This window comes from Pseudomonas sp. GW821-FHT02B10 (assembly GCF_059421865.1).
The window spans coordinates 113,519-168,326 of sequence record NZ_JBWKVU010000010.1 but is presented as its reverse complement, the minus strand read 5'-3'; the positions used below and the strand labels follow the sequence as shown (position 1 = coordinate 168,326).

At 64.8% G+C, this 54,808-nt stretch carries 56 protein-coding genes and 3 pseudogenes (2 of these 59 cut by a window edge); 30 read left to right on the top strand and 29 right to left on the bottom strand.

The genetic code is table 11. From position 1 onward, the window contains the following. On the top strand, positions 1–729 hold the 3' portion of the coding sequence (locus AC07VU_RS21240; RefSeq protein ID WP_495030414.1) for a phospholipase D-like domain-containing protein. Its footprint begins 1,023 nt before the window's first position; the window shows 729 of its 1,752 coding nt (coding positions 1,024–1,752); its start codon lies off the left edge, out of view; it ends in the stop codon at positions 727–729. Between the two features lie 59 nt (positions 730–788). On the opposite strand, the gene AC07VU_RS21235 is transcribed toward AC07VU_RS21240, so the two are convergent. The 3 genes from AC07VU_RS21235 to AC07VU_RS21225 form a co-directional block, all read right to left on the bottom strand. After that, positions 789–1,241 (bottom strand): hypothetical protein, encoded by a 453-nt coding sequence (locus AC07VU_RS21235; RefSeq protein ID WP_277588563.1) that lies wholly within the window; start codon positions 1,239–1,241, stop codon positions 789–791. Between the two features lie 166 nt (positions 1,242–1,407). Continuing rightward, positions 1,408–1,869, bottom strand: a complete 462-nt coding sequence (locus AC07VU_RS21230; RefSeq protein ID WP_495030413.1) for an NUDIX hydrolase — start codon at positions 1,867–1,869, stop codon at positions 1,408–1,410. 45 nt (positions 1,870–1,914) lie between these two features. Further along, positions 1,915–2,367, bottom strand: a complete 453-nt coding sequence (locus AC07VU_RS21225) for an Lrp/AsnC family transcriptional regulator (protein ID WP_053260817.1) — start codon at positions 2,365–2,367, stop codon at positions 1,915–1,917. Positions 2,368–2,548: 181 nt separating this feature from the next. Here AC07VU_RS21225 and AC07VU_RS21220 point away from each other — a divergent pair, with 181 nt between their 5' ends. Together AC07VU_RS21220 and AC07VU_RS21215 are read left to right on the top strand one after the other, a co-directional pair. Further along, entirely contained in the window at positions 2,549–3,166 is a 618-nt protein-coding gene (locus tag AC07VU_RS21220; RefSeq protein WP_087087765.1) for a LysE family translocator, read from the top strand. A gap of 75 nt (positions 3,167–3,241) precedes the next feature. Then, positions 3,242–3,727, top strand: a complete 486-nt coding sequence (locus AC07VU_RS21215; RefSeq protein ID WP_495030412.1) for a MaoC family dehydratase — start codon at positions 3,242–3,244, stop codon at positions 3,725–3,727. 55 nt (positions 3,728–3,782) lie between these two features. On the opposite strand, the gene AC07VU_RS21210 is transcribed toward AC07VU_RS21215, so the two are convergent. Beyond that, entirely contained in the window at positions 3,783–4,127 is a 345-nt protein-coding gene (locus AC07VU_RS21210; protein ID WP_007932019.1) for a cupin domain-containing protein, read from the bottom strand. A gap of 256 nt (positions 4,128–4,383) precedes the next feature. On the opposite strand from AC07VU_RS21210, the gene AC07VU_RS21205 reads away from it, so the two are divergent. The 6 genes from AC07VU_RS21205 (at position 4,384) to AC07VU_RS21180 (ending at position 9,048) form a co-directional block, all read left to right on the top strand. Beyond that, a complete protein-coding gene (locus tag AC07VU_RS21205) occupies positions 4,384–4,920 on the top strand; it encodes a P-loop NTPase family protein (RefSeq protein WP_274306548.1) in 537 nt (178 codons plus the stop codon). Positions 4,921–5,314: 394 nt separating this feature from the next. After that, the gene (locus AC07VU_RS21200) at positions 5,315–5,923 is read left to right on the top strand and encodes a hypothetical protein (protein ID WP_007932023.1); all 609 of its coding nucleotides are present in this window, start codon (positions 5,315–5,317) and stop codon (positions 5,921–5,923) included. Between the two features lie 250 nt (positions 5,924–6,173). Further along, a complete protein-coding gene (locus tag AC07VU_RS21195) occupies positions 6,174–6,575 on the top strand; it encodes a GFA family protein (RefSeq protein WP_495030411.1) in 402 nt (133 codons plus the stop codon). 154 nt (positions 6,576–6,729) lie between these two features. Continuing rightward, on the top strand, positions 6,730–7,029 hold the full coding sequence (locus AC07VU_RS21190; protein ID WP_007932027.1) for a hypothetical protein: 300 nt from the start codon (positions 6,730–6,732) through the stop codon (positions 7,027–7,029). Positions 7,030–7,373: 344 nt separating this feature from the next. Continuing rightward, positions 7,374–8,054, top strand: a complete 681-nt coding sequence (locus tag AC07VU_RS21185; RefSeq protein ID WP_495030410.1) for a phytanoyl-CoA dioxygenase family protein — start codon at positions 7,374–7,376, stop codon at positions 8,052–8,054. A 100-nt stretch (positions 8,055–8,154) separates the two neighbouring features. After that, on the top strand, positions 8,155–9,048 hold the full coding sequence (locus AC07VU_RS21180; RefSeq protein WP_495030409.1) for a LysR family transcriptional regulator: 894 nt from the start codon (positions 8,155–8,157) through the stop codon (positions 9,046–9,048). A 23-nt stretch (positions 9,049–9,071) separates the two neighbouring features. Here AC07VU_RS21180 and AC07VU_RS21175 read toward each other — a convergent pair. The 4 genes and pseudogenes from AC07VU_RS21175 to AC07VU_RS21160 form a co-directional block, all read right to left on the bottom strand. Continuing rightward, positions 9,072–10,286, bottom strand: a pseudogene (locus AC07VU_RS21175) ((R)-mandelonitrile lyase); the annotation flags it as partial. Positions 10,287–10,388: 102 nt separating this feature from the next. After that, positions 10,389–11,435 (bottom strand): alpha/beta hydrolase, encoded by a 1,047-nt coding sequence (locus AC07VU_RS21170; RefSeq protein WP_007932039.1) that lies wholly within the window; start codon positions 11,433–11,435, stop codon positions 10,389–10,391. A 56-nt stretch (positions 11,436–11,491) separates the two neighbouring features. Beyond that, on the bottom strand, positions 11,492–12,586 hold the full coding sequence (locus AC07VU_RS21165; protein WP_277588553.1) for an alpha/beta hydrolase: 1,095 nt from the start codon (positions 12,584–12,586) through the stop codon (positions 11,492–11,494). Between the two features lie 105 nt (positions 12,587–12,691). Further along, a pseudogene (locus AC07VU_RS21160) lies at positions 12,692–12,793 on the bottom strand (tautomerase family protein); the annotation flags it as partial. A gap of 245 nt (positions 12,794–13,038) precedes the next feature. Between AC07VU_RS21160 and AC07VU_RS21155 the strand changes: the two are divergent. Together AC07VU_RS21155 and AC07VU_RS21150 are read left to right on the top strand one after the other, a co-directional pair. Beyond that, a complete protein-coding gene (locus AC07VU_RS21155; protein WP_277588552.1) occupies positions 13,039–14,100 on the top strand; it encodes a Rieske 2Fe-2S domain-containing protein in 1,062 nt (353 codons plus the stop codon). 85 nt (positions 14,101–14,185) lie between these two features. Continuing rightward, positions 14,186–15,136 carry a PDR/VanB family oxidoreductase gene (locus AC07VU_RS21150; RefSeq protein ID WP_277588551.1) on the top strand — a complete coding sequence of 317 codons (951 nt, stop codon included), beginning with the start codon at positions 14,186–14,188 and terminating at the stop codon, positions 15,134–15,136. 6 nt (positions 15,137–15,142) lie between these two features. Here AC07VU_RS21150 and AC07VU_RS21145 read toward each other — a convergent pair whose 3' ends face one another. The 6 genes from AC07VU_RS21145 to mdlC all read right to left on the bottom strand — a co-directional run bounded on the left by AC07VU_RS21145 (position 15,143) and on the right by mdlC (position 23,514). Continuing rightward, positions 15,143–15,856 (bottom strand): GntR family transcriptional regulator, encoded by a 714-nt coding sequence (locus AC07VU_RS21145; protein ID WP_495030408.1) that lies wholly within the window; start codon positions 15,854–15,856, stop codon positions 15,143–15,145. A gap of 668 nt (positions 15,857–16,524) precedes the next feature. Beyond that, positions 16,525–17,778, bottom strand: coding sequence for an OprD family porin (locus AC07VU_RS21140; RefSeq protein WP_495030407.1), 1,254 nt, complete (start codon positions 17,776–17,778; stop codon positions 16,525–16,527). 124 nt (positions 17,779–17,902) lie between these two features. Further along, the gene (locus tag AC07VU_RS21135) at positions 17,903–19,378 is read right to left on the bottom strand and encodes an aldehyde dehydrogenase family protein (protein ID WP_495030406.1); all 1,476 of its coding nucleotides are present in this window, start codon (positions 19,376–19,378) and stop codon (positions 17,903–17,905) included. 75 nt (positions 19,379–19,453) lie between these two features. Continuing rightward, positions 19,454–20,392, bottom strand: coding sequence for a ketopantoate reductase family protein (locus AC07VU_RS21130; protein ID WP_495030405.1), 939 nt, complete (start codon positions 20,390–20,392; stop codon positions 19,454–19,456). Positions 20,393–20,401: 9 nt separating this feature from the next. Next, the gene (locus AC07VU_RS21125; protein ID WP_457276215.1) at positions 20,402–21,835 is read right to left on the bottom strand and encodes an MFS transporter; all 1,434 of its coding nucleotides are present in this window, start codon (positions 21,833–21,835) and stop codon (positions 20,402–20,404) included. A 92-nt stretch (positions 21,836–21,927) separates the two neighbouring features. Beyond that, complete coding sequence (gene mdlC / locus AC07VU_RS21120; protein ID WP_277588546.1) at positions 21,928–23,514, bottom strand: benzoylformate decarboxylase; 1,587 nt, start codon at positions 23,512–23,514, stop codon at positions 21,928–21,930. A 118-nt stretch (positions 23,515–23,632) separates the two neighbouring features. Between mdlC and AC07VU_RS21115 the strand changes: the two genes are divergently transcribed. Further along, on the top strand, positions 23,633–24,535 hold the full coding sequence (locus AC07VU_RS21115) for a LysR family transcriptional regulator (RefSeq protein ID WP_495030404.1): 903 nt from the start codon (positions 23,633–23,635) through the stop codon (positions 24,533–24,535). A gap of 3 nt (positions 24,536–24,538) precedes the next feature. Here the strand turns inward: AC07VU_RS21115 and AC07VU_RS21110 are convergent, their stop codons facing one another. Next, entirely contained in the window at positions 24,539–25,870 is a 1,332-nt protein-coding gene (locus tag AC07VU_RS21110; RefSeq protein ID WP_495030403.1) for an MFS transporter, read from the bottom strand. 276 nt (positions 25,871–26,146) lie between these two features. Continuing rightward, the gene (locus AC07VU_RS21105) at positions 26,147–26,371 is read right to left on the bottom strand and encodes a hypothetical protein (protein ID WP_495030402.1); all 225 of its coding nucleotides are present in this window, start codon (positions 26,369–26,371) and stop codon (positions 26,147–26,149) included. A gap of 127 nt (positions 26,372–26,498) precedes the next feature. On the opposite strand from AC07VU_RS21105, the gene AC07VU_RS21100 reads away from it, so the two are divergent. The 11 genes from AC07VU_RS21100 to AC07VU_RS21050 all read left to right on the top strand — a co-directional run bounded on the left by AC07VU_RS21100 (position 26,499) and on the right by AC07VU_RS21050 (position 35,959). Continuing rightward, entirely contained in the window at positions 26,499–27,437 is a 939-nt protein-coding gene (locus AC07VU_RS21100; RefSeq protein ID WP_087087823.1) for an alpha/beta hydrolase, read from the top strand. A 140-nt stretch (positions 27,438–27,577) separates the two neighbouring features. Beyond that, the gene (locus AC07VU_RS21095) at positions 27,578–27,712 is read left to right on the top strand and encodes a hypothetical protein (protein WP_007931277.1); all 135 of its coding nucleotides are present in this window, start codon (positions 27,578–27,580) and stop codon (positions 27,710–27,712) included. Positions 27,713–27,900: 188 nt separating this feature from the next. Next, complete coding sequence (locus AC07VU_RS21090) at positions 27,901–28,218, top strand: DUF7693 family protein (RefSeq protein ID WP_053260972.1); 318 nt, start codon at positions 27,901–27,903, stop codon at positions 28,216–28,218. A gap of 259 nt (positions 28,219–28,477) precedes the next feature. Next, positions 28,478–29,962 (top strand): tyrosinase family protein, encoded by a 1,485-nt coding sequence (locus tag AC07VU_RS21085; protein ID WP_495030401.1) that lies wholly within the window; start codon positions 28,478–28,480, stop codon positions 29,960–29,962. Positions 29,963–29,972: 10 nt separating this feature from the next. Continuing rightward, the gene (locus AC07VU_RS21080) at positions 29,973–30,740 is read left to right on the top strand and encodes a copper chaperone (RefSeq protein WP_274306531.1); all 768 of its coding nucleotides are present in this window, start codon (positions 29,973–29,975) and stop codon (positions 30,738–30,740) included. Then, positions 30,733–32,808, top strand: a complete 2,076-nt coding sequence (locus AC07VU_RS21075) for a hypothetical protein (protein WP_495030400.1) — start codon at positions 30,733–30,735, stop codon at positions 32,806–32,808. Before AC07VU_RS21080 ends, AC07VU_RS21075 begins: the two co-directional genes overlap by 8 nt. Before the next feature lie 58 nt (positions 32,809–32,866). Then, positions 32,867–33,202, top strand: a complete 336-nt coding sequence (locus tag AC07VU_RS21070) for a hypothetical protein (RefSeq protein ID WP_007931271.1) — start codon at positions 32,867–32,869, stop codon at positions 33,200–33,202. 399 nt (positions 33,203–33,601) lie between these two features. Then, the gene (locus AC07VU_RS21065) at positions 33,602–34,072 is read left to right on the top strand and encodes an arsenate reductase ArsC (protein ID WP_274306529.1); all 471 of its coding nucleotides are present in this window, start codon (positions 33,602–33,604) and stop codon (positions 34,070–34,072) included. After that, complete coding sequence (arsH, locus tag AC07VU_RS21060; protein ID WP_277588540.1) at positions 34,072–34,806, top strand: arsenical resistance protein ArsH; 735 nt, start codon at positions 34,072–34,074, stop codon at positions 34,804–34,806. The genes AC07VU_RS21065 and arsH overlap by 1 nt, the downstream gene beginning before the upstream one ends. Before the next feature lie 87 nt (positions 34,807–34,893). Continuing rightward, positions 34,894–35,508, top strand: a complete 615-nt coding sequence (locus AC07VU_RS21055; protein WP_495030399.1) for a DNA-3-methyladenine glycosylase family protein — start codon at positions 34,894–34,896, stop codon at positions 35,506–35,508. A gap of 178 nt (positions 35,509–35,686) precedes the next feature. Further along, positions 35,687–35,959, top strand: a complete 273-nt coding sequence (locus AC07VU_RS21050; RefSeq protein ID WP_277588538.1) for an Ada metal-binding domain-containing protein — start codon at positions 35,687–35,689, stop codon at positions 35,957–35,959. On the opposite strand, the gene AC07VU_RS21045 is transcribed toward AC07VU_RS21050, so the two are convergent. From AC07VU_RS21045 to dctP, 6 genes are all read right to left on the bottom strand, one after another. Next, on the bottom strand, positions 35,943–37,040 hold the full coding sequence (locus AC07VU_RS21045) for an extracellular solute-binding protein (RefSeq protein WP_495030398.1): 1,098 nt from the start codon (positions 37,038–37,040) through the stop codon (positions 35,943–35,945). The two genes, AC07VU_RS21050 and AC07VU_RS21045, sit on opposite strands and share 17 nt — an antisense overlap. A 2-nt stretch (positions 37,041–37,042) precedes the next feature. Further along, the gene (gene aguA, locus AC07VU_RS21040; protein WP_274306525.1) at positions 37,043–38,167 is read right to left on the bottom strand and encodes an agmatine deiminase; all 1,125 of its coding nucleotides are present in this window, start codon (positions 38,165–38,167) and stop codon (positions 37,043–37,045) included. 100 nt (positions 38,168–38,267) lie between these two features. Then, positions 38,268–39,155 carry a LysR substrate-binding domain-containing protein gene (locus tag AC07VU_RS21035; RefSeq protein ID WP_062825544.1) on the bottom strand — a complete coding sequence of 296 codons (888 nt, stop codon included), beginning with the start codon at positions 39,153–39,155 and terminating at the stop codon, positions 38,268–38,270. Between the two features lie 187 nt (positions 39,156–39,342). Beyond that, the gene (gene dctM, locus AC07VU_RS21030) at positions 39,343–40,626 is read right to left on the bottom strand and encodes a C4-dicarboxylate TRAP transporter large permease protein DctM (RefSeq protein ID WP_007931262.1); all 1,284 of its coding nucleotides are present in this window, start codon (positions 40,624–40,626) and stop codon (positions 39,343–39,345) included. Further along, positions 40,626–41,258, bottom strand: a complete 633-nt coding sequence (locus AC07VU_RS21025; protein WP_007931261.1) for a TRAP transporter small permease — start codon at positions 41,256–41,258, stop codon at positions 40,626–40,628. Before AC07VU_RS21025 ends, dctM begins: the two co-directional genes overlap by 1 nt. Before the next feature lie 89 nt (positions 41,259–41,347). Beyond that, a complete protein-coding gene (gene dctP / locus AC07VU_RS21020) occupies positions 41,348–42,337 on the bottom strand; it encodes a C4-dicarboxylate TRAP substrate-binding protein DctP (protein ID WP_495030397.1) in 990 nt (329 codons plus the stop codon). Positions 42,338–42,586: 249 nt separating this feature from the next. Between dctP and AC07VU_RS21015 the strand changes: the two are divergent. Further along, positions 42,587–44,176: pseudogene (locus AC07VU_RS21015) on the top strand (phospholipase effector Tle1 domain-containing protein). Then, a complete protein-coding gene (locus AC07VU_RS21010) occupies positions 44,176–44,829 on the top strand; it encodes a DUF2931 family protein (RefSeq protein WP_495030396.1) in 654 nt (217 codons plus the stop codon). The pseudogene AC07VU_RS21015 and the gene AC07VU_RS21010 overlap by 1 nt, the downstream one beginning before the upstream one ends. Before the next feature lie 24 nt (positions 44,830–44,853). Here the strand turns inward: AC07VU_RS21010 and AC07VU_RS21005 are convergent, their stop codons facing one another. From AC07VU_RS21005 to AC07VU_RS20985, 5 genes are all read right to left on the bottom strand, one after another. Then, positions 44,854–45,669, bottom strand: coding sequence for an HpcH/HpaI aldolase/citrate lyase family protein (locus AC07VU_RS21005; protein WP_495030395.1), 816 nt, complete (start codon positions 45,667–45,669; stop codon positions 44,854–44,856). Positions 45,670–45,842: 173 nt separating this feature from the next. Beyond that, positions 45,843–47,048: a CaiB/BaiF CoA transferase family protein gene (locus AC07VU_RS21000; protein ID WP_495030394.1), complete on the bottom strand. Its 1,206-nt coding sequence runs from the start codon at positions 47,046–47,048 to the stop codon at positions 45,843–45,845. A 20-nt stretch (positions 47,049–47,068) separates the two neighbouring features. Continuing rightward, the gene (locus AC07VU_RS20995; protein ID WP_495030393.1) at positions 47,069–48,418 is read right to left on the bottom strand and encodes an MmgE/PrpD family protein; all 1,350 of its coding nucleotides are present in this window, start codon (positions 48,416–48,418) and stop codon (positions 47,069–47,071) included. A 10-nt stretch (positions 48,419–48,428) separates the two neighbouring features. After that, the gene (locus AC07VU_RS20990) at positions 48,429–49,592 is read right to left on the bottom strand and encodes an acyl-CoA dehydrogenase family protein (RefSeq protein ID WP_495030392.1); all 1,164 of its coding nucleotides are present in this window, start codon (positions 49,590–49,592) and stop codon (positions 48,429–48,431) included. Positions 49,593–49,632: 40 nt separating this feature from the next. Continuing rightward, positions 49,633–50,472 carry an HTD2 family dehydratase gene (locus AC07VU_RS20985; RefSeq protein ID WP_495030391.1) on the bottom strand — a complete coding sequence of 280 codons (840 nt, stop codon included), beginning with the start codon at positions 50,470–50,472 and terminating at the stop codon, positions 49,633–49,635. Between the two features lie 136 nt (positions 50,473–50,608). On the opposite strand from AC07VU_RS20985, the gene AC07VU_RS20980 reads away from it, so the two are divergent. Next, positions 50,609–51,496, top strand: a complete 888-nt coding sequence (locus AC07VU_RS20980) for a LysR family transcriptional regulator (protein ID WP_053260778.1) — start codon at positions 50,609–50,611, stop codon at positions 51,494–51,496. A gap of 134 nt (positions 51,497–51,630) precedes the next feature. Beyond that, the gene (locus AC07VU_RS20975; RefSeq protein WP_053260777.1) at positions 51,631–52,197 is read left to right on the top strand and encodes a GNAT family N-acetyltransferase; all 567 of its coding nucleotides are present in this window, start codon (positions 51,631–51,633) and stop codon (positions 52,195–52,197) included. A gap of 7 nt (positions 52,198–52,204) precedes the next feature. Here AC07VU_RS20975 and AC07VU_RS20970 read toward each other — a convergent pair whose 3' ends face one another. Further along, positions 52,205–52,495 (bottom strand): double zinc ribbon domain-containing protein, encoded by a 291-nt coding sequence (locus AC07VU_RS20970; RefSeq protein ID WP_081002264.1) that lies wholly within the window; start codon positions 52,493–52,495, stop codon positions 52,205–52,207. A gap of 147 nt (positions 52,496–52,642) precedes the next feature. Between AC07VU_RS20970 and AC07VU_RS20965 the strand changes: the two genes are divergently transcribed. From AC07VU_RS20965 to AC07VU_RS20955, 3 genes are all read left to right on the top strand, one after another. Continuing rightward, on the top strand, positions 52,643–53,128 hold the full coding sequence (locus tag AC07VU_RS20965; RefSeq protein WP_150050539.1) for a GFA family protein: 486 nt from the start codon (positions 52,643–52,645) through the stop codon (positions 53,126–53,128). 104 nt (positions 53,129–53,232) lie between these two features. After that, positions 53,233–53,478 (top strand): hypothetical protein, encoded by a 246-nt coding sequence (locus tag AC07VU_RS20960; RefSeq protein WP_495030390.1) that lies wholly within the window; start codon positions 53,233–53,235, stop codon positions 53,476–53,478. A 5-nt stretch (positions 53,479–53,483) separates the two neighbouring features. After that, positions 53,484–54,299, top strand: coding sequence for a MipA/OmpV family protein (locus AC07VU_RS20955; RefSeq protein ID WP_495030389.1), 816 nt, complete (start codon positions 53,484–53,486; stop codon positions 54,297–54,299). Positions 54,300–54,352: 53 nt separating this feature from the next. On the opposite strand, the gene AC07VU_RS20950 is transcribed toward AC07VU_RS20955, so the two are convergent. Beyond that, a protein-coding gene (locus tag AC07VU_RS20950; protein WP_495030388.1) for an ATP-binding protein crosses the window boundary here: on the bottom strand, positions 54,353–54,808 show its final stretch. Its footprint extends 810 nt past the window's final position; 456 of the gene's 1,266 nt are visible here — the last part of the coding sequence; its start codon lies off the right edge, out of view — the gene reads right to left on this strand; it ends in the stop codon at positions 54,353–54,355.

The window sequence follows — 54,808 nt, the reverse complement described above, 5'->3', positions numbered from 1 at the left end:
AGCGACCTGGCGCAGAAGTGGCACGTGATCGAAACCGGCACCGCAACGACCGCCGGCCCGCGCCTGCATTTCTGTTTCTCGCCACACAGCGGCAGCGACCTGTCGCTCAGCCCGATCGGCGGCGCGATCGACCAGGCCAGCCGCTCGGTGCTGTTCAACATCGCCTTCCTCAATCAGATCACCAGCGGCCCCCTGTACGAGTCGATCAGCCGCCTCTACAAGCGTCCGGTGTTCAACTATGGCGTGACCGACAAGGCCTCGGGCATGGATGTGATCAAGCCCGATGGCACATCGGCCGAGGTGGATTTCGCCTATCTCGCCAAGTACGCACCGGAACCTTTTCGCAGCGAGTGGTCCGGCGGCACCGGTATTTCGGTACACAACAAGTTCGTCGTCACCGACTTCAACCTGCCGAGCGCCAAGGTCTTCACCGGTTCCTCGAACCTGTCCATTTCGGGGGAAGAAAAAAACGGCGATCACCTGGTCCTGATCGAGGACCAGAAAATCGCCGTGGTCTATGCCATCCAGGCCCTGCTGATATTCGATCACCTGCACTTTCGCAGCGTGATGCAAAAAGCCTTCACCAGCGCCGATGAGACCCAGGGGAAGCAGCCACCGCCACTGTTGCTGAAAAAACCCACCGCGATCTCGGGCCAGCCCGCCTGGTTCGAGACGTACTACGTCGCAGGCTCGCAGAAACAGGGCGACCGGCAGTTGTTCTCTCACTAAGGGCGCGAACTGTCGAAAGGTGCCAGGAAGGTCTCATGTCCTGCTGGCGCCTGTGCGGGTCAAACCGAGAAGATCATGCAACCGATCGCACCGGCCTCGTGGTAGATGGCGTGGCCGTTGTTCTCCACCGTGAAACCGCGCAACGTGCGCTTGGCCTCGTCGCTATAGGCCAGGGCCACCACCCAGCGGGCCTCGACCGGCTCGGTGTATTTGGCAATCTTCTCGATGTCCTTGCGGGTTTCCGCCAACAGCTTGTTGCCGGCATTGGTGGCGCTCTCGACTTTCACCTCGATGGCATAGCTCTCGACACCCTGGCTGGCCAGTACATCCAGGTGCAGGGCCTGGTTCGGCGGCGGGTAAGGCACTTCGCGGGCGACCCCCAGGTGGGCTGCGCGCAGCAGCATCAGAAACTCGACCTGGAACCAGACTTCCCAGGCCGCGCCGGTACTGATGGCGGCCTCGATGCGCGAGTGGTCACTGAGGATGATGTGGCTGAGTTCGGTGTTTTTCATCGGGCGTTCCCTCTAATGGTTGGTAGAGAGAGGAACGAGCCGACGGCGCCTTTGTGAATGTCGAGGGCGAATCTGGATCGACGGCATAAACCGCCAGCCGGAAAATCCCGGCCGTGCGGGAGATCGGCAGCCCCGCATCAAGCCAGGATCAGCCCGCGGTAAAACGCTACAAGGACCGCTCGAACACCCCCGCCTCTTCCAGCATGTGCACCAGCGCTTGCGGCCAGACGGTGGCCTCGTTGGCTCGCAGATCATCGGCGGACCACCAATGATGATCGGCCATCACCTGGGCCTCGGATGAGGTCCAGCCGGCACGAGAGAGCGGCTGGTCTGGTGCGTGCACCACAAAATATTGCTCGACGGAGGTCACCCATTCGCCGCTGGGCAGTTGCATGGGGAACCGGCGACCGGCCACCGGCTCTCCCACCGCGCTGACCTGAATACCGGTTTCCTCGTGCAATTCACGAATCGCCGCGACCTGGAAGGTTTCGTCCCCTTCAAGCCCGCCACCGGGCGTGGCCCAATAGTCATCCCCCGCCAGCGCCCCTTCCTTGTGCAGGAAGCGGAACAGCAAGACCTTTCGCGAAGGGTTGATGACCAGCAATCTTGCCGATTTTCGTTCACGCATCGGTATCTCCCTGAAGTGTTGTTCTGATGTATGCGTCGACGCGTCTCACAGCGGCAGCGAGCGATCCTGAATCACCCGTTTCATCACCAGGGTCGAGGTCAGGCGCTGGACGTTGGGCAGCTTGGACAGGCGGTCATCGTAAAGCTGCTGGAAGGCCGGCAGGTCGCGGGTGATGACGTGCAGCAGGTAATCCGGCTCGCCAAACAGCCGTTGCGCCTCGACGACCTGCGGGATCGGCAGCAGCGCCGCTTCGAAGGCGGCCACCGCCTGGTGATCGCCCTCGCGCAGCGTGGCAAAGACCATCGCCGAAAACGTCAGGCCCAGGGCGCTGGGCGACAACTGGGCGCGATAGCCCTGGATCACCCCCGACTCCTCCAGCGCCCGCACGCGACGATGGCACGGCGACAGGCTGAGGCCGACCCGTTCCGCCAGCTCGGTCACCGACAAACGCCCGTCCGCCTGCAGCTCGGCAAGAATCTTCTGATCAATTCTGTCCATCTGGAAGGATCTACCCCAAAAGCTTATTCGGACTGGAATAATAGAGAAAATATTCTCACCGCACTCCATTAATCTTTCCGCAAACCTGATCTTTGCGAGAAAGAAGCATGCCCTCCCCGATTAACACCACCGTCGACAGCCCAGAAACAGCATTCGCCCAGCAGCACAAGGCAAGACGGCCATGAGCCTGAGTATTTTCGCGGCGTTCTGGGCGGTGTCGTTTCTATTTGTGATCACCCCCGGGGCGGATTGGGCCTACGCGATATCGGCCGGCCTGTTCGGGCGGGTGGTGATACCCGCGGTGGCCGGCCTGTTGATCGGGCATCTGCTGGCGACGCTGATAGTGGCCGCCGGGGTCGGCGGGCTGATCGCCAGCAATCCCCTGGCCCTCTCGCTGCTGACCCTTGGCGGGGCTGGCTATCTGCTCTGGCTGGGCATCAATATGTTGCGCAACCCGTCCGTGCCCCGCGCCGGGGAGGCCCAGCCTTCCGCGTCCTGGGCTCGCTGGACCCTCAAGGGCGCCTGCGTCAGTGGCCTCAACCCCAAGGTGTTCCTGCTGTTCCTGGCCTTGCTGCCACAATTCACCGACCCGCTGGCCGCCTGGCCGGTGCCGCTGCAAATCGTCGCGCTGGGGCTGCTGCATGCCTTCAGCTGCGCGGTGATCTACCTGCTGGTGGGCTTTGCTTCCCGCGCCGTGTTGCAGACGCGCCCGGTGGCCGCGCAAGCGGTCAGCCGGCTCTCGGGGGCGCTGATGATCATCATCGCCGTGCTGCTGTTCATCGAGCAGATCCTGCGCTGAACCGGTATGTTCCACGGGTATCCAAAAGGCTCGAAACCGCACTCCCCCGAATACGCAAAAGGACCAGGAACCGCAATGAAAAGCTTCCGACAGCGCGCCACCGAAGGGCTTCAGGCAGGCGACCGCTTCACCCTCTCCCGCTGTTTTTCAGAGGCGGATATCCAGGGCTTCGCCACGCTGTCCCGCGACTACAACCCGGTGCATTTCGATGCCGAGTTCGCCGCAGCCCGGCGCTTCAGGGCAGCGGTTTCCCATGGCCTGCTGACCGCCAGCCTGCTCACCGAAATCGGCGGGCAGATCGGCTGGCTGGCCTCGGCCATGAGCTTCCAGTTCAAGCAGCCGGTGTATGCCGGCGACACCATCACTTGCCACTGGGTCATCCAGGCGCTGGACGAACAAGGCCGGGCTACGGCGGCCATCAGCATGACCAACGAAGACGGCATCATCGTCCTGGAAGGCCAGACCAGCGGCCTGGTGCCAGGGCCGAAGGAGCGGGCAATCCTGATGCGCATGCTGGCCGAGGGCGACCCGAGCAATGGCGCGGCGGGTGCGGGGGAATGATGGGCATTGGGCGAACCGCGCGGCGGGCCCGCCCGTATCGATGTTCGGCCCGGGCTCACTCTTGGCGGATAATATCGACCGAGATCTCCCGCGCCGGAATCGGCCCTTTGTTCTCAAGCCAGTGCGTGGTGTCGCGGTCCTCGGGCCACCCCACTCCCGGGCCATAGTCGGTGTCGCCGCCATCGCGATGGTCAGTGATGGTGCCTTCCAGTATGTAGACGACGCCTGGCCGGTCTTTATGGTTGTGGATTGGCCCGAATACGCCTCCAGGCTCGATGGTCACCAGGCGCATTCTGAGTTGGCGCCCGGCCATGCCCTCGATTTCGGGACCCAGGTCAATGGTTGCCAGTACCTGCACTGCAACCCCTTTGGTTTCCGGTGCCACCTGTTCATTGCTCATGCTGCTCTCCTCCCTGTACCTACAGGGCTTCACTAGCAGTAGACACCCCGAAAAGGCGAGCGCTGCCGACAGGCGACAAAGGGTCGGGAGCAGGCGCTCAATGGGGACCAGGATGGATCGACATCCTGCTCTCGGCTTCAGGCCCCACACTGGCAACACACATTCCATTCCCGGCGCGGTCGGCCCCGCTATTCGCCTTTAACTGGCGATGCAAAACCGGCACAATCGCCGGCTTTTTTCGCGACAGGAAGCGCCCATGCAACGGATTGTAATTCTGGGTAATGCCGGGAGCGGCAAATCCACCCTCGCCCGTGCCCTCGGCAAGCGCCGGAACCTGCCTGTGGTCCACCTGGACACGCTGTTCTGGGAGCCCGGTTGGGTCGAACCCGACGCCGAGCAGTTCCGCGAACGGGTCCGCGCGGCGCTCGCACCGGCTGCCTGGGTGTGTGAAGGCAACTATGCCCGGCGGACCTTCGACCTTCGCCTGCCCCGTGCCGATCTGATCATCTGGCTCGATACGCCACGGCTCACCTGTTTCACCCGGGTGATCATACGCAGCGTCATGAACCGCCCCCGGCCTGACCTTGCCACAGGCTGCACGGAAAAGCTCGATCGGGCATTCCTGACCTTCCTGCGCTTCGTGTGGACTTTCGATCGCGACTACCGCCCGGGTATCGAGGCGGTACGCCTGGCCATAGGTCCGCAGATTCCCACGCTGCACTTGCGCGGCAGCCGGCAGATTGCCGCGTTTCTCGATAGCCTGCCGGCGACGCCTGAAGCCTGCCTGGAGTGAATGCGGGGTCGCCCTCCCGGCACCACGTCCGGTTGAACCCGCAGCCGATAGCGGCCAGTCACGCCTGACGGCTTACCACCCTTTGCAATCGTTCGCTGGTGCCCAGGAAATCAAGGACGATTCAACATTTGACTTGCCAAAGGAGGGAATATCCCTTGCTGCCCCCTTGGAGGGATTGGCTATATAAATAAACGCGCATCGATATTATGAAACGCCATTTTCGAACTATACGTAATACATTCGCAATCACTTTCACGGAGGAACTTGATCGTTAATAAAAAACATGACCATGCGCTTAAATTGCTCGCTTCGTTCGCAGGGACGAGCTAAAGCCCGCCCCTGAGTTCAATCGTTAGCTATATATCATCTCTCGGGATAGTCGAAGGGAATTGCTATGAACAGATCATTGGATGTTGTTCACTTGAGTAGCGTGACGTGCGAAGACGTTGAATTGCTATACAAGGAAAAGGCGAGGCATCTTCATGAGAAAATTGATGCGACCAGGGATGCTTATTTTGGATTCATCTTCCCGATAAATCGCACTGATCTTTCTGCGGTTTCAGAAGCATTTGAGCTGGATTACCAAGTTGCGCAGCTGATCTATAAGAAAAGCAAGGAGTTTTCCACCTTTAAAGTTCCGGGCAGAAAGTTCGGCCAGCTTACCAATCATATATACGGTGCGTCCGTACTCGCCCTGAGAGGGAAAAGCCTTGATACAGGTCTAGAGTCGGTCTCTGATCGCAGTATTAACGAACTTGCTGCCGCAAATGAGGATGTAATCCTGGAGATTGCAGGCGTGAGAGCATCCTGGTTCGGAAGAATATTCTTTCCTGCGCAAGCATTTTCAAATGCAATTTCTGTTTTTGGCGGCAACGTAAGTCCGGAAGCGCTTTTTGCTCTGGCCAAGGACTACGGTTATGCAAGTGTCGCGGGCAGTCGCAATACGATCAGGGGCGATTTCGGTATTGCCCTGTGGCTGACTCTACTTGCCCGGGCGCCTTGAGCTTTATGCTGACAGGTGGCGCCTAACACCTTGAATAAAGCGCTTCACGGACAATCCTTACTATGAAACCCTCAGGAATCACAACAAGGGTTCGAGGAAGCGCTTTTACACTCTCTCGGCTTCGAGCAGCCAGTGGCGAACGTCGCTTCTGGGCGAAAGCCAATGTTAACGAACAGCAATAGTCAGCCATTCGACATCCCCGACACCGACTGCTTAAATGGGCGCCCTTCCGTTCAAGGTGCGCCCTTAAATGACTGACACCTTCCAGGGCAGCTGCCTTTGCGGTGCCGTCAAATACCAGCTCTCGTCGCGCCCCAAGGCGCTTTCCCACTGCCATTGCAGCCAGTGCCGGAAAAGCCATGGGGCGGCATTCGCCAGCTATGGCAGTGTGTTGCGCAGCGATCTGCGCATCGTGCAGGGTGCCGGGAGCCTCCAGTCCTATCGATCGTCCGAAACGGTGTTGCGCCAGTTTTGCGGCCAGTGCGGTTCGTCGCTGTTCTGGTCCAGAGGCCAGGGCGAATACGCCGACTGGGTCTCGATCGCCCTGGGCACTCTGGATACGCCCTTCACCGCGGATAAACAGAAACACATTCAGGTGGCGTTCAAGGCTTCGTGGTACGAAATCCAGGACAATTGGCCGCAAGAACCATGACTGCAATAAGGCAAACACGGATGGCAACCGACGCAAGGCACCCCCAAACGCATCCACTCCGCCAGACGGCCTCAGGGCCAGGCGCGATACCCTCTAAGCTGAATAGAACAGCACTGCGAACACGCCTCTACCGTCTTGATACAGGGGAACCGGAATGACCAGAACAGCAGTACGCCCATACTCGTCATGGATCCTGTTTTCCCTGCTCGCCATCAACCTGGCGCTGATCGCGGGATGTTCAAGCAAAGCCGCCAAGTATCGTTATTCGACCGCCAGCATCGGCTCGAACTGTTACGCCAAAGCGCTGCCCACTTCCGGCGAGGGTGGCCTGGCCTGGGGTTCCACCCTGGGCATGGCGCGCCAGAAATCCCTGAATAACTGCATCCGATATGCCGGTCGCTCCGGCGGCACGCCCGGCACTTGCAAAGTGGTGTTGGCGGAGTGCAAAAAATAGCAGTTGAGCCGGTCATCGTCGCGCCTCGTGATCTACTGGCATCACTCGACTCGATACCTGCTGTTGGCCAGCCCCACTGGCCAGCAGGGCACTGCCCGTCTCGAAACACTCACAATCTGAATCCCCGATGTATCGGCGGGATCAATCCGGGCTTCACGCCTCCTAGCTCATCGATGGCATTGGCCTGTGAAGGCAGTGCTCAAGCAAGGTGCCAACCTCTGCTCCCCATTACGGCACTCGGCACCATTCGCTCCGCGCCCAGTACTGGCAAAAGCTACGCTTGGTCATTGACCCGCACTTTTGTCTGGCTCCGGAGCGTTGCGAATAAGGGAATCAAGGAAAGCATGACCGACTGCGAGCAACTCCATCGAGAGGGTTACGTGCTGCTGCGCCAAGCGATCCCGGCCGAGTGGCTGGGCGAGCTGCGTGCCGTGTTCGACGCAGGCGTGATGCCGTCGAATCAATGGCCTGTGCCCCGTGGCATGGACTGGCGCCATTCACTGCTGGACGCGGATTCGACGGTTCAGGCGGTGTGTCGCCTGCCGCAGGTGCTGGCGGTGGTGGGCGAGTTGATCGGGGAACGCTTCTTCCTCTCCCAGGTGGAAGGTCGCGAGCCTCTTGCCGGTGGCGGCCATCAGCAACTGCACCGCGACCTGTCGGCCCAACGGCCAGGCGACATAGCCAACGCCCTGGCTTTTTTCGACGACTATGGCCCCGGGAACGGCGCCACCCGCATCGTTCCCGGCAGCCATCGCCCCGGGCTGGGAGAGCCGCCACTGGACTTCACCGACGAGTCGCGGTCCGTGCAGCTTTCAGGCTCCGCCGGGGACATCCTGGTGTTCGATGTCGATCTGCTGCACGCGGGCTGCCTGAACCCGAGCGGCGCACGCCGTCGCTCGCTCCTGATCAGCTATTTTTCCGAACCGCTCTATGCCTCGCACCTGGAAACCCTGGGTTTGCGCAATATCCGGATGGACACCACCGAGCGCTTCGATCCGGCGGACTTTGCCCTCGGCCAGGTCTAGTCCGCTCGCCGCCGCGCCTCCCCTCAAGGGCCATGAAGTGCTGAACGATTGCCTGTATCGGATGGCATAATCCCCCATCGTTCATAACGGGGGCGGATAAATGACCACTGAAAGCTACGACCTGCTCGCGATCTTCGCCGCCGTGGCCCAGGAGCGCAGCTTCACCCGCGCCGCCGCCAGGCTCGGCATGTCGCAGCCGGCCTTGAGCCGGGCCATGCGCCAATTGGAAGAACGCCTGGGCGTCAGGCTGCTGGCGCGCACCACCCGCAGCGTCTCCCCCACCGAAGCCGGCGAACACCTGCTGCAGGTGGTCTCCCCCCGGTTCGCGGAAATCAACGACGAGCTGGCCTTGCTCAGCAAGTTCCGCGACAAACCGGCGGGCAAACTGCGCATCACCGCTGGCGAGCATTCGGCGATCACGGTCCTGCAACCGGCGCTGGAGAAGCTGCTGCCCGAGCATCCCGACCTCAACATCGAGATCATCGTCGACTACGGCCTGACCGACATAGTCGCGGAAGGCTTCGACGCCGGCGTGCGCCTGGGCGAGCAAGTCGCCAAGGACATGATCGCGGTGCGCATCGGCCCCGACATGCGGATGGCCGTTGTCGGTTCCCCGGAATACTTCACCCGCTACTCCAAGCCAAAAGTGCCGAGCGACCTGATGCAGCACAACTGCATCAACCTGCGCATGCCGACCTACGGCGGGATCTTCTCCTGGGAGTTCGAGAAAAAGGGCCAGGCACTGAAGGTGCGGGTCGAGGGCCAGCTGGTGTTCAACAACATCGCCATGCGCCTGGACGCCGCCCTCAAGGGGCTGGGGCTGGCCTATATGCCGGAAGACCTGGTGCTGGCCCATGTCGAGCAGGGTCGCTTGATTCGCGTGCTGGCGGACTGGTGCGAACCCTTCTCCGGCTACCACCTCTACTACCCCAGCCGGCGCCAGAGCTCACCGGCCTTCACCCTGCTGCGCGACGCCCTGCGTTACGCGAACTGATGCCCTGAGCGGGGGCCGCCTCATGGCCGCCCGGCGCTTGCCGCCAGGTGTTTTTCCAACGCCTCGCCGGCCCGCTTGGCGGCATCGGCCTCGCCCTCCTCGGCCAGCACCCGGACCAGTTGCCGCAGTTGCCCGACGCTCAGCCCTACCCTGATGCTGGCGGCCATGTGCGAACGCAGTTGCGGCTCCGCGCCGGGGGTGGCGGCCAGCGCGCCGACCGTGGCCAGCTCACGACTTTGCCAATCCAGGTTGTCGCGCTCGAAGATGTCGCCGAACAGGTGGGCCTGCAGGTACTGGTTGATCACCGGGGCGAAGTCGAACAGCGGCCCCTGGACCGGCGCGCCGGAAATCCGCGTCTGGTTGGCCTTGCCCGCCGCCAGCAGCTCATCGCCCGTGGGAATGCCGGCGCTGGGCTCGCGCCCCGGAACATCCTCGATGCCGCGTTGCTTGCGCGCCTCGAGCACTTTCATCAGCTCGCCAAGAGCATTGAGGCTGCGCGGAAAGCCGGCGTAGGCATAGAGCTGCACCAGGATTTCCCTGGCCTCGCTGACGGTCAGCCCGGCATCCAGCCCCTGGTTCAAGGCGGCATTGAGCCGCGGCATATTGCTGGTGGCCATGGCCGCCGCGATCAACGGGATGGCCTGCTGCTTGCTCGATAGCGTCTCGGAAACGGCGGGTACGGAGGACATGGCTTGAGGCTCCATAGGGTTCTGCGCGGCGTGGCTCGGCGTCATCGCCAGGTTCAGGCTCAGCAGCGCGAAGGCCACTGTCATCCCTCCGGGCCTGCACCGCTTAACGGGCGTTGTATTGGTCATCGGTGACCTTCTCCAGCCATTGCACGCTCTTGCCATCCACCGCGCCGGTCACCGCCAGATGGGTCATGGCGCTCGTCGCCACGGCTCCGTGCCAGTGCTTGACGCCCGGCGGGCAGACGATCACGTCTCCCGGATGGATTTCCTGCACCGGCTTGCCCCACTCCTGCGTCAGGCCCACGCCGGAAACCACCACCAGGCGCTGCCCCGCGGGATGGGTATGCCAGGCCGAGCGCGCGCCCGGCTCGAAGGTCACGTAGGCGCCGGAGGCATTGATCGAGCTGCTGGCGGGAAACAGCGGATCGACGCGCACCCGCCCGGAAAAGTAATCCTCCGGGCCCGCGACCGAAGCCTGGGTACCTGCACGACTGATCTGCTGGGTGGCGAAAGGCTCGCTGGGGTTTTCAGCCTGGCCGGCCGCGTCAGCCAAGGGCGCCGCGGCGCATACCGCGAGCCCCAACAGGGTCTTGTTCATGATGAGAATTCCTCGTTGGTCGAGCCAATTGAAATGGCGAGCCGTTGCGGCGATCACAGCGTCCTGGCGTAGAACGCCGTCAGCTTGCTGATGGCCGCGTCCACATACTGGGGCACCCAGTAGGTTTCGATATGGGTGGCGCCGTCGATCTTGAACAGCTCCTTGTCCTGGGTGCCGGTGGCCTTGGCGAACGCATCCTCGGTCATGTAGAGGCTGTCGGCCTTGCTGCCGGCGATCATCAGCAACGGCTGCCGGATCAGTTCGATCTGCTGGGTGGCGTCGAAGCGCATCAGGTCCAGCAGGCTGCTGGTGGTGTATTTGAAGGTCGAGTTGGGGTGCGCGTGGGTTTTCCAGTAGTACTCGTAGCCCTGCCGATACAGCGCGAAGGGCAATTGGGCGATCTGTTCGTCGGTCAGGTTGGCATCCCCCGAATACAGCACTTCGCCGCCGGCCGCTTCCTGGGCACGGGCCGCCGAAGCCTGCTGCAGGCGTTGCTGGATGCTGTCCAGTTGCGAGTCGTTGTAGCCATTGCGGCGAACCCGCCCGGAGTTGAACAGGCTCACCGTCGCAATCGACTTGAAGCGCTTGTCGGTTTGCGCCGCGGCCAACGAATAACCACCGCCGCCGCAGATGCCGAGCAGGCCCAGGCGCGTGTTATCGACGCCGGGATAGCCGGCGATGAAATCCGCCATGCCATGGATGTCCTCGATGCGGTACGCGGGCTTGTCCACGCTGCGCGGCTGGCCGCCACTGGCGCCCTGGTAGGCCGCATCCGCGGCGATGGTGATGTAGCCCTGGTCGGCCAGGCGCTGGGCATACAGGCCGGCGACCTGCTCCTTGACCCCGCCATTGGGGTGCGCCACCACCACGACCGGGTATTGCTTCGCCGGGTCGTAGTTCGCCGGGGTGTAGACGTTGGCGGAGATGTCCAGACCATTGAGCTTGTAGCTGACCGGATGGATGTTGACCTTGCCCGGCTCGTTCTTGCTGATCGCGCCCTCGTAGACCAGGGTGAACGGATTCTGCTTGTAGTCCGCGGCCTCGGCGGCCGACATCCCGACCATCGCGGCCATAAGCGTGGCCTTCAGCGTTTGCTTCATTTGAATACTCCTGCCCTGCTTTTGAAGAACACGGCAGCCAGCCGCCGTGCCCATAGTCAATCCAGAGACTTCTCTGCAAGAAACCTCGAAACCAGGTCCGCGATCTCGACATTGTTGAGGTCCGAGAACGGGAAGTGGCTGTTGCCCTTGATCCCGATCTCCGGCAAGTGGATCAGCCTGGCGTCACCGCCATGCCGGTTCACCGCATCGCGCCACAGGCGCGCCATCTCGAGCCGGGCGCGCCAGCTGTCCTGGGCCGGCAAACGCACCGGCTGGGCGGGGATGTTGTCGCCATAGAGGATCAGGATAGGAATGCGCGTCAGCGCCTCGAACTGCGCCTGGCTCACGACCTGCGCGGCGACGGTGTCGAACGCGCTGGGAATCGGCGCCGGCGCCTCGCCCTCGGGAAACACGAAGCTGCTGCCCGGCTCGAACGCGACGATGGCCCGCACGTTGCGGCTCTTGATCGCCGTCAGCCAGCCCGGCCCGCCCCCCTGGGAATGGGTGAACAGAATGGCCGGGCCGGTCTTCTCCAGCAGCGCCGACACACCATCGGACACCACATCGATGTCGTAAGGGCCGGTGTTGGGGGTCATCGAACGGAAGAACTGCTCCTGCGCCGCCCGCCCCGGCGGAAACTGGCTGCCCGCGAAGGTCTCGGGCCACAGGCCGATGCGGAACTGGTTGAACCACAACTGCTCGTCCGCCACCGGCTTGATCGTCGCTTCGACCAGGCTGCGCCCCGCATCGCCACGGCGCGGCTGGTCGATCAGGTAGGTGGAGAAACCGCGACGCAGGAAGATGTTCTGGAAACCTTCACGCCCATCGGCCGTGGTCTCCCAGGACTTCGCCGACTGCCCCGCGCCGTGCCACATGACAATCGGCAGCGGGCGCGCGTTAACCGGCTTCTGGTAGAAGGCATACACATGGTCGCCGTGGTAGGTCTGGCCATTGGGATTCATCGGGTTGTAGGGATCGAAGGTGCCCGGCTGAGTGCGCACGCCACCGCCCGCGATCAGGCTGCCCTGATCTTCGATCACCAGCGGACCGTGCTCGCTCGCCTCAACAACCGCGCCGCTGCACAGGGCAAAACAGAGGGTGCCCGCCCTGGCGGCGGCGGGCATGTACTTGCGGATCAGGTGCTGGGTCATGGAGGGCTCTCGATTGGAAATCGCAGAATCCCAACTTACCCCTCGGCCATTGATTGATAAATGGCACGGATTGGATAGGACTGATACCAGAAACGCATAGGTAGACTAATTGCCCCGCCCACCGCCAAACGACCAGGCTTCTGCCTCAGTGGTGGTAATCACCACCATCACATCCTCGGCATCGATGCCTGGCGCCCGGCCCAGCCGCACGCTCGCCAGCTCGGGTCGACGAACGGCGACATCCCGCCTTCATCGCTGGCGTTTTTTCTGTCATTGGGGGGTGTTTAACAGCACCTATCAATGGATCCATTAAAATCGAAAGCAACAGCTATCAGTCCGATAATCGCCCATAAATCAACCTTATATCTGGACTTTATCGTTGACTCTCAAACACCACAGCCCCTCTAATGGATCCATTAAATAAAAACAATCACTCCCCAGGAGAGCCTTCCATGTACCCCAAGAACACTTGGTACGTTGCCTGCACCCCCGATGAAATCGCCGACAAGCCCCTGGGCCGACAGATCTGTGGGGAGAAGATGGTGTTTTACCGTGGCCTGGAGGGCCGGGTCGCTGCGGTCGAGGACTTCTGCCCCCATCGCGGCGCGCCGCTGTCGTTGGGGTATGTGGAAAGCGGCAACCTGGTGTGCGGTTATCACGGGCTGGTGATGGGCTGCGATGGCAAGACCGTGGCAATGCCCGGGCAACGGGTACGTGGTTTCCCGTGCAACAAGACCTTTGCCGTGGTCGAGCGCTACGGCTTTATCTGGGTCTGGCCCGGCGATCAGGCGTTGGCCGATCCGGCGCTGATCCATCACCTGGAATGGGCGGTCAGCGATGAGTGGGCCTACGGTGGCGGGCTGTTCCATATCCAGTGCGACTACCGCCTGATGATCGACAACCTGATGGACCTGACCCACGAAACCTACGTCCACGCCTCCAGCATCGGCCAGAAGGAAATCGACGAGGCGCCACCGACCACCACGGTCGAGGGTGATGAAGTGGTCACCGCGCGACATATGCAAAACATCATGGCCCCGCCGTTCTGGCGCATGGCCCTGCGCGGCAACGGCCTGGCCGACGACGTGCCGGTGGACCGCTGGCAGATCTGCCGCTTCACCCCGCCCAGCCATGTGCTGATCGAAGTCGGCGTGGCCCATGCCGGCCAGGGCGGCTACAACGCGCCGGCGCAGTTCAAGGCGTCGAGCATAGTGGTGGATTTCATCACCCCGCAGAGCGACACCTCGATCTGGTACTTCTGGGGCATGGCGCGCAACTTCAACCCACGGGACGAGGCGCTGACCGCGAGCATTCGCGAGGGCCAGGGCAAGATTTTCAGCGAAGACCTGGAGATGCTCGAACGCCAGCAGCAGAACCTGCTCGCCCACCCCACACGCAACCTGCTCAAGCTGAATATTGACGCCGGCGGCGTGCAGTCGCGGCGGGTGCTGGAGCGCCTGATCGCCCAGGAACGCGCCGGCGAAGCGCAGCTGATCGCCACGGCCACGGCCTGAGCCCGCGCGGCACTTTCCCCAGCCTTTTACCCAAGAAAAGAAACAGAAGTGACCGCCCTGGGCGGCAGCACTCGGAGGACCGACAATGATCGATGTGGTGGTGGTATCCCGTAACGACGAAGCCCAGGACATCTGCAGCTACGAGCTGGCCAGTGCCGATGACCGCCCGCTGCCGGGCTTCAGCGCCGGCGCGCATATCGATGTGCACCTGCCCGGCGGCTTGATCCGCCAATACTCCCTGTGCAACCACCCCGAAGAACGCCATCGCTACCTGATCGGCGTGCTCAAGGACCCGGCCTCCCGCGGCGGCTCGCTGGCCATGCACGAGCAGATCCACCCCGGCACGCGTCTGCACATCAGCGAGCCGCGCAACCTGTTTGCGTTGGCCCATGAAGCCCGGCGCAGCCTGCTGTTCGCCGGCGGCATCGGCATCACCCCAATCCTGTGCATGGCCGAGCGCCTAGCCCACAGCGGCGCCGATTTCGAACTGCATTACTGCGCCCGCTCCAGCGAGCGTGCGGCCTTTGTCCAACGCCTGCGCGATTCATCCTTCGCCGAGCGGGTGTTCCTGCATTTCGACCAGGAACCCGAGACGGCGCTGGACGCGGCCAAGGTCCTGGCCGCGCCGCGCAACGATATTCATGTCTATGTGTGCGGCCCCGGCGGCTTTATGCAGCACGTGCTGGACACGGCCAAGGCCGCGGGCTGGCGGGAGGACTGCCTGCACCGCGAGTACTTCGCCGCCGCCCCCGTCGATACCCGCGCCGACGGCAGTTTCTCGGTCAAGGTCGCCAGCAGCGGCCGGGTCTTTGAAGTGCCTGCGGACAAGAGCGTGGTACAGGTCCTGGAAAGCCATGGCATCGAGATTGCCATGTCCTGCGAACAAGGGATTTGCGGCACCTGCCTGACCCGGGTACTGGAGGGCGTGCCGGAGCACCGCGACCTGTTCCTCACCGAGGACGAACAGGCGCGCAACGACCAGTTCACCCCCTGCTGCTCACGCTCGAAAACGCCGCTGCTGGTGCTGGATATCTGAAGGGATTCAGGCGGGACGGAGAATGACCTTCATCCGCTCGTCCGCCGCCGCGCTGCTGAAGATCTCGGCATAACGCAGGGTCGCGTTGGCATGCTCGCGCATGATCGCCTCGGCCCGCGCGCCCTGGCGATTGACCAGGGCATCGAACACCGAATGGTGCTGCATATGGGCGTAGTTGAAGCGCCGGTATTCTCGGGCCATGTCCTGGCGATCCACCGCCAGCGCGGTGACCGAGGCGAACGGCAGATGATCGTTGCGCGCCAGGGCATCGGCGATCGCCGGGTTGTGGCTGCCTTCGACAATCACCTGGTGAAAACGCATGTTGAGGTCGTGATAGACCTCCAGGTCGTCCTCGGTCACATAACCCTTGGCGAACAATTGGTCGCCCTGGGCCAGGCACAACTCCAGGGCCGCCCGCGCCGCCTCCGACAAGCCGCGCTCGGCGGTCTGGCGCGCCGCCAGCCCCTCAAGTACCCCCCGCACCTCGACCGCGCCGGCGATGTCCTCAGCACTCACCGAACGCACCTGGAACCCCCGCCCGCCAAACCGCACCAGCAGGCCTTCCTGCTCCAGGGTACGGAACGCCATGCGCACCGGCATCCGCGACACCCCGAACAGCTCCGCGGTTGGAATCTCCATCAGCCGTTCACCGGCCACCAGCTCGCCCGAGGCGATCATCTTGCGCAACGCGACCAGCACCAATTGACCGGGCTTACTCATCCAGGCAACTTCCAGAAAACGTGGGCGGCCATAGTACCGCAAGCCTTGCACCGGCGGCATGCGGATAGCGGCGTGCCGACGGTGGCGACCTCACGGACGCCATCGCGGGCAAGCCTCGCTCCTACAGAAAATGCGTAACCTACTGCCTCACAGCACACGCCTCCCTGTAGCCGCTGCCGCAGGCTGCGATAAGGCCGCAGGCCTTCAGCGATCTCAAGATCTTGCGCCCCCTTCGGGGTCGATCGCAGCCTCGCAGGCTCGGCAGCGGCTACAGGAAACACACCCACCCCAGGCCGGCCGGCAGGCCGCCGTCTTGCTTTTGCTTTTGATCTGAACGCCCCGTTAACCACGATGGCCGAACGCAGGCATTGAGCCGTGGGTAACCCGGCACGGATGCCGGGTTAGCCGCCCCAGGCCATGGATGGCCTGTGGCGGCGGCCCACGGATCAATGCCTTCGTTCGGGCATGCCGAGCCTTAGCGAGGCACCGAGTGGGGGGCGAAGCGTTTTGGTTACTTTGGACTGGGCCGGCTTCCGGATCTTCCAAAGTGACCCGCCGTAAGGGCGGAACCCTAAGCCGCCGTGACCACAGCAACGGATATGTACACCGTCGAGCATCGACCGACCGCTCCTACAGAAGCGGGTTTACCCGCGACAACGCCGCAAAACTCAAAACGACAACGGATAACTCACAATCACCCGAGTCTGATCAAAATCACCATTAAAGCTGCGCCGATTGGTAGCGTTATTCACCCGCACACTAAGGTTCTTCAGGCTGCCACTCTGAAAGGTATACCCCACCTCCGTATCCCGCTCCCACTCCTTGCCATTGCTCCCGGCCTTGGTCGTGGCATTCTCACCATGCCCATAACGCACCATGGCCAACAGCCCCGGCACGCCCATGGCGGCGAAGTTGTAGTCATAACGCACCTGCCAGGAACGCTCGTCGGCGTTGCTGAAGTTGCCGTTGAACATGTCGTTGCCCAGGGTCCGGCCGCTGCTGCCATACACCGACATCCACGGGCTGTCGCCACTGACCTTCTGCAAACCCAGGTACAGGGTATGGCCAGCGGTAGAGGCCGAGAGCAAGGCATAGGCGGTGCGGCTCCGGATCTCGCCGATGCGTGCCTGGCCGTCATCCTTGTCGATGAAGTAACCGAGGTTCGCCCCCAATACCCAGTCGCCCACCGGCTGCTTGTGCAGCAGGTTGAAGTAGCTCTGCTGGTAGATGTCTTCCAGCTGCGCATGCCAGGCGCCGATCAAGGTGCGCTGCTGGTTGAAACGGTACTCGGCGCCGGCATAGGTGAAGCCATCCGACGTGACCCCGGGCGCAGCCCAGGCCGAGAGGTCCTGCATGTCCGAGGAGTTGCGCAGGCTCACCGAACGGTACTGCCCGGCCTGCAACCCCAGCCCGGCAATTTCCCGCGAGTCGAGCATCGCCCCACGGAAGGTCTGCGGCAGCAGCCGGCCATCGTCGTAGCGCAGCAGCGGAATGTCCGGCAGCAATTCGCCAACCTTCAGCTCAGTGGCGGAAATGCGCATTTTCGCCGCCACGCCGGCGCGGCCGTAGTTGTCCGCCGCGCGCCCGTCGTCATGCACCGGCAGCAGCTCCGAACCACTGGTGCCGCGCCCGCTGTCGAGCTTGACGCCGAACATGGCGATGCCGTCCAGGCCGAACCCGACGACGCCCGGGGTGTAGCCGGAATTGAACTTGAGGATAAAACCCTGGGCCCACTCCTCGACCTTGCTCTTGGCCGCCCCCGGGTCGCGAAAATCCCGATTGAAGTAATAATTGCGCAGCACCAAATCGGTCTTGGCATCTTCGAAAAAACCGCCGTCTTCGGCCCAGGCCGGCAGGCCCGTGCCCAGTGCCAGTGAAGCCGCGGCCAGCGAGCGCGCGAGGATGCAGTGAGGGGTGTTCATTATTATTGTTCTCCGCTTTGCATAGGCGCAGCCGTTCCCCGACAGGCCGCTCCAGGCCCGCCTTCTATCGGCTGCAAAAATGCCCGGCCGGTTTGAGGCCGGGCGATATCCTCAGCTCAAGGCATCAGAAGGGATAACGACGCGCCGAGTGCTGCACGCTGATCCAGTGATCGCGGGTGAATTCGTCGATCGCCCAGTCGCCATTGAAGCGCCCGAGCCCCGAGTTCTTTTCCCCACCGAAGGGCGCGTTGGCCTCGTCGTTCACCGGGATGTCGTTGATATGGGTCATGCCCGCGCGAATCCGCCGGGCGAAGTTCACCCCGCGCTCCAGGTTGCGGCTGAACACCGCGCTGGACAGGCCGAACTCGCTGGCGTTGGCCAGCTCCAGGGCATGGGCCTCGTCCCGCGCCCGCAGCAGCCCCACCAGCGGGCCGAAGATTTCGTTGCGCGCCAGGTCCATGTCGACTGTGACCTCGCCGTAGACATGGGGCGCCAGCAGATTGCCCTGGGCGCCACCCTCGTAGAGCGGCTCGGCGCCTTCGCGGCGGGCCAGCTCGATCTTCTCCCGCAGGCCCTGTAACTGCCGCGCATTGATCACCGGGCCGATCACCGTCTCGATCGATTGCGGATCGCCGACCTTGAGCCCCTTGACCCGCTCGACGAAGCGCGCGGCGAAAGCGTCGTAGAGGCTGTCGTCGACAATGATCCGGTTGACCGCCATGCAGATCTGCCCCTGGTGCAGGAACTTGCCGAACACCGCCGCGCTCACCGCCTGTTCGAGGTCGGCGTCGGCCAAGACCACGAACGGGCTGTTGCCGCCCAGCTCCAGGGCCACGTGCTTGAGGTGCGCGCCACCGCTGGCGATCCGGCCGATACCGCGGCCGACCGGGGTGGAGCCGGTGAAGGTGATCAGCGAGGGCACCGGGTGCTCGACAAAGGCATCGCCAATCTCGCTGCCCGCCCCCACCACTACGCTGAGCACGCCCGCCGGCAGGCCGGCCTCCTCGAAGATCTTCGCCAGCAGCAGGCCGCCGCAGACCGGCGTATCGCTGGCCGGCTTGACCACCACCGCGTTGCCCAGGGCCAGCGCCGGGGCGATCGAGCGCTGGGTCAGGTGCAGCGGGAAGTTCCACGGGCTGATGACCCCGACCACCCCCAGGGCGCTGCGGTAGACCCGGCTCTCCTTGCCCGGCACATCGGACTCGACGATGCGGCCGTGGACCCGCGCCGGGAACGATGCCGACTCCAGGGCGATGGCCCGCGCCGCGCCCCATTCCAATTGCGCCTTGAGCCGGGTGCTGCCGGACTCGCGAATGATCCAGTCGACGATTTCCTCGCGGCGCCGGTCGAACACCGCCACCACCTGATGCAGCACCGCCGCCCGCGCCGACGGCCCGAGCGCCGCCCAGTGCGGCTGCACCGCGGCGGCCTTGGCATAGGCGGCATCCAGGTCGGCGCGGTTGGCCTGGGCCACTTCCAGCAGCAGCGCGCCGTCGAACGGGTTGCTCACCGCCAGGGTTTTGCCGGCCGCGCCGGCGCGCCATTCCCCGGCGATGGGTTGCAAGTGCAGATCGCTGTAGACAGCTGGGGACTCACTCATGACAAAGCTCCTTGAGGACAGGATTCACAGGAAAGATGGGCTCGCGACTCAGGGCGCCGAACCGGGTTTACGTGGCTATGCATGACTGCCTCCGGTGGCCGCCCGCGCCTCGATCAGGCGCAGCAGCCCCAGCAGGGTTTCGGTATGCGGCACGGCGATGCCGGCCTGGCGCGCCCTGGCCAGGACCTCGCCGTTGATCGCGCCGATTTCCGTGGGCCGGCCGGCCAGCACGTCTTGCAACATGGACGGTTTGTGCGCCCGGTGGTGGGCGATGGCATAGGCCACGCTGTCCAGGCAGCGCCGCGTATCCGTGGCCACCCCCACCGACTGCGCGACGCTGAGCACCTCCAGCACAATGGCCCGGGCCAGCGCCGTGCCTTGCGGCACGGCATCCAGTTGCCCCACGGTGCAGCCGGTGACGGCGCACAGGCTGTTCAAGGCCGCGTTGAACGCCACCTTCTCCCAGATCGAGGTCCAGACCTGCGGGTCCACCGCGCAGTGCAACCCCGCCGCCTCCAGCACTGCGGCAACCTGGGTGCTGGCCTGGCGCTCGACGCCATCCAGCGACAGCAGCCGGACCACGCCCTGGCCATGGGAGCGGACATGGGCCAGCCCGGCCATATCGGCGGGCCAGGTGGTCATGCCGATCATCACCTGCTGCGGGGCGACGTGGCGGCACAGCGCTTCGGCGTTACCCAAGCCGTTCTGCAGGGTCAGCACCCGCGTGTGCTCACCGATATGGCCGGCAATACTGCGCAGCGCGCTGTCGGTGTGCTGGGCCTTGGTGAAGACCAGCAGCAGGTCGGGCTGGCCCGTCACCTGCTCCGGCCGGCAGGCGCTCAGGCCGCCGATGCGCCGGTCGCCGCTGTCGGTGTCCAGGCGCAAGCCCTGGCAGCGGATCGCCTCCAGGTGCGTGTCGTTGATGTCCAGCAGCGTGACGCTCTGCCCACTTTCCGCCAGCAGGCCGCCAAACAGCGAGCCCATGGCGCCCGCCCCGAGAATGCTGATGTTCATCGAACCTCCTTATGGCTGTGAGGGTTGATCGGCAAGGTGCTGCTTGTCGGCCCGGGCTGATCCAGGCGCCCGCCGGGGAATATGTCGGCGCACCAGCACCAGGGCGATCAGCGCCAGCACCATCACCGTCCCCAGCAGCGTCAGGTAACCGTGGGCGCCGCCCTGGGTGATCACCGTGGCGCCGACGAAGGCGCTAAGAATCGCGCCCATGCGCCCGAAAGCCAGGGCCGATGCGGTACCGGTGGCGCGCACGGCGGTGGGATAGATAAAGGCGCACAGCGCATAGAGGGTGGACTGCACGGCGTTGACGAACAGGCCATGCACGCCAAAGCCGAAGATCAGCAGGCTGGTGTTCTGGTTGACGTCCACGGCCTGCATAGCGAAGGCACTGGCCGCGCCGCCCGCGCAGCAGATCAGCAGCGGCCAGAACGAGCCCCAGCGCGTCATCGCGACCGCGCAGAGCAGCGCGCCGATCACCCCGCCCAGGTTGTAGGCGGTGAGGCCGGAACCGGCCACCGCCAGCGACAAGCCTTCGGACAAGAGCATGGTCGGCAGCCAGCTGAAGGCGCTGTAGACCGCGGTCAGGCACATGAAGAACGCCACCCAGACCGCCACGGTGTCGCGCCCGTAGCCGGGGGCGAACAAGGCACGGAAGCCGCCCTGCTGCTCGCTCTTCTGCTCCAGCGCATCGGTGTAGCGCACGCCTTCGGGCATCGGTCGGCCCATGCGTCCCAGCAGCGCAGTCAACTCGCCCCAACGCTGCGGCCGGCGCGCCAGGAAACGCGGCGACTCCGGCAGCGTCGCCAACAGCAACAGGCCCAGCACTATGGGCAGGCTGCCGCCGATAAAGAACAGCGTGCGCCAGCCGTACAGAGGCAGTACGTGGGAGGCGAACAACCCCGCCAGCATCCCGCCCAGGGGCACACAGACAATGGTCGCGGTGACCGCCAGGGTGCGGCGGCGCGCCGGGGTGAACTCGGCGGTCATGGTGGTGGCGCTGGGCAGCGCGCCACCGATGCCGAGCCCGGCGATAAAACGCAGCGCCGCCACGGTCAGCGCATCCGGCGCCAGGCCGATGGCGCAGGTCGCGGTGCCGAACAGGATCACGCTGGCGATGACCGCCATACGCCGGCCGAAACGGTCGGCGAACAGGCCGGCGCAAGCGCTGCCGATGCCCATGCCGATCAGCCCGGCGGCCACCGCAGGGGCGAAGGCCTCGCGGGTGATCCCCCATTCCTTGATCATCAGCGGTATGGCGAAACCGATGAGCTGGCCGTCGAAACCGTCCATCACGATGGACAGCGCGGCCAGCAACACCACGATCTTCTGCATCCCGGTGTAGGGCCCGTCGTCGAGCAAGGTGCCGATATCGGCACTGCCGGAAACCGGGCTCGACCGCTGGGCCCCAGCCTCCATCACTTCACTGACCGAAGTCGTGTTCATAGCCACCTCTTTTTATTGTTGTGGTGTACGCGCAAGGCGCGCTTGGCATTACCGGATCTTCTGCCCGGCGCCGGGAGCCCGGACTTTGAGAATCAGGGCTCGATGGTCAGGGTCGGCACCTCGATCAATACCGGGCGATTGCCGGCCAGGGCCGCGCTGAAGGCGGCGGCGAACTCGGCGCGGGTCGCGGCATGCACCGAATGCACGCCATAACCCTGGCCGATGGCGCAGAAGTCCAGGCCGGGAACGTCCAGCCCCGGCGCATCGCTGACCTGCAGCACATCGGCGAACCAGCGCAGCGCGCCGTAGGTGCCGTTCTTGAGGATGATGAACACCACTGGGATGCCGTACTGGGCAGCGGTCCATAGCGCGGTGATGCCGTAGTTGGCCGAGCCGTCGCCGATGATCGCCACCACCCGCCGCCCGGGCGTCGCCAGTTGCACGCCAACCGCGGCCGGCAAGCCGAAACCCAGGCCACCGGCGGCGGGAAAGAAGTAGCTGCCGGGCTGGCTCATCTCCACCCGCTGCCAGAACGCGCTCACCGTGGAGGTGGATTCCTTGACGTAGATCGCGTCCCGCGGCGCCAGCTGGTTGATCAGGTCGAATACTGTTTCCGGTCGCAGCAGGCCGCCCTCCTCGCGCACCGGCGCCGGCAGCGGCAAGGCGCTCGGCAGCGGCCGTTCGCTCTGTGGCAGAGCACCGACCAGAGCCTCGAGAGTCAGGGCGATATCGCCCACCAGCGCATCGCCCATGGGCGCCCGCGCCGCCTCGCCCGGGTCGCAGGTCAAGTGCACCAGCTCACAGTTCGCCGGCAGGTAATCGCCCGGGGCGTATTGGTGGTAGCGGAACACCGGGGCGCCCACCACCAGGATCAAATCGTGCTCGGCCAGGCAGCGGCTGATCCCGGCGATGGCCGCCGGCAGCACGCCACGGAAACACGGGTGGCGGGTGGGAAACGGGCAGCGCGAAGCGGAAGGCGCGACCCAGGCCGGCATGCGCAGTTTTTCCGCCAGTTGCACCGCCAGGCCGTTGCTGCCACTGCCGTCGACATCCGGGCCGAGCACCAGCACCGGGCTATGTGCCGCCGCCAGGCGCTCGGCCAACGCTTGCAGTTGCGCCACCGAAGGCAGGCCGGCGCTGGCCACCTGGCGCCGTGCCAGATGCTCGACCCCGGCCGGCGCCGCGCAGGCCCAGTCGTCATAGGGAATCGACACATACACCGGCCCGCGTGGCGCCAGGCTGGCCATATGGATCGCCTGGCTCAGGGTGCGCGGCACGTCCTGGGCCGAGGCCGGCTCGTGGCTCCACTTGACCAGGGGCTTGGGCAGTTGCGCCGCATCGACATTGGCCAGCATCGCTTCCACGCCGACCATCGAGCGCACCTGCTGGCCGGCGGTGATCACCAGCGGGCTGTGGGAGTACCAGGCATTGGTCAGCGCGCCCATGCCGTTGCCGGTGCCGGCGGCGGCATGCAGGTTGACGAAGGTCGGCTTGCCGGTGGCCAGGGCGTAACCGTCGGCCATACCGACCACCGCGCCTTCGTGCAAGCCGAGGATGTAGCGAAAGTCCTCGGGAAAACCCTTGAGAAACGGCAACTCGTTGGAGCCAGGATTACCGAAGATGGTGGTCAGGCCTTGCTCGCGAAGAATCTCGTAGGACGCAGAGTGAACGGTTTTCATAAGGACCCTTGTTGTTAGGTTTCGGGTTACTCTTGCAGCCGCTACGAAATTGATCAAATCGATACTATCTCTATCAAAAATAAAACCTATCTATGTTCATAACGGCAGCAGAGGCGGTATGAGCCACATCGATCTGAACCTGATCCGCACCTTCGTCACCCTCTACGAAGCCCGCAGCGTGACCCTGGCGGCCGAGCGCCTGTTCGTCACCCAGCCCTCGGTCAGCTATGGCCTGGCGCGCCTGCGCGAGCTGTTCGACGACGCCCTGTTCAGCCGCACCCGCGACGGCATCCAGCCGACCTTTGTCGCCGAGCAGCTGTACGGCCCCTTGCGCGAATCCCTGAGCCGCATCGAAAGCACCGTGCAGAGCTGTCGCCAGTTCGACCCGGCGAGCACCGAGCGGCGCTTTCGCATCGCCCTCTCCGACCTCGGCGAAATCGGCTTTTTGCCGCTGATCCTGGCGCGCCTGAACCAGGACGCGCCGCTGGCCGAAGTCGAGGTCCTGCCGCTGCAGGTGGACCAGGTCGGCGAGTGGCTGGCCAGCGGCAAGGTCGATGCCGCGATCTGCCGCCAGCCGGTCCCCGGTATCCGCAGCCGGGTGCTGATGCACGAGCGTTATGTGTGCCTGCTGAGCACCGGCCATCCGCGCATCGACCAGCAGTTGAGCCTCGAACAGTTCCTCGCCGAACGGCACGTCGCCGTGACCCGCACCAGCGGCCACGGCAATGTCGAAGACGTGCTGAAAAACATGCACGTGGAACGGCGCATCAGCCTGCATGTGCCGCACTTCTCGGTGCTGCCGAAAATCATTCCCGGTACCGACCTACTGGCGGTTTTGCCGGCGCAGATCGCCCGGCTGTTCATCCACGAGGGCGAGCTGAAGATGCTCGAACTGCCGTTCCCGGTGGCCGAGTTCGCCGTGTCCCTGAACTGGCACCCCAACAGCGACAGCTCCGCCGCCCTGCGCTGGTTCTGCGACACCATCGCCGACGCCATCATCAGCGGCCAGGGCCATCACTAGTGGCTAGGCCCCGACCATCGCCGGCTGCGCCTGGGCCCGGGCCGGCTTGAGCAGCAACAGGCAGCCGGCGGCGATCACAAACACGCTGGCAAACACCCCGTACAGATGCAGCGGCTGCCAGCCGCCATCCAGCAGGAAGCCGGCCACGGTCGGTGAAAGAATCGCGCCGATGCGGCCGATGCCGATGCCCCAGCCAACGCCCGTGGCGCGCACCGAGGCGTCGTAGACCACCGGCGACAGCGCATAGAGGCCGGCCACGCAACCGTTGGCAAACAGCCCGATCAGCAGCCCCAGGCCCAGCGCCGCGGCGATCGACGAGGCCGAGCCGACGAACAGCACCAGCAGGCCGGCGGTGATCAGCATGAACAGCGCCAGCACCCGGCCCAGCGGCCAGCGCGAGGCCAGGCCGCCGATCAGCGCCGCACCGAAGATCCCGCCGACGCTGAGCAGCACCCCGCCGGTGATCCCCTGCTGCGCCGACAGCCCGGCGGCCACCAGCAGTTTCGGGGTCCAGCTCATGACGAAGTAGAAGCCGAACATCACCAGGAAAAACAGCAGCCAGATCAGCAAGGTGGTGCGGCGCATGGCCGGCGCCAGCAACTGGCCGAAACCGCTGGGCGCGCCGGCTTGCCTGGGCACCTCTGGCGGCAACTGTTCAAGCTCAGGCTGCTCCAGGCGTCGTGCCAGGCGATTGACCCGCACCAGGGCATTGGCCGGGCGGCGGGCAAGCAGGAAGTCCAGGGATTCGGGCAGCCACAGCAGCACCAGGGGAATCACCAGCCAAGTCACCGCGCCGCCGAACAGGAACACCGAGCGCCAGCCCCAATGGCCCAATAACCACACCGCCAGCAACCCGCCCAGGGTGGCGCCCAGGGCATAACCGGTGGATTGCAGGCTGACCGCCAGGCCGCGCCAGCGCTTGCTCGAATACTCGCTGGCGATCACGTTGCTGCTGGCCAGGATGCCGCCGATACCGAGGCCCGTCAGGCCGCGCAGCAGCGCCAGTTGCAGGGGAGTCTGGCTCAGGGCCGAGAGCAGCATGCCGAGCCCGGACAGCGCCAGGCAGAACAGGATCAATGGTCGCCTGCCAAACCGGTCGGCCCAGGGCGCGATAAACAGCGAGCCCGCCGCCATGCCGAACAGCCCGGCGCTGAGCAGCAGGCCGACCTGCGCCCCGTTCAGGCCCCACTCGGCCGAGACCGAGGCCGCGGTGAAGGCCATCACCAGCACATCGAAACCGTCGATCATGTTCAAGACCATGCAGATGCCGATGGCCAGGCATTGGAAGGAACTCATCGGGCCGCTGTCCACGCGGCTCTTCAGGTCGAGCGTCATGAACGCACCTCCACGCCGCCTGCCGGCGACAGCGAGGGGGAAAACAGCGGCGTGCACACAGACAGACGGCGGACGGAACCCAGGCAGTTCCGCGCCCTTGATAAGCCATTCATGACGAGACCCTTCTTGTAGTTTTTATCGGGGGACGGTCGGGAGGGGCCCGCCATCGCCAGGTGGCTAATCAACCATCCAATGGATCCATTAACAAGGGGTGAAATCCAGGGAATCCATGGAAAATTGGCTGAAATACCTGGAGAAATGCTCAGGTATTTTTATTTAAAAGACGAAAATCAATGACTTAATCAAACAGCCATTGACTGATATTTGCGGGCGATTATCGACCAGACTCAAAAGGCGCAGGCTGTTGAGGATCCTGTGGCCGTGAATGGCTACAGGATCCAGAAATAATGGATCCAATAAATCAAAACCCTGAAGGCAGATGCTCAGCTTTTCATCAATGGACTGACAATCCGCCTCAAGGGCTGTGACCTTATCTTTCAACGCCCTGCCCCGGGATCGGCCGCCACATTTTGTAAAGCATCCCCGGCCACGGATTGGCGAAATGATTACTGCGCCGGTGGGACATCTGCTAAAACGCGGTTTTTATCCGTGCGCGGTGCCACAGCCCATGTCCTCCTCATTCTTCTCGCGCTGGCGACCTCGCTGGTGGTCGTTGCTCGGCATGGCTGCGCTGTTGATAGGCCTGCCGGTGGGCTGCCAGGTGCTGGAACACAAGGAACGCGAACTGGTGTTTCGCGTCGAGCCGGGCAACGCCAGTTGGTATCGCGGCCTGCCGGCCGGGGTGCGCGAGCTGGAGTTCAAGGGCGACAGCCTCAAGCCCGAGCAGAACATTCATGCCTGGTGGTGGCCGGCCCAGCGGGCCGATGCGCCGGCCGTCCTTTATCTGCATGGGGTGCGCTGGAACCTCACCGGGCAGCTGTTCCGCATCGAGCAACTGCACGCCCTGGGGTTCTCGGTGCTGGCCATCGACTATCGCGGCTTCGGCCAGAGCCTAGGCGAGCCACCGTCGGAAACCAGCGTCTATGAGGACGCGCGGATCGCCTGGGAGCAATTGCAAAGGCTGCAACCCGACGCCGGCAAACGCCTGATCTACGGCCATTCCCTGGGCGGTGCGGTGGCGGTGGAACTGGCCGCGCAACTGGGGCAACAGGCGGCCAGCGACGGCGCGCCGATTCCAGCCCGCGGCTTGATCGTCGAATCCTCGTTCACCTCCCTGGCCGCTATCGCCGCCGAGCTGGGCAATACCTCGCTGCCGGTGCGCTGGCTGCTGTCGCAGAAGTTCGACTCCCTCGACAAGATCGCCCATATCGGCATGCCGCTGCTGATCGTCCACGGCCTGGACGACCGCTACGTGCCGGCGCGCTTCAGCCAGCAATTGTTCGACGCCGCGCGACAGCCCAAGCAACTGCTGCTGGTTCCCGGAGCCACCCACAACAACAGCATGCGCCTGGCCGGCGAGCGCTACCGCCAGGCCCTGAACACCTTGTTGCATGCCCGGCCGGCGAAGGTCGCCACCGCGGAACCGGCCCGCGTGCCGACCAGTTGAACCACGAACCGGCACCGTTGCCGTTACGCCCTCCTGCATCAGCCGGATGAGCTCGTCCTTAGACAACCTGTAACAACTCCGGCTGGCCCAGGCAGCGCTTAAATGAGATGGTCTCCTGTTGATTGTTTTGGAGGCATGTCATGACTACATTTCAATTCATCGCAGGCATGGTCTTTTGTCTGGCGGGACTGGGCGTGAGGGCCTACCTGACCCTGCAGCATCCCGGGGAAGAAAAGGCCTGGCGCTCGTCCAGTGTGCGAAAGTCCGCCAAGTAAGCCTTGCCCCGCCCCTGAATACCGCTGATGGCCTCCCGGCCGGCCCCGCCTGGATCAGGTGGAGGCCCATGGAAAATGCCCGTATCGCGCGATACGGGCATTTTTTTCGCTCAAGGGATCCGTCATCCCGCCTGATGCTGGCCGGCAACAATGGCAAAATAGCCGCCGCCCATGCCCGAGACCGTCCCATGCCAGCCACCCCCACCCTCACCGCCCGCGAAATCTGCCAGGTGCTCAGAGAACTGGCCCTCGGCACCCGCACCCTGGGCCCATCGAGCCAGCGCGTATTGGCGGCGGACGATAGCTGGCAAGTGCGGCTCGACATCGAAGGCTGGACCCTGACCCTGGTCAACCATGGCCAGACCCTGAGCCACTGCGAGCAATGCCGCTCGCCGGATGGCCGGGTCGAAACGCTCGACGCCTGGCAGCGCTACGGCACCGACCCGGTCAAACTGCTGAGCATCTGGGAACACCAGCAGTTGCAGCGCCTGCTGCAGGCGTTGTGATCCACCTTCATTACACCCACGCCAATCCCCCGTCCGTCCGCCCAAGCCACCGGAACCCGTGTCGTTCATCGGGATAATGGGAATCGGCCATGGCGTTTTTGCCAGGCCTCTATACTCATTTTCGACGAGGCGCGCACCGGCACTGCGAGCCTCATGAGCGCAGTTCCGCCGTGAACATGAAGTCGCCAGCGGCAAAGGATTGCGAGGGGTGTGGCGCCATACGCGTCACCTGGCCTGATGCTGCAAGGAAGGTGCATTCATGAACACGATCCGACAGGATGTGGCAACACTCGGCTCCGGATGGGACAACAAGGTCTTGCTCAACTACGCGCTGGCCATGCGCGAGCTGGACAAACTACCGATCACCAACCGCAACAGCTGGAAGTTCCTCGGCGCCATCCACGGCTTCGATCGGCAGTTGTGGGTCGAGGTGAATGTCCTGGGCGATTCCGATCCGGTGCCCAAGGACCTGACCAACTTTACCTACGGCAGCCAGTGCCAGCACGGCAGCTGGTACTTCCTGTCCTGGCACCGCGGTTACCTGGCGGCCTTCGAGGCGATTGTCGCGGCCAAGGTCAAGGAACTGACGGGTGACGACTGGGCGCTGCCGTACTGGAACTACCTCAATAGCAAAAACCCGGATGCGCGGCGGGCCCCGGAGGCATTCCTGGCGGACACCCTGCCTGACGGCAGCCCCAACCCGCTGAAGAAATACCCTCGCCGGCAGGGCTTTACCGCGCTGCGGCCGAACTCCCTCGATGCCTTCAGCCTGGCGGCAATGCAGGAGAACGATTTCCAGGTCGGCAATGACGGCAGCATCGGCTTCGGCGGCGGGGTCACCGGCAATTTCGCCCAGTTCGCCCGCTGGACCGGCGACCTGGAGAACAACCCGCACAACACCGTGCATCGCCTGATCGGCGGGGGCGAAGGCTTCATGGCCGACCCGTACCTCGCCGCCCTGGACCCGATCTTCTGGTTGCACCATTGCAACGTCGACCGGCTCTGGGAGGCCTGGATGAACACCCCGGGCAAGACCATGGTCCGCGATCCGCGCTGGCTCGACGGTCCGGCCGACCGCCGTTTCATCATGCCGACGGTCGGTGGCAGTGACCCTGGCATGAAATTCACCGGCCGCGACACGTTGAAGGATGGCAAATTGCACCCGCGCTATGCCGACTTGAGCATCGGCACGGGCGTGAAACCAGGAGTAGAAGCCGTGACACGGGTCAAGATGGGCGCGCCGGAACAACAGAACATCGAACCGATCGGTGCCAACCGTTCGGTGGTCACGGTCGGCGGCGCGCCGGTGCGCACCCAGGTCGACCTCGACCGCCAGGCCACCAGCACTGGCATCGCCGCGATGGGCGCGACGGACCTGGGCCAGCCGGTGACCCGGCTCTACCTGGCGCTGGAATCGGTGCGCGGCTCCGCGCCCTCGCCGCAGCTTGCGGTGTACATCAACCTGCCGAAAGACAGCGATCCGCAGCAGCATCCCGAGTGCCATGCCGGCAGCCTGACGCTGTTCGGGCTGAACGTCGCCTCGCGGCCAGACGGTGGCCATGGCGGCCACGGGCTCGGCTATACGATCGACATCACCGACCTGGCCCAACGGCTGACCGATGCCGGCGATTTCGATCCCGACTATCTGCGGGTGACCCTGGTCCCAGGCGAGCAGGTATCGGCGGATAAACCGGTGACCGTGGAACGGATCAGCGTGCTCAAGCGCAGCGGTATCGTCAGCTGAGTCACGCCTCATGCAACCCGGACCGGTCTTGCTCAGCTTCACCCGGGCGCCCTGGCCGTTGCTGTTCGCGACGGCCGGGTTGGGCCTGGCCCTGTGTCTCTACACCGCCGGGCACAGCACCCTGCCCGCCTTCTGCGGTTCCGCGCTGTCCATCGTTGCCAGTTGGCCCGCCGTGCTGGAGGCCGAGCTGGCCCTGAACCCGGCGCAGCGCATGCTGGCCGACTGGGCCCTGATGCTGCTGGCGATGATGCCGCCGCTGCTGGCGATGCCACTCATGCATGTCTGGCGTTCCAGCCTGCCGCGCCGGCGCATTCGCGCGGCGCTCGGTTTCCTGCTCGGCTACAGCGCCTTATGGCTGGCCGCCGGTCCGCTGCTGATGGTGCTCGCCTTGTTGCTGCAACTGAGTGTCGCCGACGCGGCGCTGGCCACGGCGCTGCTGGTTGCCCTGCTGTGGAGTGCCAGCCCCTGGCAACGCGCGGCGCTCAACCGCGGCCACCGCACGCGCCGGATAGGCCTCTTCGGCTTGGCCGCCGACCGCGATTGCCTGGTCTTCGGCGCAAGCCATGGGGCCTGGTGTATCGCCTCATGCTGGGCCTGGATGCTGATGCCGCTGCTGGGCGGGGCATGGCACATTCCACTGATGCTGGTGGCCGGGGCCATCATGCTGGTCGAACGCCTGGCACCGGGCGATCGGCCGCGCTGGCACTGGCCGGTGATGCTCCCCCGAGTCGATCTCTGGCTCCTGACTACGCGCAAGGTGGCGCACTCCCATGACTAGACGGACCTGCCTGGCGATCGGCGTGAGCACGCTGACGCCGTTGCCAAACCAGACGCTGCGCTTCGCCTACCTGGACGGCGCCGTGCTCGCCGCCCGTTCGATCGGCGACTGGGCGCTGCGCTCGGGCTTCGGCGCCGACAACGTCAGGATCGTCGACGACGGCCCGATAGACGGCCAGGGCAATCCGGTCACCCGCGAACGGGTGCAACAAGCGGTGGATGAGCTGTTTCCCTCGGGCGCCGAAGTGGTCGAGCAATTGATCCTGGCGTTTTGCGGCCACGGCCTGACCGACGCGAATATCGGCTCGATCTCCTGGCTGTTCAGCGACTCGCTGCGCCAGAAGTACCGCGTCCTGGCCGACTCGTTCTACACCGAGCTGCTGCTGCACGGCGTGCAGCGCATCACCCTGATTACCGATGCCTGCCGCGAGGCACCGAAGAATCTCGACCTGACGCGACTGGATCCGGTGCGCGGAATCGTCGTGCAAGGCACGCAAGTGGAAAACCCCAGGTTCGACCGCCTGGCCGCCTGCCAGGACGGGCAGCTGGGTTACATGGTGTCCGAACCGATGTCCGGCGCTCCGGGCAAATGCGTGTTCTCCGGGGTGATCGCCGATGCGCTGTGGGGCATCGAGCCGACCGCCATCAGCAATGGCCTGATCACCACCGCGACCCTCGGCATGTGCGTGCGCTCGCGCACCACCGAGCGGGCGAAAGAGTATCGCCTCAAGCTCAACCCGCAATGCCTGGTCGATCCGGAACCGGCCGTGCTCTACAACACCGCCCAGCCGTTGCCGGGCCCGGCCGGGTTGCAGCCCTGGCCGGCCGCGGGCAACGCCGCCACCATGGGCCCGGCCGCCGGCCCGACGGATTCCGCCGAGCACAATCTGGAGCGGGTCCACAGCGACGCGGCCTTTCGCGAGCGTATGCTCGGCGCCGATTTCGGGCTCAAGCAGCACGACCTGGCGGTTCCCGCCGACCAGATGATCAGCATTCCCGACTCGAGCAAGGAGCTGCTGCAGGATCTGGTGGTGCTCCGCCAGCAGAGCCCGCGTTTTCCCGAGAAGAAACAGAAGGTCAAGGCGCTGGTCCAGCGCCTGGAAGCGGATGCCGCCGCCGAGATGCGCCAGTCCGCGGCCACCGAGGTTCACCGCCGGATGAAACAGATCGGCGACCCCGGCGAGGCCAACCTGATCGTCTACGGCGAGGGCGCGAAGCTCTTGTCCCGCAACCCGATCGAGCGACTGGACAGCACCTCGCTGTTCGAGGCGTTCCACGCCACCAGCGATCCCCAGGGGATGCCGGTCCTGGTGGCGCTGGCCGATGGCACCTTCACCCCGGTGGTGCCTTATGAGGGGCAGTACACCGTGGTGATGCCCAGCCCCCTCGGCGATATTTTCCAGGCCTATGGCATGCCCAAGGCCCCCGACAGATACCTGGCGATGCTCGGCGCGATCGACGATTTCGCCGCTGGCCGGCTACAGGCCGAAGACATCGACCAGTTCGCCGCTGGCGTGTGCCATAAAAAGCATGCCGACCCCATGCTGGGTGTGATCTGCGCCTACCTGTACCGCGCCGTGGCCGACTACGACAGCATCCGGCGCCTGGCGTATTTTTATGCCGCCCAGGGCCAGCCGGTGCCTTTCGACATTGCCTTGCTCGGGGCGATGCGGGTGACCCAGGAGGCAGACGGCACCCCACGCTTGCAGATACCGGCCGTCAAGGCGCGCGCGCTGCGACCCAAGGCGGCCAAGGCCCCTGATTATGTCCGGCGCGCGACACCCGCCGTGCAGGCCTGGATCGGCGGGCGTTGCCCCTGGCTGGGGCTGGGCTGGGACTATGTCAACGACCCGCGGCCGGAATGGGCCGCACTGGTCGAAGGGCTGGCCGAGCATGCCAGATTGGTGCGGCACAGCGGATCCACGGTGCTGCCGGGCAAGGTGGCGCGCAAGCTGGCAAAAGCCTGGCACCTGCGATCATCGGCCCGGGAAGACCTGACGCGACCCGCGGTAGCCCGCCAGGTACCCGCCAAGGAAACGAACCGACCCTCGCAACGGTCTGAACAGTGATGGCATTGAGAATGGGGCCGCGCCACAAAGCCCCGCTATTCACAATGGAGGTCTCGTCATGAGCGCCCTGACAATCGAAGGCTGGTGCAAGGCCAGCGATGGGCAAAAATCCACGCCGCTGGGAGAGATCCATTTCTACGTCGATGGTCCCCTGCACCTGCGCCTGGAAGAAGCTGAGGAACGCCTGCAGAAAACCCATGAACAGGAGGCCATGGTCGACGTCGACATGGACACCATGGAGCTGATCATGCCCGAGGGGTACAGCCCCCTGTCCGACTGCCGGATGCGCGTCTATTTGCAGCACGGTCGCGGCCAGTTCCATCTGGTGGGGCACCGAGCCAGCGATGGCAGCCTGATCTACAGCAACGCGGTGCTGATCGACCAACTGCTGTAGCAAAGCGGCTTCTGCGCCAGCGCCATTTCGTCCGGGCGTTATCGCTCCCGAGGCTCACCAGAGGCCGGGAACCAAGCGCCAGCGCACCCGCTGGCAATAGTCGGCATAACCGGGCAACTCGGCCTGCAACAGCGGGTCCTCCCATGACGTGCGCAGGACCAGCAGCGCCGCGGGAACCAGCGCCAGCAGTTTTTTGTCCCAGTTTTGGGTGCCCGCCTGGAAGCGGCTGCACGCGCAGCCCCCCTGCCCAATCCGGCACCGAGACGCGCAGCTGCGCTCGGTCGCTCACCCCTATCGGCAGCTTGGCAACTCGCTTTCACATCCGTATATTCGAATAACCATATATTCAAGCCCGTGACTGTTTAACGTCATGGCTCCCCCCTCTGCCCGGAAGCCCCGATGAAAATCCTCTTCATGTGCACCGCCAACAGCTGCCGCAGCGTTCTTTGCGAAGCCCTGTTCAACCATCTGGCGCCGGCCGCTCATCAGGCGGTGAGTTCGGGCAGCTTCCCCGGCGGCACGCTCAACGCCCGCGCCCTGGCCACCCTGGAACAAGCCGGTGTCAGCACCGCAGGCCTGTACAGCAAAGGTTCGGAGGTCTTCGCCGACAGCCCGCCCGATATCGTCATCACCGTCTGCGACAAGGCCGGTGGTGAGCCCTGCCCGGTGTATTTCGGCCCGGCGCTGAAAAGCCACTGGGGGCTGGAGGACCCTTCCGAGGTCCAGGGCGATGAGCAGGCAATCCAGGCCGCCTTCGAGCAGACCGTGCAGAAAATCCGCCAGCGTTTCGCCGCCTTCTTCGCCCTGGACCTCGACCACCTTTCACCCGCCGAGCTGAAAAATGCCCTCGACCGCATCGGAGCGCTGTGATGAGCGACGACCGCAAGCCCAGCGAAGAACCGCTGTCCGCCCTTGACCTTGAACTGCTGCAAGCCTTGGCGCCGGAGCATCTGGAAACCCCGGCGACAGCCGCGCATAAACCGCGCATCCTGCTGCTCTACGGCTCCACCCGCGAGCGCTCGTTCAGCCGCCTGCTGACCCGGGAAGCGGCGCGCATTCTCGAGTTCCTCGGCGCCGAAACCTACATCTTCGACCCCAGTGGCCTGCCCCTGCCGGACGATGCGCCGGCGGACCACCCCAAGGTCCGGGAACTGCGCGAACGGGTGCTGTGGTCCGAGGGCCAGGTCTGGTGCTCGCCGGAACGCCATGGCGCCATGTCGGCGGTGTTCAAGGCGCAGATCGACTGGATCCCCCTGACCCTCGGCGCGGTACGCCCGACCCAGGGCAAGACCCTGGCGGTGATGCAGGTCTGCGGCGGCTCGCAGTCGTTCAACACGGTCAACCAGCTGCGCGTACTGGGCCGCTGGATGCGCATGTTCACCATCCCCAACCAGTCCTCGGTGCCCAAGGCCTTTCTCGAATTCGATGATAACGACCGCATGAAGGCCTCGCCCTTCTACGACCGGGTGGTGGATGTGATGGAGGAACTGATGAAGTTCACCCTGCTCCTGCGCGGCCGCGCCGACCTGCTGGTGGACCGCTACTCGGAACGCAAGGAAAGCGCCGCCGCGCTGTCCAGCCGGGTCAATCAGCGTTCGATCTAGGTTCACGGAATTCCAGCGCAAGAGACCGAGTGCAGTGCCAGGCATTGCTGGTTAATCTCTGGCAACGCCCTTGGTCCAGGACTCTCCATGCCCGATCCGTTTCTTGAGGCCCGCGCCTTTCTGGCCGGGCTCGACCCCGACTGGGCTCGTCACGTCGAGGCGGTCGGCCCTTGCCTGCACCAGGCCAAGCCGGCCCGCGAACCCTGCGAGGCGCTGGTGCGGGCGATTGCCTATCAGCAACTGCACGCTCGCGCTGGCGATGCGATTCTCGGACGCTTCCTGGGGTTGTATGGGCAAACCTTCCCCTCCCCCGAGCAGATCCTCGCCACCGATTTCGAGGCATTGCGCGCCTGCGGTTTTTCCGCCGGCAAGATCGCCACTATCCGTGGCATCGCCGAGGCGACCCTGAGCGGCGTGGTGCCGGATTACCAGGTGGCCCTGGCCATGGACGACGAGGCGCTGATCGAGCGCTTGACCCGCCTGCGCGGCATCGGGCGCTGGACCGTGGAGATGCTGCTGATCTACAGCCTGGAACGCCTGGACATCCTGCCCGCCGACGATTTCGGCGTGCGCGAAGGCTACCGGCGCCTGAAGGGCCTGGAACAGCAGCCAACGCGCAAGCAGATGACCGAGATCGGCCTGTCCTTGCGCCCGCATCGCACCGTGGCGGCCTGGTATCTGTGGCGGGTGCCGACGCGCTGACGGGTGTGTTCATCGCGCAGGTACAGCGGATGCCAACACTTGTAGCCGCTGCCGAGCCCGCGAGGCTGCGATCGGGGCGCAGCCCCGTAAACCTGACGATGCAGTTGGCGCTGGTCTGGCGACCGCTACGCGGTCGATCGCAGCCTCGCAAGCTCGTCAGCGGCTACAGGAGGGACGGATGAACACCGAAAAAAGCTGGGTTTTGCTCGATGCCCAGGGCAACACCTTTCTCAGCGAACAACCGGGCACCCTCGGCGGCCACCGTGGCAGCCGGATCTATGGGCGGCTGGATTGCCCGGCCGCCCTGCGCGCCATCGCCCGCGGCGGTTATGTCCGCCAGCGGGTGTTCTTTGCCGACGAGGCCAGCGCCCGCAGCGCCGGTTATCGACCCTGCGCCCGCTGCCTGCCGCAAGCCTACGTCGCCTGGCACGCGCTCACAGCCCCGACTTGAGGCGGCTGAAGGCACGGATCAACGCGCGGTTGAAGGCCTTGCCGTTGTCGTTCTTGCTGTACAGCGAGGCCCGCACCTCGGGGGTCGGGTAGGTGCCTGGGTCGTTGCGGATCGCCGGATCGACCAGGGCATCCGCCGCGCTGATGGCGTTGGCGTAATGGATGGTGTCGGTGATCGGCGCGATCACCTGCGGGGTCATCAGGTAATCCATCAACGCCAGCCCGGCCTCGGGGTGCGGCGCGTCCTTGGGGATGACCATGGCGTCGAACCAGATCAGCGTGCCCTCCCTGGGGATGCGATAGCGCAAGGTGAAGGGCTTGTGCGCCGCCTCGGCCTGCCCGGCGGCGATCGCCACGTTGCCGTTCCACGACATGGCCACGCAGGTGTTGCCGTTGGCCAGGTCGCTGATGTTCAGGTCGTTGTCGAAGTAGCGGATATAGGGCCGGATCTTCGCCAGTTGCTGCTCGGCGAGTTTCAGCTCGTCGAGGTTCTGCCGGTTGATGTCCAGGCCCAGGTACTTCATCACCGCGGCGAACACCTCGTTGGGATCGTTGAGCAGGCTGACCCCGCAGTCGGCGAATTTCGCCACCACCGCCGGATCGAACAGCATCGCCCAGCTGTCCCGCGGCGCCTGCGCCAGGCGCTGGCTGACCGCCTGCTCCTGATAACCGACACCGGTAGTGCCCCAGGCATAGATCCCGGCATAACGGTTGCCCGGGTCGAACACCGCCATATGCTGGCGGAACTCCTCGCCGACCCCGGCCAGGTGCGGCAGGCGCTGCTTGTCCAGCGGCTGGAGCGCGCCGCTGGCGATGGCCCGGGACAGGTGCTGGCCGGCGGTCAGCACCAGGTCGTAGCCGCTGCGCCCGGTGAGCAGCTTGGTCTCCACGGTCTCCAGGGAATCGAAGTGATCGACCACCACCCGGATGCCGGTCTGGCGCTCGAAGTTGTCCAGGGTGTCCGGGGCCAGGTACTCGCCCCAGATATACAGATTGACCGTGGGTTCGGCCTCGTCGGCCGCCTGGGCGCACAACGGCGCCAGCACCAGCAGCAACGCGCGGCCCAGCCTGTGCAGGTTCATGTTCAGCCCTCTTCGCCGATGCGCCGGGGAGCCGCGTATTGCGGCATGGTGATGCAGGCGACGTTGCCGCCGCCGAGGAGGATTTCCCGCGAATTGTCGATGCCGACGATGCGGTGCCGGGGGAAGAGTTCGGCCAGGGTGGCCAACGCCGTTTTGTCGTTACGGTCGCCGAACAGCGGCACCACGATCGCGCTGTTGCCGGCGTAGTAGTTGATGTACGAGGCACAGATCCGCGTGCCGGCCTGGCGCGCATGGGTGCTGTCCAGCTGGTCCAGGCCTTCGGCTTCGGCGGCGGTCCATTCCAGCACGTCGGGCTGCGGCAGCTTGTGCACCACCAGCTCGCGACCACGGCTGTCGCGGGTGCTGCGCAGGATGTCGTAGGCCTCCTGGTAGATTTCCCACTGCGGGTCGTCGCGGTTGTCGGTCCATTGCAGCACCACTTCGCCGGGGCGCACGAAACACGCCAGGTCGTCGACATGGCCGTCGGTCTCGTCGAACTTGCAGCCGCGCGGCAGCCAGATCACCTGCTCCGCGCCCAGGTAATCGGTGAGCCGTCGGGTGACCTCGGCCTTGCCCAGGTGCTGGTTGCGATTGCGGTTGAGCAGGCACTGCTCGGTGGTGAGGATGCTGCCCTGGCCATCGCTCTGGATGCCGCCCAGCTCGGCAATCAGCGGCGCGCGGTAGCGGTCGAGGTTTTCGATTTCGAGAATCTTGGCGGCGATCTGGTCGTCCTTGTCCCAGGGGTAATACAGGCCGCCGTCGAGGCCGCCATAGGCGTTGAACTCGAAGTCGACGCCGCGCACTTCGCCGCTCTGGTCGTTGACCACGAAGCACGGCCCGCTGTCGCGGAACCAGGTGTCGTTGCAAGTCATTTCCACCACCCGCACCTGCGGCGGCAACAGCCGGCGGGCATTGGCGAACTGGGCGGCGGAAGCACAGACGGTGACCGGTTCGCTCTGGGCAATCGCGGTGACGATCCGCACCCAGACCTTCTGCGCCGGCTTGGCGCCATTGCGCCAGACGTCGGTGCGCTCCGGCCAGCCGAGCCAGCAACCGGCCTTGGCTTCGAATTCGCCGGGCAGGCGGAAACCATCGTGTTTGGGAGTGGTGTCGAGCAATCGGGCCATGGGGCAAACCTCGTCGGTGCTGGGGAATGGCCACCAAACTAGCGCCGCGCCGGGTCAAGGCACCAACGATGAATATTGCGCGACAGTTGAATTCAACTCATCAATCGCTCAACTGATCGCTGAACCAGTCCAGCAACTGCATCAGCGCCGGGCGCTCCAGGCGCACCCGCTCGCACACCAGGGCGTACTGTCCCAGGGCGGTCATGCTGGCGGCGTTGAAGGGCCGCACCAGACGGCCATTGAGCAGGTCTTCCTGAGCCGTCAGGTTATCGCCCATGGCCACGCCCTGCCCTTGCGCCGCCGCTTCCAGCGCCAGCCCGGCGTGGGCGAAATACAGCTGGCGCGCCGGGCGCAAATCGCCGGCGTGGCTGGTCAGCCAGGCGGTCCAGGTCTTGCCGTCCTGATCGTCGTGCAACAGGCAATGGCGGGCCAGGTCCCGCGGGCTTTTCAGGGTGCCCTGGTTGAACAGCCCGGGGCTGCACACAGGGAAGAACTGCAGGCTCGGCAACGGCCGCACGAAGTAGGCGCTGCTGTCCTGCGGGCCGCTGCCGTAGGTGATCGCCAGGTCGATGTCTTCGCCCGGCACGCTGGCGTCGATCGGCTGTTCATAGAGATGCAGGGTGATATGCGGGTAACGCGCGGAAAAGTCCGCCAGCCGGCTCATCAGCCATTTCTGCGCCAGCTCGGCGGTCACCGCCAGGCGCAGCACCGCCAGGGAAGACGGATCGCGCAGCTCGTCGCAGGCTTCGCCGATCAGCTCGAAAGCCTGCTGCAGGCTCTGCATCAGCCGCCCGGCCGCCGGGGTCGGGCGGATCTGCCGGCCCTCGCGGACGAACAACGACACCCCCAGTTGCTCTTCGAGCTGGCGGATCTGATGGCTCACCGCGCTGTCGGTGACGCACAGCTCAGCCGCCGCCCGACCAAAATGCGCATGCCGCGCCGCGCACTCGAAAGTCCGTAATGCCGCCAGGGAAGGCAGACGTCGCATATCCAAGCCCCCGAAATGAAGGCGTCCATGCTGCCGCGACGCAGCGCCAGCGTCCAGCGCCCCGTAGGAGCGAGGCTTGCCTGCGACAAGCCCGCAAGAGCGTTGCACATCTCAAGGCCCCATCGCCAGCAAGCTGGCGCCTGCAAGGATCGTGCAAACCGCCTCTCCTCCAAGTAAAGGCGTTGCGTCAGTTCATCCCCAGCCAGTTCGGCAGCGCCAGGGAAATGAACGGCACGTAGGTCACCAGGATCAGGAACGCCAGCAGGATCATCAGCCACGGCAACGCCGCGCGGATGGTCTGGCCGAGCGTCAGGCCGGTCACCGCCGAGGTGACGAACAGATTCAGGCCCACCGGCGGATGCACCAGGCCGATCTCCATGTTGACCACCATGACAATCCCCAGGTGGATCGGGTCGATGCCCAGCTTCATGGCGATCGGGAAGAAGATCGGCGCCAGGATCAGCACGATGGCCGAAGGCTCCATGAAGCTGCCCGCCACCAGCAGCACCACGTTGACCATCAGCAGGAAACCGATGGGCGACAGCCCGGCGTCCATGACGAAGGTGGTGATCTGCTGCGGGATCTGCTCGGTGGTCAGCACATGGGCGAAGAGCATGGCGTTGGCGATGATAAACATCAGCATGATCGACAGCCGGCCCGACTCCACCAGCACTTTCGGGCAGTCGCGCAGGCGCATGTCCTTGTAGACGAACAGCGCGACGAAGGCCGAATACACCGCCGCCACCGCCGCCGCCTCGGTCGGGGTGAACAGGCCGCTGTAGATGCCGCCGAGGATGATCACCAGCAACAGCAGGCCCCAGAAGGCCCGGCGCGCGGTGCTCAGCCATTGGCGGAAGGACACCCGCGGTTGCGCCGGCAGCTTCTTGATCCGCGCGACGATGTAGATCACCACCATCAGGATCACACCCAGCAGCAGCCCCGGCACCACACCCGCCATGAACAGCTTGCCGACCGAGGTTTCGGTGGCCGCCGAGTACACCACCATCACGATCGATGGTGGGATCAGGATGCCCAGGGTCCCGGCGTTGCAGATGATCCCGGCGCCGAACTCCCGTGGGTAACCGGAACGCACCATGCCGGCCACCGCGATCGAACCCACCGCCGCCACGGTCGCTGGCGACGAACCGGACAGCGCCGCGAACAGCATGCACGCCAGCACCGCGGCAATCGCCAGGCCGCCACGGATATGCCCGACGCAGGCGTTGGCGAAATCGATCAGGCGTTGCGCCACCCCGCCGGTGGTCATGAAGGCCCCGGACAGCAGGAAGAACGGGATCGCCAGCAAGGTATAGGCTTCGGAGGTTTCGAACAGCTTGATCGCCAGGGAGCTCAGGGAGTCCGGGCTGAACAGCAGGATCGAAGTGGCGCCGGCCAGGCCCAGGGAAATGGCGATCGGCACGCCGAGGAACATGAACACGAACAGCATCAGAAACAGGCAGAGAATGGCCATCAGTGCTGATCCTCGTGGTGACTGGCAAGCTTGCTGGCCTCGGCCGCCTCATCGGCCAGGCCCAGGTTGATCTGCCCGCGCATGAGGATGCGCCACATGATTTCCAGGTAGCGGATCAGCACCAGGGCAAAACCGAAGGGCACGATCATCGCGATGTGCGACAGGTGGATGCCGAACTGGTCCAGGTCCTCGGCTTCGATGCCGGCCTGGATCAGCGCCATCAGCCACTTGAAGCTGGCGACCATGAACAGCCCGGCGTAGACCATGCAGCACAGGCAGGCGATCACCGCCAGCAGGCGCTGGGCCGGGCGCGAGGCCAGCTTGACCAGCGCGTCCACCCCCAGGTGCCCGGCGGTGCGCACGCCGTAGGAAATGCCGAAGAAGATCAGCCAGCCAAACAGCATCTTGGTCAGCGCCACGCTCCAGACCATGTCCTGGGCCAGTTCCATGAGGAAGTCGCCGATCCCCAGGAACAGCGCGCTGCCCCCTTCCCAGGCATCGCCGATGGCGTAGAACAGCGGGTAGAGGTTGTTGAGCACCACGTAGACGAAAGTCACCAGCGTCATGGCCGCCAGCAGGAAGGCGATGAACGCCTCTTCAAAATGTTCCCAGAACCGCCTCAGCCTGTGCATTGAGGTTCTCCGCGAAAGTGCCAGTGGAGTGCAGCCCGATAGCGGCTGCCGATGGGCCGCTGCGAGCGCAGCGGCCGGGATGCAGGTGGTTATTGCGCCTGGTTGGCGGCTTCGGCGGCCTGGATCAGGTCGGCGCCGATATAGCCCTCGAACTTCTTCCACACCGGGCGCATGGCCTCGCGCCACTCGTTGCGCTGCTCGGGAGTCAGGGCGACGATTTCGCTGGTCTTGGCGTCGATGATCTTCTGCCGGGATGTCTGGTTCAGGGCTTCGGCCTGCTTGTTCACTTCCACCGAGACCTCGGCCATGATTTTTTCCAGCTCGCCGCGCACATCCGCCGACAGGCCGGTCCAGAACTTGGCGTTGGTGATCACCATGTAGTCGATCAGGCCGTGGTCGGTCTCGGTGAAGTACTTCTGCACCTCGTGGACCTTCTGGCTTTCATAGTTCGACCAAGTGTTCTCGGTGCCGTTGACCACGCCGGTCTGCAGGCCCTGGTAGACCTCGGCGAAGCTCATCTTGCGCGGGTTGGCGCGCACCGCCTTGAACTGCTCCTCAAGCACGCTGGAAGCCTGCACGCGGAACTTCAGGCCGCGGGCGTCCTTGGGTTCCACCAGCTTCTTGTTGGCCGACAGCTGCTTGAGGCCGTTGTGCCAGTAGGCCAGGCCGAGGATGCCCTTGTCCTGCATGGCGGTCAGCAGCTGCTTGCCCTCGGCGTGCTGGAAGCGGTCGACGGCGGCGAGGTTGTCGAACAGGAATGGCAGGTCGTAGATCTGCACCTTCTTGGTGTACTGCTCGAACTTGGCCAGGGACGGCGCGAGCAACTGCACGTCGCCCAGCAGCAGCGCCTCCATTTCCTTGCCGTCGCCGAACAGCGAGGAGTTCGGATACACCTCGACCTTGACCCGGCCCGGCAGGCGCTCCTCGGCCAGCTTCTTGAACAGAAGGGCGCCCTGGCCCTTGGGGGTGTTTTCCGCCACCACGTGGGCGAACTTGATCACGATGGGGTCGGCGGCCTGCGCAAGACCGGCGCCCAGCAATGCGGCGGCACAGAACAACGCCCGGGAGAGCTTGAACATGGACTTCACCTTCTTATTGTTGTGGTTGATCGCAGAGTGCCTAAGGGCACGCGTATTGAGAATTTTGAATTTTTGATACCTGCGTTCGCCTGGGCCGAACGCCGCTCTACCGGCGATAGGCGCCTGAAGTTCCATCCCCCTACGATGGAATCAGCCGCAACCGAGCCTGTTGCAGATTCCTCCTAAATCCCTGCCCCGCCCTTCCCGGTACGGTCTCCAGCACCCTCTTCGACCGCACCAGGAACACCCATGGCCAACAACGGACCCGGGCCGATGCCCCGCCTTCTACGGCCCGCCATTCCCAATCAGAGCCCCAACCAACCACCCGCCGAACACGCCGCCGAAACCGCACAGCCCAGCTACGGCGAACAGCTCTGGGCGCAGTACGAAAAGTACGCCAAGGAACCCACCCCACCGCCGGCAAAAACCCAGGTGGCGCTGCGTATCGGGGTGTTCTTTGATGGCACCGGCAACAATGCCGGCAACTCGGCGATGGGCGAGATTTGCGGGGCCCAGCATGCCATCGAGTCCAAAGACATCGATGCCAGTTGCAAGCCGTATATGAGCGATCCGCAGAGTAGTTATGGGAATGATGTGAGCAATGTTAAGCGGTTGAGTGATTTGTACTATTCCAACCGGAAAGTAGAGGGTGAGGAACTGCAAAAGCGCGCCTATCGCTCAATCTATATTGATGGCATCGGCACACAAGCCGGTGAAAAAGACAGCCTGCTCACCTCGGGTACAGGGCGTGGCGACACAGGAGTCTCAGGGTGCGTGCAGAAAGCATTTCGTGCGATCAAGGAACGTATCCGTGAAGCCCACGAAGATAATCCCGAAAGCGAAATCACTTCTCTGACCTTCGATGCCTTCGGCTTTAGCCGAGGTGCGGCGGCAGCCCGACATTTCGCCAATGAAGTCGTGCGCTGGCTCGGGCCACTCGAGCTAATTCTCCACGACTACTCCAGTGCCTTCAGCCCCAATTTCAACCGACAGTACGGCAACGACGTAGACATGGGCTTTATTGGTCTGTTCGATACGGTGCCGTCGGTTGCCGGGCTGGGCAATCTGGGCAACGTGCGCAGCGCCATTGCCCCAGGTATCAAGCTGCACCTCGACCGCGCTACTTTCGCTCGGTGGTGCAACTGGTCGCCCGCGACGAGTACCGGGCCAACTTTGCCCTGAGCCGGGTCAGTCCCGACCATGTGGAAATCGCCTTGCCCGGCGCCCATTCGGATATCGGCGGCGGTTATCTGGATGATGCTCAGGAATGTGTACTGATCAGTCCGATGCAGGCGCTGGAGGTGCCCATTAATACCGAGGTGACCCAGACCTCGATTTACCGGGACACGGTACAGGCAAAATCGCGCTGGCTGGCCAAGGGCTGGCCCGCACAATGGCTGGAAATCATCACGCCGGAGCCGATGCTGTTGCCCCAGGATCTCCAGGACCGCCTCGCCCCCCCGCAGAAAACGGGTGTATACCGGCCTGCAGCTCAAGCGCTCTATAAGCAACAGGTTATCGAGGGTGTATCTACGCGTCATGTATGAACTGGCCAAGCAGAATGGCGTGCGCTTCAAGGTCATCGACGAACAGGATCCTGACTACGCCATCCCGCAAGAGCTTCAAGCCCTTTGTGACAGATTTGTCGCCGGTGATTACAGTACGACGCCAGCCGAGGAGACCCTGCTCAAGCTGCGTTATATCCATCTCTCGGCCCACTGGAATCACCCGTTAGGCAAACAACACGGCGGCAGCCTTAAAGTCGTCTATATCAACGCCCCCACGGTGGATGCCGTGCGTGTGCAACATCCTCACGTACCTGACTGGACGCTTTGGTAATGAGAGTATTCATCGCCCTGCTGGGCACACTTCTGTTAATTGGTTGCCACGCTGATCCGCTTTCCGGAAAACACGACCCCAAAGATCCTTGGTGGGAGCTTGGCTTCATCGAGCCGTTCTACATGGAGGTCTGGGTCGAAGACAGCGCTGTTGAAGATATCAACGGCAAGCTACTCCGTCGTACTGGTGGCGGCTCCGCTGCGGGCGGTGATATGGGTTACGACAAAGAGTGGGCCAGAGGATGGAGTGGTGGAGTTGGAGGCAACGGTAAATCGGTAGTTGGCGCAGACCTTCCCAAACGCATTTTCGTGCGTTGGCAATCGGTCGTGGAACCACAGACTTATCGAGCCTGGGTAGATGTCCCGGAAGAAGCCCGGAAAATCATGACCACCTCGACGAATCGACGCTGCCCGAAAACTCCGCACCAGACTGCCCGCTATATGGCATCGGTCTATTTAGGCCTCGCTCCTGGCGGCATCGTCCAAGTCTGGGTCAGGGACGAATGCCATCACCCGGTCAAAGTCGCCCGCGCCCAGGGTGAAATCGAGCCACTGGGCCCCCACCTGGGCAAGTCCAACGGACACTATTACCCCCTGTCCGAAAACGCCAAGCGCTACATAGAGCAATACGGCATTCCCTATGGCAGTTGGTAACGCGCTCCTGCGCGATTGCAGTATTCAGGGACTCAGCGCCAACAGGCGCTGGGCCCGCAGCAGCACCGGCGCGTCGACCATCTGGCCGTCGATCTGATAGGCGCCGGCGCCGTGGCTGCCGGCGTCCACCACCCGTTGCGCCCAGGCCAGGTCTTCGGCGCTGGGGGCCAGGGCCTGGTGGATCACCGGCACCTGTTTCGGGTGGATGCACAAGGCGCCGGCAAAACCCATTTCATAGGCGTGGCGAATGGACTGGCGCAAACCTTCGGGGTCGTCGATGGCCGGGTGCACGCCATCCAATGGCGGCACCAGGCCGGCGGCGCGCGAATGCAGGATCAGCGCCAGCCGCGCCTGGTCCAGGGCGAACTGCGCCGCCGCCGAACCGCTGCACAGGTTGAGGTCCAGCGCCAGGTCCAGGCCGCCGAAAGACAGGCGCTGCACCGCAGGAGCCCGGGCGATTTCCGCCAAAGCCAAGAGCCCGCGCGCGCTTTCGATGATCGGCCAGATCTGCTTGCCGGTGGCCGCCACAGTCGCCACCTGGGCGGCGCTTTCGACCTTGGGCAGCAGGATGCCGACCACCCCGGCCTGGGCTTTGCAGAACGCCAGGTCGGCGGCATGTTCGGCATGTTCCGGGGCATTGACCCGCACCCACAGCCGCACCTGGGGCTGGCTGTTGAGGAACTGGCCGAGGTTGTCCCGGGCCTGGCGCTTGAGCGGCTCTTCCACGGCGTCCTCGAAATCGACGATCACCGCGTCGGCGCCGCTGGCCAGGGCCTTGCCGAAACGCTCGGGACGGCTGCCCGGGACGAACAAGGCGGAGCGGACAATTGGGTTGGGCATGTTGAATTCCTTGTATGTGATGTGGGGTCCGCAGGCCCTGTGGGGTATCCCCGATTTCCCCTGTAGGAGCCAGCTTGCTGGCGATGAGGCCCTCGAGATTTGCATCGACCTTTCGGGCGTATCCCGAGCGAGCTCGCTCCTACAGGGGGGCCATGCAAGCCGGCAGGTCGGTTTCAGATCACGCCGTTGGCCTGCAGCGTTTCGATGGCATCGCTAGACAGCCCCAGTTCGGCGAGGATCGCGCCGCTGTGCTGGCCCAGCCCGGGGACGCCGTCCATGCGCGGCTCGAACGCGGCATTGCGCGCCGGCGGCAGCAGCGACGGCAGCTTGCCGGCCGGGCTGTCCACCTCGCGCCAGCCGTCGCGGGCCTTGAGCTGCGGGTGCTGCCACACGCCCTGCATGTCGTTGACCCGGGCGCTGGCGATCTGCGCCTGTTCCAGCCGCTCGATCACCGCCTCCACCGTCAGCCGGGCGAAGCTGTCGACGATGATCTGCCGTAGTGCCTGGCGATTGGCCGAGCGCTTGAAGTTGGCCGAGAAGCGTTCGTCACCGGCCAGCTCCGGCATCAGCAGCACCTTGTCGCAGAACGCCGCCCACTCGCGTTCGTTCTGCAGGCCGAGCATCACCGTGCCGCCATCCCCCGCCGGGAACGGCCCGTAGGGGTAGATGGTCGAGTGCGCCGCGCCGGCCCGGGGCGGTGGCGGCGCGCCGTCGAAGGCGTAGTACATCGGGTAGCCCATCCACTCCACCAGGCTTTCCAGCATGCTCACGTCGATCCGGCTGCCCTGCCCGGTCCTGCCGCGCAGCAACAGCGCCGAGAGGATGCCGCTGTAGGCGTACATGCCGGCGGCGATGTCGGCGATCGAGCAGCCGGCCTTGGCCAGTTGCTCCTCGCCCGGGCCGCCGGTCACCGACAGGAACCCGCCCTCGCTCTGGATCAGCAGGTCGTAGGCCTTTTTCTTCTCATAAGGGCCGCCCTCGCCATAACCGGAAATGTCGCAGACGATCAGCCGCGGAAAGCGTTCATGCAGCGCCTCGAACGACAAGCCCATGCGCGCCGCCGCGCCCGGGGCGAGGTTCTGCACCAGCACGTCGGCCTGGGCCAGCAGGCGGTCAAGAATGTCGCCGGCGGCGTCCTGTTTGAGGTCCAGGGTCAGGCTTTCCTTGGAACGGTTGGTCCAGACGAAATGCGAGGCCAGGCCGCGCACGCGCTCGTCGTAGCCACGGGCAAAATCGCCGCTGCCGGGGCGCTCGACCTTGATCACCCGGGCGCCCAGGTCGGCCAGTTGGCGGGTGCAGAACGGCGCGGCGATGGCGTGTTCCAGGCTGACCACGGTGATGCCGTCCAGCGGCCGGGGTTGTGCGGTATTGGGTGTCATAAGGCGTCCTCGGGGCGGGCTCAGAGCAATTCGTTCAGTCGCGCGGTGTCGCGCAGGTTCCACACCTGGCGGATCAGGGCCGCGCCCTGCTCCGCCGTGCGGGCGCCGGAGAAGCGCAGCAGGCGCTGGAACTTGTCCGCCAGCTCGGCCCGCGACAGGCCGTTGCCCGGATCGCCCTTGGGCTCGTCGATGGCACCGTGCAGGGTGCGGCCATCGTCGGTGCCGACCACTACACGGCCCAGCCAACGCTGCGGATAGGCGCGATCCACCTCGGGGTCGAGGACCATCGACACCTTGTCGCGAAACGCCGCCACCGCCGGGTCGTTCAGCGCCAGTTCCTGGAACTCCGGCAGCCCGGCCTTGCCATGCACGGCGATCAGGCCGAGCACGGTGCCCATGGAGAACTTGGCCTGGTGCACGGTCTGCGGCACCTTCACCCGCCCCAGCACATCGATGGCGCCCTGGTGCACGCGGGTTTCCACGCGGACGATCCGTTCATGGCTCAGGCCTTCGCCCTGCATCAGCGCCAGCAAGGCGTCGGCGGCCGGGTGGGTATGGCGGCAGGAGGCGTGGAACTTGAACGAGGTTTCCAGCAAGGCCCAGCGACTGCCCAGACGGTCGGACAGGCGCGCCGGCTCGGCATCCCGGGACATACCCGCGGCCATGCCCTGCTCGCCTTCGAGAATATTGCGTGCGCCGGTCAGTCCGTCGCGGGTCAGGTAGGCGGCGAGCAGCCCGTCGGCCGCGGCCTTGGCCGTGTGCAGCTGCTTGGAGTCCGCGGCGTCGCGCAAAAACTCCCAGAGGCCGGCAGCCTGGGTCCCGGCGCTACCCAGCAGGTTGATGAATTGCGCCTGGTCGAAGTCCATCAACTTGCCCACCGCCACCGCTGCGGCGAGGGTGCCAACAGTGGCCGTGGTGTGGAAGATCCGGTAATGGGAACGGCCCATGAACTCGCCAATGCGAATCCCCGCCTCGTAGCCGGCCACCGCCGCCAGCAGCAGCTCCTGGCCGGACTTGCCCAGGTCCTGGGCCGCCGCCAACGCGGCCGGGAACACCACGGTGGCCGGGTGCAGCACCGAGCTGTTGTGCAGGTCGTCCTGCTCCACCAGATGGGAAGACGCGGCGTTCACCAGGGCGGCGAAATAGGCCGAGCTGCCGCGGCCGTTGACCAGGATCCGCGCCGGGCCATCGGCCGGGCCCATCTGCTGGGCGTAACGCTCGAACAACGGGATCGGATGCGCGCCCTGGCTGGCCAGCGCCGAGCCGAGCCAGTCGAGGAACAGCTCTTCGGTGCGCGCCAGCACGCTGTCGGGCAACTGCGGGTAACTCAGGCCGGCAAGGAACCCGGCCAAGGCTTGGGTATGGCTCATACTCGGTTCCTCAGAAGCTGCGCGGCAGTTCGAGCAGGTGCTCGGCCACATAGGACAGGATCAGGTTGGTGGAGATCGGCGCCACCTGGTACAGGCGGGTTTCACGGAACTTGCGCTCGACGTCGTATTCGCAGGCGAAGCCGAAACCGCCGTGGGTCTGCAGGCAGGCGTTGGCCGCTTCCCACGAGGCCTTGGCCGCCAGGTACTTGGCCATATTGGCACTGGCCCCGGCGTTCAGGCCGCTGTCGTATTCCTCACAGGCGCGCCAACGCATCAGGTCGGCGGCCTCGATCTCGACATGGGCTTCGGCAATGGGGAACTGCACGCCCTGGTTCTGCCCGATGGGCCGGCCGAACACCACGCGGTCGCGGGCGTACTGGCTGGCCTTTTCGATAAACCAGCGGCCGTCGCCGATGCACTCGGCGGCAATCAGCGTGCGCTCGGCGTTGAGGCCGTCGAGGATGTACTTGAAGCCCTTGCCCTCCTCGCCGATCAGGCTGTCGGCGGGGATTTCCAGGTTGTCGAAGAACAGCTCGTTGGTCTCGTGGTTGACCATGTTGGCGATCGGCTGCACGGTCAGGCCGTGGCCGATGGCCTCACGCAGGTCGACCAGGAAAATCGACATACCTTCGGACTTCTTCTTGACCTCGGCCAGCGGCGTAGTGCGCGCCAACAGGATCATCAGGTCGGAATGCTGGATCCGCGAGATCCACACCTTCTGCCCGTTGATCACGTACTTGTCGCCACGCTTGATCGCGGTGGTCTTGATCTTGGTGGTGTCGGTGCCGGTGGTAGGCTCGGTGACGCCCATCGATTGCAGGCGCAGTTCGCCGCTGGCGAGCTTTGGCAGGTAGAAACGCTTCTGCGCTTCGCTGCCGTGCCGCAGCAGGGTGAACATGTTGTACATCTGCCCGTGCACGGTGCCGGAGTTGCCGCCGCAGCGGTTCACCTCTTCCAGGATCACCGAGGCTTCGGCCAGGCCCAGGCCCGAGCCGCCGTATTCGGCCGGGATCATCGCCGCCAGCCAGCCGGCGTCGGTCAGGGCTTTGACGAAGCGTTCCGGGAAACCTTTTTCTTCATCGATCTTGCGCCAGTAGGCGGCATCGAACTCGGCGCACAGGGCGCGCACGCCTTCACGGATGGCATTCAATTCTTCGTTGCTGTTGGGGTTCATCGAACGGCTCTCCGCCTGTGGTTATTGTGCTGGGATGGGGTCATTCCGGGATGGTGTCGAACAGCACTTCGCCGCGTTGGGCCAGGCCGGCATCGTTGCCGGCCCAGAGCTCGGCGACGCCGGGGCGGACGATGCGCCCGCCGACCTCGAACGGCTGCGGCGCGATCAAGGGCCGCAGGCCGCGATAGGCGAAGCGCCGCAACCGGGCCTCGGGGTGGGCACGGCAGAAGGCGCGCAGGCTGAGGGTGGCGATCAATGGGCCATGCACCACCAGCCCCGGATAACCTTCGGTCGCGGTGACGTAGGGAAAGTCGTAGTGGATGCGATGGCCGTTGAAGGTCACGGCGCTGTAGCGGAACAACAGGGTCGGGCTGGGCTCGACGGTTTCGCGCCAGTCGCCCTGGATCAGCGGCTCGCCGCTGGCCTGCTTGGGCGGGGTCGGTTCGCGGTAGACGATGTCCTGTTCCTCGCGAATCGCCAGGCGACCGTCCTGGGAATACTCATGGCGTACCGTGACGAACAACAGCGCGCCGGTGCGCCCGGTCTTTTCCTCGACCTGGCTGATGGTCGACACGCATTGCGCCTCGAACCCGGCGCGCAGCGGCTCGAAGAACTCCAGCCGGCCACCGGCCCACATGCGGTTGCGATTGGCCGCCGGCGGCAGGAAGCCGCCACGGGCCGGATGGCCGTCGCCACCCAGGGCGCTTTCGGCCAGGGGCTCCTGGAAAAAGCACCATTGCCACAGCGGCGGCAAGGCCTCGCCAGGGGCCGGCACGGGTTCGCCAAAGGTCGCGGCGATGCGCTTGAGCAGGTTGTCGCTGAGCAGGTCTCGGGCTTGCTGGCTACGGCCTGTCCAGGCGCTGGGGTCGGTCACGCTCATCGGGTCGGGTCCTGTTGCGGTAGTGGTGAGCCCGATCATGCAAGCCGCTGCGCGTTCTGAGAATTTGCATTTCAATAAACCGGCGTTCGGTTATGCTGAACGCCGCTTTGCCCCTCTTCCCTCCCAGGAGCCGCCCATGCATTTCGATCTGGCCGACCTGCGCCTGTTTATCCATATCGCCGAATCGCCGAGCCTGACCCAGGGCGCCAAGCGCGCCTTTCTCTCGCCGGCGGCGGCCAGCGCGCGGATCAAGGCCCTGGAAAGCCAACTCGAGACCCGCCTGCTGTACCGCGACAGCCGCGGCGTCGAAGTCACTCCGGCGGGCGAGCGCCTGTTACAGCATGCGCGGCTGATCATGCGCCAGGTGGACTACCTGAAAAGCGAGTTCACCCAGTACGGCGGCGATTCCACCGGGCATATGCGCATCTTCGCCAACACCACGGCGGTGACCGAATTCCTCCCGGAGATCCTCGCCGGCTTTCTGTCGAAACGCCCGGGGGTCACGGTGGACCTGCAGGAACGCCTGTCCCGCGACATCGTGCGTGGCGTGCTCGACGGCACCGCCGACATGGGCATCATCGCCGGCCCGGTGGAGGCCAGCGGCCTGCAGGTCCTGCATTTCAGCACCGACCACCTGGTGCTGATCCTGCCGGTCGACCACCCGCTGGCGACGCAGCCGGCGGTGACCCTGGAGCAGACCCTGGCCTACCAGCACATCGGCCTGCACGAAGGCAGCACCTTGCTGAGTTTTTTGCGCGAACACGTGGAGCGCACCGGCAAGCAGTTGTCGCTGCGGATCCAGGTGTCGAGCTTCGAAGCGATCTGCCGCATGGTCGAGGCCGGCGTGGGCATCGGCATCATTCCCGAATCGGCCGCGATCCGGCACAGCCACACCATGCAGCTGGTGACGGTGAAACTCGACGAGGCCTGGGCGGTGCGCGAGCGCAGCATCATTGTCCGTGAGCTGGAGGCCCTGCCTGGCAGCGTGCGGGCGCTGATCGCCACCCTGATGCCCGAGGCCTGATCGCTCGGAGGCCAATCTGCCTCCTGGCGCAAAACCCTCTGCGACACCGCCGCCCGTTGACCTGAATCAAGGGCCCGGCGCCTGACAGGTGTGAATGTTCAGGCAAACCTCTGCACCTTCACGGAGACTTGCCCATGACCAGCACCGCCCTCCATACGCCCGCCCTGGCTGCCTTCGCCCGGTACAAAGGCGAACACTGGATAGACGCCCTCAACGACGGCAGCCCGGTGCTGATCCGCCCGTTGCGCGCCGAAGACCGCGAGCGGGAAAAGGCCTTTATCGAGAACCTTTCGCCGACCACCCGGCACCACCGCTTCCTGGGTGAGGTGAAGGAAGTCGGCGAGGCCCTGCTCAGCCAGTTGATGGATGTCGATGGCTGCGAGCGCGTGGCTTACGTGGCCCTGGTCCACGACAACGGCTCGCTGCGGGAAATCGGCATCAGCCGCTATGCCACCATCGGCGCCGACGCGGACACCTGTGAGTTCGCCGTCACCGTGGCCGACGAATGGCAGCACAAGGGCCTGGACGCCTTGCTGATGCGCCATCTGGTCGACCGGGCCAAGGACCAGGGCTTCAAGCAGATGTACTCCCTGGATTGCCCGGCCAATCACCGCATGCGCGAACTGGCCGCGACCCTGGGTTTCCACCGCGCCATCGACCCGGACGACGCGACCCAGGTCCGTTACCACCTGGCGCTGTAGGCCGGCCTCAGCCCGCCGCCCCGCCACACTGCGCGCAAAACCGCGCGCCGGCGGCCAGCGTGTTGCCGCACTGGCGGCACGCGGCGGGTTGCAGCGAGGTCCCGCACTGCTGGCAAAAACGCGCCTTGGCCGCGTTGCTCGCCCCGCAGTCCGGACACAGCGGGCCGCCCGCGGGCGGCGCTGCGCCACCGGAGTGCCGGCCATGTCCACCACCATGCCTGTCACCCTGGTGCCCGCCCTGGGAGCCGCCATGCCCACGGCCACGATGACCACCCAGCAAACGTTCGAAAAAGCTCATGTCGATCACTCCTGATAAAGAGAGTCGACAGTAAAAAGCCTGAAGTAGCTATAGGGTCAACCCGACGCCGACCAGCGCCCATGGCGAACGCTCCAGCCGACAGCGGCTAGGCTGACGGTCATAGCCCATGGATCGTCGGAGGTCGTCATGCAACTCGAAGGTTCCTGCCATTGCGGCGCTGTCCACTTCAGCCTGACCAGCGCCCACCCCTACCCTTATCAACGCTGCTACTGCTCGATCTGCCGCAAGACCCAGGGCGGCGGCGGGTATGCGATCAACCTCGGCGGCGATGCCGCCAGCCTGAAAGTCCGCGGCCGCCAGCACATCTCGATTTACCACGCGCTGCTCAGGGAACCCGGCAAACGTGCCCGGCGCAGCAGCGCCGAACGGCATTTCTGCAGCCGCTGCGGCTCCGGGTTGTGGCTGTTCAGCCCAGAGTGGCCGGAACTGATCCATCCCTTTGCCTCGGCCATCGACACGCCGTTGCCGATACCGCCGGAACACACCCACCTGATGCTCGACTCCCGGGCGCCCTGGGTGGAAATCGACTGGCACCCCCACGACCTGCAATTCGCCCACTACCCCGAGGAATCCATCGCTCAGTGGCATGAGCGCCTGGACCTGGAACGTTAAGCGCCGGGCATTCACAGTCTTTGACAGTTTTGCGACAAAGCTGCCAAAGATTGCCCGCGCCCGCGTCCCTAGCATGAGCGCATCCATTTCCCCACGGGTGCGTCATGTACGGTCGGTTTTCCACGCTTCTCATGGGTGTGTTGCTCGGCGGCCTCAGTTGCCAGGGCACGCCGCCCCCGACGCCCAGCGTCGAACCGCCGCCTGAAATCGCCACGCCACCCGAGACCGCCCTCCGCGCCAAGCCAGCCCCTGTCGCCCCGGTGCGCAAGGTCGCCCAGCGCCCGCGCGATGGCCTGGGCAGTTCCTATTCCACTCCCAACGACCACTCCCACACCCTGCTGAGTTTCTAGCCGCGATGAAGACCTCGATCCGTCCGAAAACCTTGTGCCTGTCCCTTGCGTCGCTACCTCTGGCTTCGCTGTGCCTGCTGACGTCCTGCGGCCCGCTCTACGCCGCGGACTGGCAGTACCAGCTGCAAGCCGGCGTGGCCAGCCTGCCGCGCTACAGCGGCAGCGACGAACGCACAGTCGCGCCGATCCTGGGCGGCGCAATCGTCAGCCCCTACGGGGTGTTTCTCAACACCGAACAGGGCCTTGGCTGGGGTAACGAATGGGGCGACCTGGCGTTCAGCACCTGGGTCGGCCCCAGCGAGGCACGCAAGGACCGCAAGCACGGCTACAAGGGTTCGGACCATCTGGCCGGCATGGGCTCGATCAAGTCCCGCGCGCAGTTTGGCGCTCACCTGGGCTACACCCTGGGCACCGTGGAGCTCGGGGCCACGCTGCAGCATGCGCTGAAGAAGAACGACGACCCGGACACCGGCTCGGCCTACAACCACCTGCAACTGAGCATTGGCAGCACGCTGTATGAAGGCCAGTACGGACGCCTCGAGGGCAGCCTCAACAGCCAGTTCGGCGACGGCGACTACCTGCGCACCTGGTATGGCGTCAGCAGCGCCCAGGCCGGCAGGACCCGCTTCGGCACCTATCGGCCCAAGGGCGGTTTTCTCAGCCGGGGCGGCGACCTGACCTGGACAGTGCCGGTCAGTGAACAGATGAACATGTCGACGGTGCTGGCGCTGCAGTACCTGGGCCGGGAAGCGGCGGACAGCCCGATTGTCGAGCGGCGGCTGCAGACGTCGTTGGCGACCACCCTGGAGTACAGCTTTTAAGCGGTGTTGGCCGCTCTGACGTTATCGCGCGCAAGCTGCCTGGGCTATTCGACCTACGCCCAGGTCATGCGAAACGACGCGCCGCCCCATTGCGAATCCGTCACCTCGACCTGACCGCCGTGGGACTGCGACACCCGCCGCACCAGCGCCAGGCCGAGGCCGAAGCCGCCGGTGCGGCGGTCGCGGCTGGCGTCGAGCCGGGAGAACGGCTCGAAGATCTTCGCCCGCCCTGCCACCGGCACGCCCGGGCCGTCGTCGTTGACCTGGACCTCATAGCCCTGCCCGACCTGCACCAGGGACACCTCGACGCGCCGTTCGGCGTAGCGAATGGCATTGCGCAGCAGGTTGATCACCGCCCGCGCCATGAACCGCGGTTCGATGCTGATGTACTCGACCTCACAGGCCCGGATCGCCATCTGCACCCCCGCCGCTTCCGCCTCCAGGGCGACACTGCCGACCACGCTGTCGAGCCAGTTGCGGGCCTGGATGGTCTCGCGGTTGATCACCGT

Coding starts and splice junctions, on each gene's coding strand:
- AC07VU_RS21235 (WP_277588563.1), bottom strand. CDS start 1,241: ATGAAAAACACCGAACTCAGCCACATCATCCTCAGTGACCACTCGCGC.
- AC07VU_RS21230 (WP_495030413.1), bottom strand. CDS start 1,869: ATGCGTGAACGAAAATCGGCAAGATTGCTGGTCATCAACCCTTCGCGA.
- AC07VU_RS21225 (WP_053260817.1), bottom strand. CDS start 2,367: ATGGACAGAATTGATCAGAAGATTCTTGCCGAGCTGCAGGCGGACGGG.
- AC07VU_RS21220 (WP_087087765.1), top strand. CDS start 2,549: ATGAGCCTGAGTATTTTCGCGGCGTTCTGGGCGGTGTCGTTTCTATTT.
- AC07VU_RS21215 (WP_495030412.1), top strand. CDS start 3,242: ATGAAAAGCTTCCGACAGCGCGCCACCGAAGGGCTTCAGGCAGGCGAC.
- AC07VU_RS21210 (WP_007932019.1), bottom strand. CDS start 4,127: ATGAGCAATGAACAGGTGGCACCGGAAACCAAAGGGGTTGCAGTGCAG.
- AC07VU_RS21205 (WP_274306548.1), top strand. CDS start 4,384: ATGCAACGGATTGTAATTCTGGGTAATGCCGGGAGCGGCAAATCCACC.
- AC07VU_RS21200 (WP_007932023.1), top strand. CDS start 5,315: ATGAACAGATCATTGGATGTTGTTCACTTGAGTAGCGTGACGTGCGAA.
- AC07VU_RS21195 (WP_495030411.1), top strand. CDS start 6,174: ATGACTGACACCTTCCAGGGCAGCTGCCTTTGCGGTGCCGTCAAATAC.
- AC07VU_RS21190 (WP_007932027.1), top strand. CDS start 6,730: ATGACCAGAACAGCAGTACGCCCATACTCGTCATGGATCCTGTTTTCC.
- AC07VU_RS21185 (WP_495030410.1), top strand. CDS start 7,374: ATGACCGACTGCGAGCAACTCCATCGAGAGGGTTACGTGCTGCTGCGC.
- AC07VU_RS21180 (WP_495030409.1), top strand. CDS start 8,155: ATGACCACTGAAAGCTACGACCTGCTCGCGATCTTCGCCGCCGTGGCC.
- AC07VU_RS21170 (WP_007932039.1), bottom strand. CDS start 11,435: ATGAAGCAAACGCTGAAGGCCACGCTTATGGCCGCGATGGTCGGGATG.
- AC07VU_RS21165 (WP_277588553.1), bottom strand. CDS start 12,586: ATGACCCAGCACCTGATCCGCAAGTACATGCCCGCCGCCGCCAGGGCG.
- AC07VU_RS21155 (WP_277588552.1), top strand. CDS start 13,039: ATGTACCCCAAGAACACTTGGTACGTTGCCTGCACCCCCGATGAAATC.
- AC07VU_RS21150 (WP_277588551.1), top strand. CDS start 14,186: ATGATCGATGTGGTGGTGGTATCCCGTAACGACGAAGCCCAGGACATC.
- AC07VU_RS21145 (WP_495030408.1), bottom strand. CDS start 15,856: ATGAGTAAGCCCGGTCAATTGGTGCTGGTCGCGTTGCGCAAGATGATC.
- AC07VU_RS21140 (WP_495030407.1), bottom strand. CDS start 17,778: ATGAACACCCCTCACTGCATCCTCGCGCGCTCGCTGGCCGCGGCTTCA.
- AC07VU_RS21135 (WP_495030406.1), bottom strand. CDS start 19,378: ATGAGTGAGTCCCCAGCTGTCTACAGCGATCTGCACTTGCAACCCATC.
- AC07VU_RS21130 (WP_495030405.1), bottom strand. CDS start 20,392: ATGAACATCAGCATTCTCGGGGCGGGCGCCATGGGCTCGCTGTTTGGC.
- AC07VU_RS21125 (WP_457276215.1), bottom strand. CDS start 21,835: ATGAACACGACTTCGGTCAGTGAAGTGATGGAGGCTGGGGCCCAGCGG.
- mdlC (WP_277588546.1), bottom strand. CDS start 23,514: ATGAAAACCGTTCACTCTGCGTCCTACGAGATTCTTCGCGAGCAAGGC.
- AC07VU_RS21115 (WP_495030404.1), top strand. CDS start 23,633: ATGAGCCACATCGATCTGAACCTGATCCGCACCTTCGTCACCCTCTAC.
- AC07VU_RS21110 (WP_495030403.1), bottom strand. CDS start 25,870: ATGACGCTCGACCTGAAGAGCCGCGTGGACAGCGGCCCGATGAGTTCC.
- AC07VU_RS21100 (WP_087087823.1), top strand. CDS start 26,499: ATGTCCTCCTCATTCTTCTCGCGCTGGCGACCTCGCTGGTGGTCGTTG.
- AC07VU_RS21095 (WP_007931277.1), top strand. CDS start 27,578: ATGACTACATTTCAATTCATCGCAGGCATGGTCTTTTGTCTGGCGGGA.
- AC07VU_RS21090 (WP_053260972.1), top strand. CDS start 27,901: ATGCCAGCCACCCCCACCCTCACCGCCCGCGAAATCTGCCAGGTGCTC.
- AC07VU_RS21085 (WP_495030401.1), top strand. CDS start 28,478: ATGAACACGATCCGACAGGATGTGGCAACACTCGGCTCCGGATGGGAC.
- AC07VU_RS21080 (WP_274306531.1), top strand. CDS start 29,973: ATGCAACCCGGACCGGTCTTGCTCAGCTTCACCCGGGCGCCCTGGCCG.
- AC07VU_RS21075 (WP_495030400.1), top strand. CDS start 30,733: ATGACTAGACGGACCTGCCTGGCGATCGGCGTGAGCACGCTGACGCCG.
- AC07VU_RS21070 (WP_007931271.1), top strand. CDS start 32,867: ATGAGCGCCCTGACAATCGAAGGCTGGTGCAAGGCCAGCGATGGGCAA.
- AC07VU_RS21065 (WP_274306529.1), top strand. CDS start 33,602: ATGAAAATCCTCTTCATGTGCACCGCCAACAGCTGCCGCAGCGTTCTT.
- arsH (WP_277588540.1), top strand. CDS start 34,072: ATGAGCGACGACCGCAAGCCCAGCGAAGAACCGCTGTCCGCCCTTGAC.
- AC07VU_RS21055 (WP_495030399.1), top strand. CDS start 34,894: ATGCCCGATCCGTTTCTTGAGGCCCGCGCCTTTCTGGCCGGGCTCGAC.
- AC07VU_RS21050 (WP_277588538.1), top strand. CDS start 35,687: ATGAACACCGAAAAAAGCTGGGTTTTGCTCGATGCCCAGGGCAACACC.
- AC07VU_RS21045 (WP_495030398.1), bottom strand. CDS start 37,040: ATGAACCTGCACAGGCTGGGCCGCGCGTTGCTGCTGGTGCTGGCGCCG.
- aguA (WP_274306525.1), bottom strand. CDS start 38,167: ATGGCCCGATTGCTCGACACCACTCCCAAACACGATGGTTTCCGCCTG.
- AC07VU_RS21035 (WP_062825544.1), bottom strand. CDS start 39,155: ATGCGACGTCTGCCTTCCCTGGCGGCATTACGGACTTTCGAGTGCGCG.
- dctM (WP_007931262.1), bottom strand. CDS start 40,626: ATGGCCATTCTCTGCCTGTTTCTGATGCTGTTCGTGTTCATGTTCCTC.
- AC07VU_RS21025 (WP_007931261.1), bottom strand. CDS start 41,258: ATGCACAGGCTGAGGCGGTTCTGGGAACATTTTGAAGAGGCGTTCATC.
- dctP (WP_495030397.1), bottom strand. CDS start 42,337: ATGTTCAAGCTCTCCCGGGCGTTGTTCTGTGCCGCCGCATTGCTGGGC.
- AC07VU_RS21010 (WP_495030396.1), top strand. CDS start 44,176: ATGAGAGTATTCATCGCCCTGCTGGGCACACTTCTGTTAATTGGTTGC.
- AC07VU_RS21005 (WP_495030395.1), bottom strand. CDS start 45,669: ATGCCCAACCCAATTGTCCGCTCCGCCTTGTTCGTCCCGGGCAGCCGT.
- AC07VU_RS21000 (WP_495030394.1), bottom strand. CDS start 47,048: ATGACACCCAATACCGCACAACCCCGGCCGCTGGACGGCATCACCGTG.
- AC07VU_RS20995 (WP_495030393.1), bottom strand. CDS start 48,418: ATGAGCCATACCCAAGCCTTGGCCGGGTTCCTTGCCGGCCTGAGTTAC.
- AC07VU_RS20990 (WP_495030392.1), bottom strand. CDS start 49,592: ATGAACCCCAACAGCAACGAAGAATTGAATGCCATCCGTGAAGGCGTG.
- AC07VU_RS20985 (WP_495030391.1), bottom strand. CDS start 50,472: ATGAGCGTGACCGACCCCAGCGCCTGGACAGGCCGTAGCCAGCAAGCC.
- AC07VU_RS20980 (WP_053260778.1), top strand. CDS start 50,609: ATGCATTTCGATCTGGCCGACCTGCGCCTGTTTATCCATATCGCCGAA.
- AC07VU_RS20975 (WP_053260777.1), top strand. CDS start 51,631: ATGACCAGCACCGCCCTCCATACGCCCGCCCTGGCTGCCTTCGCCCGG.
- AC07VU_RS20970 (WP_081002264.1), bottom strand. CDS start 52,495: ATGAGCTTTTTCGAACGTTTGCTGGGTGGTCATCGTGGCCGTGGGCAT.
- AC07VU_RS20965 (WP_150050539.1), top strand. CDS start 52,643: ATGCAACTCGAAGGTTCCTGCCATTGCGGCGCTGTCCACTTCAGCCTG.
- AC07VU_RS20960 (WP_495030390.1), top strand. CDS start 53,233: ATGTACGGTCGGTTTTCCACGCTTCTCATGGGTGTGTTGCTCGGCGGC.
- AC07VU_RS20955 (WP_495030389.1), top strand. CDS start 53,484: ATGAAGACCTCGATCCGTCCGAAAACCTTGTGCCTGTCCCTTGCGTCG.